Consider the following 56,139-nt stretch of genomic DNA (forward strand, 5'->3'; position numbering starts at 1 on the left):
CAGCGCCGATCTTTGTCACGCGTGACACCCACCGCTCGACATAGCCGTCTTTTGGATTGCTGGCTCCGGCAAAATACGTAAATCGAGTGGGCTTGAACCCGACAAACCCCAGAATTTGGCCTCGAATCTGACGGATCAGCGCTTGCCTGTAGAACAGTCGCATAAACCAGCCCGGCGTGTCAGATGTCAGGATAACACGCGCGGTACGTCCGCCAAGCAGAGGCGCCGGTAACCCGGCCAGCGTCGTTTGTCGGGTATCAAACGTTCGGCCCGGGATGAACATCCGATCAATCAGGCCCTTGAGTTTCGCAGGCAGGCCGCCCCACCACATCGGAGTCGTGAGAACCAGATGCTCGCTCCATTCAATGTCCTGCAATACCTTCTCAAGCACAGGTTCCAGCGGTTTGAAGTCGTGGTAATTGCACTGGCCAAAGTCATGGTCGAACTGCAAATCGCTGAGATGAACCAGTCGTACGTCATGTCCGTTATTGCGCGCGGCGTCGGTATAAGACTGGGCAAAAATGCGCGACAAACTGTTCTCTGCTGGGTGTCCGTCTAGGACAAGAATTCTCTTGTGTTTCATTTGGACTCTCCAAAAATTGACCGTGGTCAGTTTATAGAGAAAGAAAGTGACCGTGGTCAATAAAAAATTTGACCACGGTCAAAATACGTGCGACTAAACGCTATGGCGAAAACCGTTCAACAACGCACTTTGAAAACCCGCGCACGTCTGATCGAAGCTTCGAAAGAGGTCATTGAAAACGCAGGGTACGAAGCGTTGAGGGTCGAGGATGTTGTTCAGGCCGCTGCTGTGGCCAAGGGCACATTCTTTGCCCATTTCCGTGACAAAGACGCATTGATGGAAATCCTGATCGCGGAAAAGATGAATGCGTGTTTGGACCAGGCCGAAGCCGGACCAAAGCCGGAAACAGTCGCCGAGTTGATTGCGGCGCTGGAGCCTGTCCACAGTTTCATGACGTCCGAGCGCTATGTGTTTGATCTGCTGATCAGATACTCTGGCGCAACGGCAGTCGCCGAAATTGGACCGATCGCCTATTGTTTTGAGCGATATTTCCGCGTCGTGATGATGTGGCTGGAGGACGCTTCAGTGCGAAAAGACGTTCCATCCGAGCTTTTGGCAGAGGGTGTGCAAGCATTTGCAATTCAAGCCATGTCGCTGCGGTTCTGCGCTTTGCATTCCGCCACAACCTTCACCGACCGGCTTGAGACCTACCTGAATGCGTGGTTGACCCCGTCCGCGTGAATGCCGCCGGGGTCAATTGCATCAGCTATGGATCGGTCCATCCCCGCAGGCCAGCGCCGCCTCGCGCACGGCTTCTGAATAGGTCGGATGCGCGTGGCAAGTCAGGGCCAAATCTTCGGCAGAGGCACCGAATTCCATCGCAACGCAGACCTCGTGGATCAGATCGCCTGCTGCTGGGCCGATGATATGTGCGCCCAGAATGCGGTCGGTGTCCTTGTCAGCAAGGATTTTGACAAACCCGTCAGCGGCGAAATTGGCCTTGGCGCGGCCATTGCCCATGAACATGAATTTGCCGACCTTATAGGCGCGGCCTTGTTCTTTCAGCGTTGCCTCGGTTTCACCCACATTGGCGACCTCGGGCCAGGTGTAGATTACGCCCGGAATGACGCCATAGTTCACATGGCCGTGCTTGCCTGCAACCTGTTCGGCGGCGGCCATTCCCTCGTCCTCGGCCTTGTGGGCGAGCATCGGGCCTTCGGTGACGTCGCCGATGGCGTAGATACCCGGCACATTGGTCTGCCAATCCGCACCCACCTTGATCTGGCCGCGCGGCGTCATCTCAACGCCCAGAGCATCCAGCCCCAATCCATCCGAATAGGGTTTGCGCCCCGTGGCAACCAGAACGGTGTCGGCGTCGATCACATGCTCGCTGTCATCTTTCAGCAGCTTGTAGGTCACTTTGGCCTTGGTCTTGGTGGCCTCAGTCTTTTGCACCGCCGCGCCCATGACGAATTTCAGACCTTGTTTCTTGAGGATACGCTGGAAGGTCTTCTGAACCTCGGGGTCCATGCCCGGCGTAATTTCCTTGAGGAATTCGATCACCGTCACCTCGGCCCCCAGACGGCTGTAGACTGAGCCCAGTTCCAGCCCGATCACGCCTGCACCGATCACCACCATCTTCTTCGGGATCTTGCCCAGCGAAAGTGCCCCGGTCGAGGTCACAACGACCTTTTCGTCCACGGTCACACCGGGCAGCGCCGACGGTTCAGAGCCCGACGCGATGATGATGTTCTTGGCCTCGTGCACCTCGTCCCCAACCTTGACCTGACCGACAGCAGGGATCGATCCCCAGCCTTTCAGCCAGTCGATCTTGTTCTTCTTGAACAGGAATTCGATGCCCTTGGTGTTGCCGTCGATCACCTCGTCCTTATAGGCCTGCATCTGCTTCCAATCGACCGACGGAGATTTGCCCTTCAGGCCCATCTTGGCAAAGTTATGCTCGGCCTCATGCAACTGGTGGCTGGCATGCAGCAGCGCCTTGGACGGAATGCAGCCTACGTTCAGGCACGTGCCACCCAGCGTCTCGCGCCCTTCGACCACGGCGGTTTTCAGCCCCAGTTGGGCGCAGCGGATGGCGCAGACATAGCCGCCGGGGCCGGCTCCGATTACGATGACGTCATAGCTGGACATTCGGGCACTCCTTGATGTGTCTTGACCGCGCCCGGATCAGGGGCGCGGCAGTCAGGCCTTACAGGGCCATAAGATATAGATAAACGGTTGAAAGAAATCCTGCCAGCCAGACAAGCGTGCGCAGGAACGGGACCGGGATGGCAAAGGCGTAAACCGGGACGAAAGCGATGCGTGCGATCAGGAAAACCTGCGCCGCCAGCAAGGTGCCAGCGGTAAAGCCGTCGCGCGCGGCCAGGATCAGCACCGCAGGCGCAAACAGCGCCATCGCCACGACCGAGTTCGACAGCGTGCGCTCAACCCGCGCGGCAACGCCGGTCAGCGGCGGCATGTCATCGCGCGCGCCGCCCAGCGTCATCAGCCCGACCTGCGACATGGCGGTCAGGATATTCAGCAGGATGATCACCACGACCAGCAGGCCATAAAGCGCAAGAATGGAAAGTTCCGAAGACATGATCACATATCCTTTTTTGATGAGTGTCCGGGTTCGGGACTAACATCTCGAAGGCTGATGGGCAGGCGGGGCTCACGCGTAAGTGCGGGGACGTGTGCAGGGGTGACCCTGCACACGAGGTTTCATGGTCGGTTAGACCGGCTCCAAAAGCTTGACCTGAATATGGGCCACGCCGCCGCGTTCGTGGTGCATGGCCAGTTCTTCCGAGTCAAAGAACTTGCGCGCCCGTTCAAGGTCTGCGACCTCGAACATCGCGATTGCGTGGTCTCTCTGATCGGGGTCCTTCCAGACATGCAGGTCGCGGATACCCGAGGCCTCGCGCACCTTGCGGTCCTCGCGGAATACTTTCAGCCAGGCGCTGAAATCGGCCACGTCGGCCTGCCAGAGTACGTGTGTTGCCATGATTACAGATCCATCAGCAGACGGCGCGGGTCTTCCAGCGCCTCTTTCACGCGGACCAGGAAAGTGACCGCGCCTTTGCCATCCACGATCCGGTGGTCATAAGACAGGGCCAGATACATCATCGGACGAATCTTGATCTCACCATTGATGACCATCGGGCGGTCCTGAATCTTGTGCATGCCCAGAATGCCCGACTGCGGCGGGTTCAGAATGGGCGAAGACATCAGCGAGCCGTAGACACCGCCATTCGAGATGGTGAAGGTACCACCCTGCATCTCGGCCATCGACAGCTTGCCGTCGCGGGCGCGCTTGCCCTTTTCGGCGATGGCTTTCTCGATTGCCGCAAAGGACATGCTGTCGGCATCCCGGATGACCGGAACCACCAGACCCTGCGGCGTACCGGCGGCCACGCCCATATGCACGAAGTTCTTGTAGACGATGTCGGTGCCGTCGATCTCGGCATTGACCTCGGGCACTTCTTTCAGCGCGTGGCAACAGGCCTTTGTGAAGAAGGACATAAAGCCCAGACGCACGCCGTGCTTCTTTTCGAACTGGTCCTTGTACTGGTTGCGCAGGGCCATCACCTCGGTCATGTCCACCTCGTTATAGGTGGTCAGGATCGCGGCGGTGTTCTGGGCATCCTTCAGCCGCTTGGCGATGGTCTGGCGCAGACGGGTCATGCGCACACGTTCTTCGCGGGCGGCATCGTCGGCAGCGACAGGCGCGCGCGGCGCTTGGGCAGCGGGGGCGGGCACAGCCGCCGCAGGCGCTGGGGCCGTAGCCGCCGCAGCAACGGCTTTTGCCACGTCCTCTTTCATGATGCGACCATCGCGACCGGTGCCGGTGACCTGATCGGCGGACAGACCGGCCTCGGCCATGGCTTTCTCAGCCGAGGGCGCGTTGGCCACGTCCTTGCCACCAACCGAGTCACCCCCATTCGCCGGGGCAGCCGCCGCCGGAGCCGCAACAGCACCCGCCGCCGCGCCCGAGATCACCGCCAGTTTGGCGCTTGCATCCACGGTCGCACCTTCGGGTGCTACGATTTCGGCCAGAACACCTGCTGCCGGGGCCGGAACCTCGACCGAGACCTTGTCGGTTTCCAGCTCACACAGCATCTCGTCCTGTGCCACGGCATCGCCGACCTGCTTGAACCATGTCGAGACGGTCGCCTCGGTCACGGATTCACCCAGCGTGGGCACCATCACGTCGACGCTGCCACCCGACGCTGCGGGGGCTGCTGCAGCGGGGGCCGTCGCCGGGGCAGGGGCCGCGCCTTCGCCTGCCGCAATCGTGGCCAGCAGGGCATCGACGCCCACCGTCTCACCTTCGGCGGCAACGATCTCACCCATCACACCCGCGGCGGGCGAGGGCACTTCGACCGTGACCTTGTCGGTCTCAAGCTCACACAGCATTTCGTCCACGGCCACAGCGTCACCGGGTTTCTTGAACCATGTTGCAACCGTGGCTTCGGTGACAGATTCGCCAAGCGTGGGAACACGAACTTCAATCGTCATCGTTTACTTTCCTTTGAGGCTCAGCGCTTCGTTCACCAGCGCTTCTTGTTGGAATTTGTGTTGGCTGGCCAGACCCGTCGCGGGCGAGGCCGAGGTGGCGCGGCCGGCATAAACCGCCCGCTTGTGTTTTGCGCCGATGCGGGTCAGGACCCATTCGATATTGGGCTCGATAAAGCTCCAGGCCCCTTGGTTCTTGGGCTCTTCCTGACACCAGACCATCTCGGCCCCCTTGAACCGCTCAAGCTCGTTGATCAGCGAATGGGCGGGGAAGGGGTAGTATTGCTCGATCCGCAGCAGATAGATGTCGTCGATGCCGCGCGCGTCGCGTTCTTCCAGCAGGTCGAAATAGACCTTGCCCGAACACATGACGACCCGCTTGATCTTGTCATCCGCCACCAGCTTGGTGTCCGAATTGCCATGCTGCGCGTCGTCCCACAGAACCCGGTGAAAGCTGGACCCGGTGGTGAACTGATCCGCTGTGCTAACGGCCAGTTTGTGGCGCAGCAGCGATTTCGGCGTCACCAGGATCAGCGGCTTGCGGAAGGTCCGGTGCAACTGACGGCGCAGGATGTGGAAATAGTTCGCAGGCGTCGTGCAATTTGCGACGATCCAGTTGTCCTGACCACACATCTGCAGGAACCGCTCAAGCCGCGCGGACGAGTGTTCCGGGCCTTGCCCTTCGAACCCGTGGGGCAGCAGCGTCACCAGACCGGACATGCGCAGCCACTTGCTTTCGCCGGAACTGATGAACTGGTCGAACATGATCTGCGCGCCGTTGGCAAAGTCACCGAACTGCGCTTCCCACAGGGTCAGAGCGTTCGGTTCCGCCAGCGAATAGCCATATTCAAAGCCCAGCACCGCATATTCCGAGAGCATCGAGTCAATCACTTCGTACTGCGATTGCCCGGCGCGGATGTTGTTTAACGGGTAATACCGATTCTCTGTCTCCTGATGCACAAAGCCCGAATGGCGCTGACTGAACGTCCCGCGCGTCGCGTCCTGACCGGACAGGCGGACGGGGTACCCTTCGGTCAGCAATGAGCCAAAGGCCAGCGCTTCTCCGGTTGCCCAGTCAAACCCTTTGCCACTGTCGAACATCTGCTTTTTGTGATCCAGCAGGCGCGCAACGGTCTTGTGTACGGCGATATCCGCAGGCGCGTGGGTCAGCGCGTTGCCGATCTCGGCCATGGTCTCAGGCTTAATCGCGGTGTCGCCGCGAACGTATTCTTCCTTGTTCTTGTCCAGATGTGACCAGCGCCCGTCCAGCCAGTCGGCCTTGTTGGGTTTGTAGTCTTTACCAGCCTCGAACTCATCATTCAGATGAGCCTGGAAGGCGGCCTTCATATCCTCGATCTCGCCTTCGGGGATCAGGCCGTCCTTGACCAGTCGCTCGGTGTACAGAGACAGCGTGGTCTTATGCGTCTTGATCTTCTTGTACATGATCGGGTTGGTGAACATGGGCTCGTCGCCCTCATTGTGACCAAACCGGCGATAGCAGAAGATGTCGATGACCACGTCCTTGTGGAATTTCTGACGGAACTCGGTTGCCACCTTGGCGGCGTGCACCACCGCTTCGGGGTCGTCGCCGTTCACATGGAAGATCGGTGCCTCGACCATCAGCGCAATATCCGTCGGATACGGGCTGGAGCGCGAGAAGTGCGGCGCGGTGGTAAAGCCAATCTGGTTGTTCACGACGATATGCATCGTGCCGCCGGTCTTGTGACCGCGCAGACCGGAAAGGCCGAACCCTTCGGCCACCACACCCTGTCCGGCAAAGGCCGCGTCCCCGTGCAGCAGAATGCCCATCACAGCTGTTCGGTCATCATCCTTTAGCTGATCTTGCTTGGCGCGGACCTTGCCCAGAACGACCGGGTTCACCGCCTCAAGGTGCGAGGGGTTCGCCGTCAGCGACAGGTGGACGCTGTTGCCATCAAACTCACGGTCGCTGGACGCGCCGAGGTGGTATTTCACATCGCCCGAGCCATCCACATCTTCGGGCTTGAAGCTGCCGCCCTGGAATTCGTTGAAGATGGCGCGATAGGGTTTGCGCATCACATTGGCGAGGATGTTCAGACGTCCCCGGTGCGGCATCCCGATCACGATGTCCCGAACACCCAGCGCGCCACCACGCTTGATGATCTGTTCCATCGCAGGGATCAGGCTTTCACCGCCGTCCAGACCGAACCGCTTGGTGCCCATGTATTTGACGTGCAGGAATTTCTCGAAACCCTCGGCCTCGACCATCTTGTTCAGGATCGCCTTGCGGCCTTCCTTGGTAAACGCGATTTCCTTGCCGTATCCTTCGATCCGCTCCTTCAACCACGCCGCCTGTTCCGGGTCCGAGATATGCATGTATTGCAGCGCAAACGTGCCACAATAAGTGCGCTTTACGATCTCAACGATCTGGCGCATGCTGGCCATCTGCAAGCCCAGCACGTTGTCGATAAAGATCGGACGATCCATATCCGCATCGGTGAAACCGTATGTCTTTGGGTCCAACTCGGGATGCGTGCTGGCCGTACGCATGCCCAGCGGGTCCAGATCAGCGGCCAGATGACCCCGGATCCGATAGGCCCGGATCAACATCAGTGCCCGCAAACTGTCCAGCACGGCGCGTTTGATCTGATCTTCGCTGACCGTGACACCTTTGGCTTCGGCCTTGTCCTTGATCTTCTTGCCAGCGGCCTTGGCGTCAATCTCGGCCCATTCTCCGGTCAAAGCGCCCGTCAGATCATCTGACGGCATTGGAGGCCAATCGCTCCGTGCCCAGGATGGCCCTTCAGCCTCGCGCTGAACATCCGGCGTGGCGTCGCCCATCGCATTGAAAAACTCGGCCCAGGCCGCATCCACAGCGCCTGGGTTCTTGGTGTACTGGGCGTATAGCTGCTCCAGATATTCGGCGTTGTGCCCCTGCATGAAGCTTGAGGCATGAAACTGGTCGTTGGGCGAGTGTTCGGTCATGGGATTACCTCTGTTGGGTTGGGACCGTATTGGTTGGTGCCTGACTGGCTGGGGCGGGCAAGCCACCACAGCACCAGGAGGGGGGACACAAACAGAACGATGATTGTCGGAATGACGATAAGCAAAGTGGCCTCGGTCAGCAGGATATCCAGCGCCCCGCCGTGGAATTGGCTGGCCAGCCCGATGCCAAAGATCAGAACGGCAAACGCGCCAAGGATCAGCAGGATCGGCAGCAAGGCATAAAGCCCACTGCGACCGGTATCATGCATCCGCCGGAACGCAACGGCCAGATGCGGGAAGAAGACGATCAGGGCCACGATGGACTGCACCGGCCCCGAGGATGTGGCGGAGACGGATTTCGAAGTCTCGGTCTCGGACACTGCGACCTGAGTGAAAAACTTCAGGTCGATGAAACCTGCGATGATGCTCCAGATCACGATGAAGAGGAAAAAGAACCAGTATTCAGGCCGCGAGGCACGACCCGAGAAGGTGAAGAACTTGGCGAAGCAGGTGCGGATGGCGTCAGAGAAGGTCATGACGGCAACGCTCCGCTCGGCGCTCCAAATCGATTTTCCCCTGAATCGGATGCGACAAGCATCATTCCAATAATATTGGATGTTACCATCACACTCGCTACCAGCGATGCCACAAATGCCGGAACCAGGGTCAGAAAGGCCAGAATGAGCCAGAGAATAGGCCCGCCGATAAGCAAGCTGAACCCAAGAACCAACTGATAACCGAGCCAGAAGAGAATGATCGGCATGAAAGGAAAAATGGCCTGATAACCGTCTTCACCAGTATCCTGAAGTCTTCGGCTCATTGCCGAAAGCAACGGCAGTGAGGCCATCATCACTACAAACAGTTGTCCAATCCCCCAGCTTAGGGAAACGCGCCAATCAAGAAGTAGTGCTACAGAAATAGGTGGAACAGACGCAATAGGTGCGAACCACCAAAACTCGGTGCGAGAAGCTCTGCCCGAAAAGACAAAAGCCCTACGGAATCCCGTCGATATGGCGTCCTTTGGTCCCATTAACACCTACCCGCCCGGCGGCTAAGCGGGGCAGAACCCGACCCTCCCCCCAGGTGGTCGCTTGCGGCACCCACCCAGGGTTTGGCACTGCCCTCAGCGCCTGTGGAGAGTCGGTTTGTCATCATCCAATCGCTTCCAGCACCGCCTCACCCAGCGTTGCCGGGCTTTCGGCCACGACGATACCGGCGCTGCGCATGGCTTCGATCTTGTCCTCAGCACCGCCCTTGCCGCCGGCGACGATCGCGCCCGCGTGGCCCATGCGGCGGCCCGGAGGGGCTGTGCGGCCTGCGATGAAACCCGCCGTGGGCTTCTTGCGGCCCTTCTTGGCCTCATCCGCCAGGAACTGCGCGGCTTCTTCCTCGGCCGAGCCACCGATCTCACCGATCATGATGATCGAGTGGGTCTCGTCATCGGCCAGGAACCATTCCAGCACGTCGATATGCTCGGTGCCTTTGATCGGGTCGCCGCCGATGCCCACGCAGGTGGACTGACCCAGACCCACATCGGTGGTCTGCTTGACGGCCTCATAGGTCAGCGTGCCCGAACGCGACACAACACCGACCGAGCCGCGCTTGTGGATGTGGCCGGGCATGATGCCGATCTTGCAGGCGTCAGGCGTGATGACACCGGGGCAGTTCGGCCCGATCAGGCGCGAGTTCGAGCCTTCCAGCGCGCGCTTCACCTTCATCATGTCCAGAACCGGGATGCCTTCGGTGATGCAGACGATCACTTCCATCTCGGCATCAATCGCTTCGAGGATCGAGTCAGCCGCGAAGGGCGGCGGCACATAGATCACCGAGGCGTTGGCTTCGGTCACATGCTTGGCCTCGTGGACCGAGTTGAACACGGGCAAGTCCAGATGGGTCATCCCACCTTTGCCGGGGGTCACGCCGCCTACCATCTTGGTGCCATAAGCAATGGCCTGTTCAGAGTGGAATGTGCCCTGCGAGCCGGTAAAGCCCTGACAGATCACTTTGGTATTTTCGTCGATGAGGACTGCCATTTTGTGGAGTCTCCTTGTCAGTTAGATGCGCTCAAGGACGCACGAAAGTATTGTTTGCCGTTGTTCACGATCGTGGGTGTGAAGTTCATAACCGAACCGCCGCGCGAGTTTGTTCGAGTCGCGAAGGTGTTCGGATCAACGTCGATTTTCGCATTACCGTCAGTTCCTTGCGTGCTTCCTACTGCAAGCAACAAGCCGAGTTCCTCAGGTTTCTCTTTCGATGAGAAAACCATGGAGCAAACTTTGCCGGACGAGCCACGCGTCAGTTTGAATGACACATCTCGCTTGCCATCGTAGAAAGTTCCCGTTTTCGAGTGAGCTTGAAACCCGTTTTGGACAAGCACTTTCTTAGCCTTACGAAAGTTCGGGTAAGTTTTGGCGCAGACACCGACAAACAAGTTCGCAGTGTCCTCCAAGCCCAGGCCTTTGGTGCCTGGTTCGAGATCTTGAGCTGAGGCTGAAGAACCGAAGAAACCTGACATCAAAACTAGGCAAGCAGTTGCAAGAGAATGGCGAAAACCTTCGGTCACTTGCTTCAACCCTTAACCGCCTTCACGATCTTGTCGGCACCGTCTTTCAGGTTGTCCGCCGCGATCACGTCCAGGCCAGAGGTGTTGATGATCTCTTTGCCTTTCTCGACATTCGTGCCTTCCAGACGCACGACCAGCGGAACTTGCAACCCGACCTCTTTCACCGCGGCGACCACGCCCTCGGCGATGACGTCACAGCGCATGATGCCGCCGAAGATGTTAACCAGAATGCCTTTGACCTGCGGGTCCGAGGTGATGATCTTGAACGCCTCGGTCACTTTCTCTTTGGTCGCACCGCCACCTACGTCGAGGAAGTTGGCAGGCTCGGCACCATAGAGCTTGATGATGTCCATCGTGGCCATCGCCAGACCTGCACCGTTGACCATACAGCCGATCTCACCATCCAGCGCGATGTAGTTCAGGTCGTATTTGCTGGCTTCCAGCTCCTTCGGGTCTTCCTCGGTCGTGTCACGCAGTTCGGCGATGTCGGGGTGGCGGTAGACCGCGTTGCCGTCAAAGCCGACCTTGGCGTCCAGCACTTTCAGGTCGCCCTTGTCCGAGACGATCAGCGGGTTGATCTCCAGCATCTCCATGTCCTTCTCGACGAAGGCGTTGTAGAGCTGGTTCATCAGCTTGACGCATTGCTTGACCTGCGCGCCTTCCAGACCCAGCGAGAAGGCGATGCGGCGGCCGTGATAGGCCTGATAGCCGGTCGCAGGGTCGACCGAGAAGGACAGGATTTTCTCGGGCGTGGCGGCGGCCACCTCTTCGATATCCATGCCGCCTTCCGTCGAGCAGACGAACGAGATGCGGCTGGTCTGGCGATCCACCAGTAGGGCCAGATAAAGCTCGCGCTCGATGCCGGACCCGGCTTCGATATAAATGCGGTTGACCTGTTTACCTGCAGGGCCGGTCTGGTGGGTGACCAACGTGCGGCCCAGCATCTTTTTGGCCTCTTCGGCGGCTTCTTCCACCGATTTGGTCAGACGGACACCGCCTTTTTCACCGGCGTCGGCTTCTTTGAAGCTGCCTTTGCCGCGTCCACCCGCGTGGATTTGCGCTTTGACAACCCACAGGGGGCCATCCAGTTCACCGGCTGCGGTTTTGGCTTCCTCGGCGCGCAGAACCGCGCGTCCTTCGGAGACCGGAGCGCCATAGCTACGCAAAAGAGCTTTGGCCTGATATTCGTGAATATTCATCGAAATTGTCCCGTCTGACTACGATTAAGCCGTTATAGGCGTGTCTAGGGGACAAGTTTAAAGGCTTTTTTGACGAGAAAGAGGTTTTTCACGAAGATTTTCAGTATTTGTGATCACAGGTTTTTTGGGTGTGATCACAAATGCAATGCAGTTTAGAAAACGATTCGTTTGTGCGGCGCGACTGTCAGAAAACACATTCAAAATAACGCGTTTTCTGCGTTTGCGCCAACATTTTCGATCCTTGGATCTCAACGCAAGGGGTAAGAAAAAGGCCGGTCCGAAATTCGGGCCGGCCTTTAAGCTGTGGTCTGAAGGCTTTATGCCAGCGAGCTGTCGATACCCTTGCAGGCCTCAATCAGGCCCTTCACGGCGTTGACCGAGTTGTCAAAACCGGCCTGCTCTTCTTCGTTCAGCTTGATGTCGACGATACGTTCGATGCCGCCCGCGCCGATTACCGTGGGCACGCCGACATACATGCCTTCGACACCCAGTTCTCCATCGCAATAGGCGGCGCAGGGCAGAACGCGTTTCTGGTCTTTCAGATAGGCTTCGGCCATTTCGATCGCCGAGGTGGCAGGTGCATAGAAGGCCGAACCGGTCTTCAGCAGGCCAACGATCTCGGCACCACCGTCACGAGTACGTTGAACGATGGCGTCCAGCTTTTCCTGCGTGGTCCAGCCCATTTCGACCAGATCGGGCAGCGGGATACCGGCAACGGTCGAGTACCGCACCGATGGCACCATGGTGTCGCCGTGGCCGCCCAGAACGAACGCGGTGACGTCGCGCATAGACACGTTGAACTCTTCCGACAGGAAATGCGCAAAACGGCCCGAGTCCAGTACGCCCGCCATCCCGCAGACCTTGTTGTGCGGCAGGCCCGAGAATTCACGCAGGGCCCAGACCATTGCGTCCAGCGGGTTGGTGATGCAGATGACGAACGCGTCGGGCGCGTTTGCGGCGATGCCTTCGCCCACGGATTTCATGACCTTCAGGTTGATGCCCAGCAGGTCGTCGCGGCTCATGCCCGGTTTGCGAGGCACACCGGCAGTGACGATGCAGACGTCTGCGCCCGCGATGTCCTCGTAGGATTGGGTGCCCTTCAGTTTGGCGTCGAACCCTTCGGAGGGGCCGGATTCTGCGATGTCCAGCGCCTTGCCTTCGGGGGTGCCTTCGGCGATGTCGAACAGGACGACGTCACCAAGTTCTTTCATTGCAGCGAGGTGGGCGAGCGTGCCGCCGATCTGACCTGCGCCGATGAGCGCGATCTTGGGTCTGGCCATTTGGAATATCTCCGATGGGTTTTGAAATCGCGGTTGTGCTAGTCGGTAAAACGGATTTGTGCAAGGGTTCTGCTGCGTGGCATACAACCGCATACCGTTTTTCGTGGCGTCCAAGGGGCGCGATTCCTCAAGTTTCTGGAAGACCAAATGTTCGAACTGAACCTGATGTTCTTTGCGGTGGCGATCCCGGCGGTGATATTTGCGGGAATATCCAAGGGTGGGTTCGGGTCAGGCGTGGCCTTTGCATCCTCGTCGATTCTGGCACTGATCCTGACGCCCGGACAAGCGCTGGCGCTGATGCTGCCGATCCTGATGGTGATCGATGTCGCCACGCTGAAACCCTATTGGAAACGCTGGAGCTGGCCAGATTCCCGCTTGCTGATCCTGGGCGCGGTCCCCGGCATCGCGCTGGGCGCGTGGTTGTACCGCGCGACAGATGATGACCTGCTGCGCCTGCTGATCGGAGGAATCTCGGTCGGGTTCGTGATCTGGCATGTGGCGCAGGGCAAGGGTTGGATTCGCGGGTTCGCCAACCGTCTGCCGCCCTCGGCCGGGCTTTTTGCGGGGCTGGTCGCCGGGTTCACCAGCTTTGTCAGCCATGCGGGCGGCCCGCCCGCCGCCGTGTACCTGCTGTCGCAACGGCTGACAAAGACCGAGTTTCAAGCCAGCACCGTGCTGGTCTTCTGGGTCATCAATGCGGCGAAATTCGTGCCCTTCGCCTATCTTGGCCTGTTCACATGGCATACGGCGTTGGCGGATTTGCTGCTGACCCCGTTCGCCATCCTCGGCGCGTGGTTGGGCGTCCGGGCGCATTTCATGATGTCCGAGCGCCTGTTTTTTGGCATTGCCTATGTCCTGCTGACCCTGACGGGAAGCAAACTGATCTGGGACGCGCTGACTTAGACGTTGGGCGGCAGCGCCTCGGCCATATCCTCATAGGCCTGGCCCGAGGCAATCAGGCAGGTCATCCCGTCCGGCAGCGTCACCGTTATCGTCCAACTGCCGCTTGTGGCCGAGGCATAGACCTCCATCACTGCACCTTGTCGTGCGATGCCGATGCCCTGCCGAGTCTCGCCATGTGTTTCAGTCAGCCGCTTGACCACGTCTTCGCGGGGGCCACAGGTTCGCGCCTGCACCTGCCCGGCGGCCAGCACCATGATGCCCAGCCCCATCGTCATCTTGAATACTGTCTTTTTCATCCTTGCACCCTTTCGAATCCATCTGATGAGAAGGGTGAGCGCGACTGACCGAAATCCGGTTAAACCAACGCACGTTGCGTCGCGAATGCTGCAATGCGGCGATTTTGCCCTTGAACTTTCCAACAAAAAATGTCCCATTCCGCGCAACTTTATTTCTCAAGGGAGAGGCCAATGGACCCCCGTCAGCGCCCCTATCGTTCTGTTCTCTATATTCCCGGCTCAAAGGATCGGGCGCTGGACAAGGCGCGCAGCCTGCCTGTCGATGCGATTATTTTCGATCTGGAAGATGCGGTCGCAGCCGATGAAAAAAAGAACGCGCGTGAAACGCTCAAGGCCGCTCTGGCGGCTGGCGGCTATGGCGCGCGGGTCAAGATCGTGCGGATCAACGGGCTGGACACCGAATGGGGCCGCGCTGATGCCGAAGCGGTTCGCGACATGGACGCCGATGTGGTTTTGCTGCCCAAGGTGAATTCGGCCGCTGATGTGGACGCGCTGGCCGCGATCACTGGCGATATCCCGATCTGGGCGATGATGGAGACTCCGCGCGGGATGCTGAACGCCGCTGAGATCGCGGCGCATCCGCTGATGGCGGGCTTTGTGATGGGCACCAACGATCTGGCGAAGGAACTGCAAACGCGCTTCCGCCCGGACCGCCTGCCGCTGATGACCTCGTTGGGGCTGTGTCTGCTGGCTGCCAAGGCCGAAGGTTTGATCATCGTGGATGGCGTCTATAACGCGTTCAAGGATGACGACGGTCTGGCCGCAGAGTGTACGCAGGGCCGTGACATGGGCTTTGACGGCAAGACACTGATCCACCCGGCGCAGGTGGATATCACCAACGCCGCCTTTGCCCCGTCGGACGCCGAGATCGATCTGGCGCGCCGTCAGATCGCCGCTTTTGAGGAAACTGAGGCTCAGGGGCAGGGGGTCGCCGTGGTCGACGGCAAGATTGTCGAGAACCTGCACGTTGCAACTGCCCGCGAAATTCTGGCAAAAGCAGAGGCGATTTCAGCTTTGCAAGCGGGGTAGGCCAGCATGGGCTTTGTTCTTCTGATCTTGGGTGTGGCGCTTTGGTGGGCCGCACATCTGTTCAAACGCGTCGCGCCCGCGCGGCGTGCGGCTATGGGCAACGGTGGCAAAGGCGCGGTGGCGCTGGCACTGGTGGCGGCGATCCTGCTAATGATCTTCGGCTATCGCATGACCGATTTCATCTATGTCTGGGGGCCGCCGACCTTCCTGATCCACGTCAACAACCTGTTGGTTCTGATCGCCTTTTTCCTGATGAGCCCGGCGGGTCAAAAGGGGCGCATACTGAATAAGGTCCGCCATCCGATGCTGGGCGGGTTCAAGCTGTGGGCTTTCGCGCATCTGCTGGTGAACGGCGACCTGGCGTCGATCATCCTGTTCGGCGGCTTGTTGGCCTGGGCTGTTGTCGAAGTGATCGTGATCAACCGCAGCGAACCTGAATGGACCCCAGGCGAGCCCGGCACGTATGGCAAGGACGCGATGTTCTTTGCGGGATCGATCGTGCTGTTGGGCGTCGTGGGATACATTCACGGGTTGGTTGGCCCGTCTCCGTTCGGATCTTAAGAGGGTAAGATGGCGAAACTCTATCGTTTGCTGACCGAAGAAGATACATCAGTCTTCTGCCACAAAGTGTCTGACGCGCTGGCCAAAGGCTGGGAGCTGTATGGCGACCCGTCTTATGCCTATGACGCCGCAAACAGCATGATGCGCTGCGCGCAGGCCGTGACCAAAGAGGTCGAGGCCGACTATTCCTCTGATATGAAACTGGGACAGCAATAATGGCAAAAACCAATCCGGGCCGCTTTTTTGAGGATTATTCCGTCGGGCAGGTGCTGCACCACGCGGTGCCACGCACCGTGACCGATGGCGAACGCGCGCTTTACCATGCGCTCTATCCGGCGCGGCACGCGCTTTTCTCCTCGGATGAGTTTGCTCGGGCGTCTGGCCTGCCCCAAAGCCCGCTGGACGATCTGGCTGCATTTCATGTGGTGTTCGGCAAGACGGTGCCGGATGTCTCGCTGAACGCAGTGGCCAATCTGGGCTATGCCGAGGGGCGCTGGTTGTTGCCTGTCTATCCCGGCGACACTCTGCGGTCTGAATCCGAGGTGATCGGGGTCAAGCAGAACTCGAACGGTAAGACCGGAGTCGTCTATGTGCGCACCCGTGGCCTGAACCAGCGCGACGAGGCGGTCATGGAATATGTGCGCTGGGTGATGGTGCGTAAATCGAACCTCGATGCTCCTGCGCCCGAGCCGGTCGTACCGCAGCTAAAAAAAGTGCTTGAGCCGGGCGATCTGGTCATTCCGCAGGGGCTGAACTTCTCGAATTACGATTTTGCGCTGGCCGGTGAGCCGCATCGCTGGGGCGATTATGAGGTCGGCGAAAAGATCGACCATGTGGACGGCGTCACCGTGGAAGAGGCCGAGCATATGCTGGCCACCCGCCTGTGGCAGAACACCGCCAAAGTGCATTTTGATCTGACCTTCCGGCCCGAGGGGCGTTTGATCTATGGCGGTCACGTGATCTCGATGGCGCGGGCGTTGTCATTCAACGGTCTGGCGAACGCGCAGATGATCGTCGGGCTGAACGGCGGTGCGCATGCCAACCCCTGTTTCGCAGGAGATACGATCAAGGCCTGGTCCGAAGTTCTGGACAAGGCCGAAATCGGCGTGCCGGGCGTAGGTGCCATTCGGTTGCGACTGGTCGCAACCAAAGGCGGAGAGCCCTATGCGTTGAAAAACGAGGTAGGGAAATACCTGCCCGGCGTGCTGTTGGATCTGGACTATTGGGCGCTGATGCCGATCTAACCGGGCGTTGACATTCATGTGATCTCAGGGGCGGTGTTTCGTGCTACCGTCTGGTCATGATGCTGTTGCGGTCCATTCTTGTTTCTTTCTGCCTGTCGTCTTCGGCATATGCTTGTGATCTGGCCTTGGCGTTGGCCGTCGATGTCTCCGGTTCTGTGGATTCCAGCGAATACCGCATCCAGATGGACGGGCTTGCCGCTGGATTACGCGATCCGATTGTGTCCGAGGCTTTGGTGCGCGGTGATGCGCGGCTGATGCTGGTGCAATGGACCGGTAGCTCGCGCCAGCGGGTCACCATTCCATGGACCCGGATCGACAGTTTTGACGCGCTGGATCGCTTTGCCGAGGCTGTGGCGAATGACCCGCGCGTGTGGCGCAATTTCTCGACCGCAATTGGTGAGGCGCTGGAAACCACGATTGCCAGTTTCGACGGGGTGACCCAATGCACACGACATCTGATCGACCTGTCCGGCGACGGGATTTCGAACGAAGGGATCGAACCGGCCGAGCTGCACGGTAAGTTGCGCGACCGGGGCGTGACAGTGAATGCCATTGCGATTGAAGAAAGCGAACCAGACCTGACGGCCTATTTCTTTGAAAATGTCATCGTGGGTGAAGGGGCCTTTGTGGTTTCGGCTGCCGGGTTTTCGGATTACCCCGAGCGTATTCGAAAAAAGCTGTTGCGCGAAGTGACGCAGCAAACCGCTGGGCTGAAATAGCCAAAATCAGATTCGTGATCACATATGTTCACCGTTGAAATCGCTAACATTGAAGCGCCTGAATGGCTTTTGTGATCACACGAATAAACCTCGTGATCACAAATCTGCCTAATCGCAAATTTTAGGGTCAAATTGTCCCTTTTCGCACTTGCAGCGCGTGACAGAGGGGCAAAAACCAGTAAAACCATCGGTAGCCAACCGAAAAGGAGCCGCCATGGCCGATGTCAATCGGGGCAACCGCCCGCTGTCACCGCACCTGTCGATCTATCGTCCTCAGCTGACGTCGGTCACGTCCATCCTGACCCGCATCACCGGAAATGCCTTGATCGTTGCCGCGCTGCTGATCGTATGGTGGTTCCTTGCCGCTGCGACGTCGCCCGAGGCGTTCGAGCGTGCAAACTGGTGGCTGACCTCGGTTCTGGGTGATCTCGTGATGGCATTGTCGCTTTGGGGGCTTTGGTATCACTCACTGGCTGGTGTACGGCACCTGATCTGGGACAGTGCGATTGGTCTGGACCTACCCACAGCGACCAAGCTGGGCTGGGCGGTCGTGATTGGCTCGGTCGTCCTGACCCTGCTGACCCTGCTGATCGTAGCGTAAAGGAGGCTCATGATGCGTTATCTGACAGACCGCAAACGCGCGACAGGCCTGGGATCGGCCAAGGCGGGCACTGCCCATTTCTGGAGGATGAAAGTCAGTTCGGTGGCTTTGCTGATCCTCGTGCCGCTTTTTATCTTTACGTTTGGCCCGGTGCTGGGCCAGCCCTATGACGTTGTGCTGGACTATTATTCGCGCCCCTTCCCGGCGATTGTCGCGGCACTGACGCTGGTGATCGGGTTCAAACATTTTGCCGAAGGCGCGCAGGTCATGCTTGAGGATTATGTTCACGGCACCATGGAAAAGGTGCTGATCATCCTCACTACCTGCCTGTCATATGGCGCAGCAGCGGCTGGCGTGTTCGCCATCGCGCGCATTGCCCTTTAATTCCCGGAGCTGAAACAAATGGCTGCTTACGAATACGAAACACATGACTATGACGTGGTCGTTGTCGGTGCCGGTGGGGCCGGTTTGCGGGCAACTTTGGGTATGGCCGAGCAGGGCTTGCGCACAGCCTGTGTGACCAAAGTGTTCCCGACCCGCTCACACACTGTTGCGGCGCAGGGCGGGATCGCCGCGTCGCTGTCGAACATGGGTCCTGACCACTGGCAATGGCACATGTACGACACCGTAAAGGGCTCGGACTGGCTGGGTGATACCGACGCGATGGAGTACCTCGCGCGTGAGGCTCCTAAAGCCGTATACGAGCTGGAGCATTACGGCGTTCCCTTCAGCCGCACCGAGGAAGGGAAAATCTATCAGCGTCCGTTTGGTGGCCACACCACCGAGTTCGGTGAAGGCCCTGCCGTGCAACGGACTTGCGCTGCCGCAGACCGAACCGGGCACGCGATCCTACACACGCTCTATGGCCAGTCGCTGAAGAACAACGCTGAGTTCTACATCGAATACTTCGCCATCGACCTGATCATGTCCGACGATGGCCAGTGCCAGGGTGTTGTTTGCTGGAAGCTGGACGACGGCACCATGCACGTCTTCAACGCCAAGATGGTGGTGCTGGCAACCGGCGGTTATGGTCGCGCCTATTTCAGTGCCACATCGGCCCATACTTGCACCGGCGACGGCGGCGGCATGGTGGCCCGTGCGGGTTTGGCGCTTCAGGATATGGAGTTCGTTCAATTCCACCCGACTGGTATCTACGGCTCGGGCTGTCTGATCACCGAGGGCGCGCGGGGCGAGGGCGGCTACCTGACAAACTCGGAAGGCGAACGATTCATGGAGCGTTATGCGCCCCAGTACAAAGACCTCGCGCCACGCGATTACGTCAGCCGTTCGATGACGATGGAAATCCGCGAAGGCCGCGGTCATGGTGAGGGTGGCGACCACATTCACCTGAACCTCAGCCACCTGCCCGCCGAGGCTCTGGCGGAACGTCTGCCGGGGATTTCGGAATCGGCGCGTGTGTTTGCAGGGGTTGACGTGACCAAGGAACCGATCCCGGTTCTGCCGACCGTGCATTACAACATGGGTGGCATCCCGACCAACTATTGGGGTGAAGTTCTGAACCCGACTGCCGATAATCCAACGGGTGTCGTCCCCGGCCTGATGGCCGTGGGTGAGGCTGGTTGTGCGTCGGTCCATGGGGCCAACCGCTTGGGCTCGAACTCTCTGATTGACCTCGTGGTCTTTGGCCGCGCGGCTGCGATCCGTGCGGGCAAGGTTGTGGATGCTGATGCGGCGAACCCGGTTCTCAATCAGGCTTCGGTCGATAAGGCGTTTGATCGGTTCGACGCGGTGCGAAATGCCAGCGGGGCGGTCCCGACCGCTGACCTGCGGCTTGAGATGCAGCGCACGATGCAAGAAGATGCAGCCGTGTTCCGGACGTCAAAAACAATGGCGGAAGGTGTCGAGAAGATGACCGCGATCGCCGCCAAGATGGACGACCTTAAGGTCTCTGACCGATCACTGGTCTGGAACAGTGACCTGATGGAGTCGCTGGAGCTGACCAATCTGATGCCAAGCGCTCTGGCCACCATTGTAGGCGCCGAAGCACGCAAAGAATCGCGTGGTGCGCATGCCCATGAGGACTTTACCGAGCGTGATGACGAGAACTGGCGCGTCCATACTGTCAGCCGGGTGGAAGGCAACAAGGTCGACCTCAGCTATCGCCCGGTCATCGTGGATCCGCTGACAACCGAAGACGAAGGCGGCATCAGCCTGAAGAGAATCGCGCCCAAAGCGCGGACGTTCTAAGGAGAGGAACTTATGGTACAACTGACCCTCCCAAAGAATTCCCGGATCACGACGGGTAAAACCTGGCCCAAGCCCGAAGGCGCGACCAACGTGCGCAAGTTCCAGATCTATCGCTGGAACCCGGATGACGGGCAGAACCCGCGCGTCGATACCTACTTTGTCGACATGGACACCTGCGGGCCGATGGTTCTAGACGCGCTGATCAAGATCAAGAATGAGATCGACCCGACCCTGACCTTCCGCCGGTCCTGCCGCGAAGGCATCTGTGGGTCCTGCGCGATGAATATCGACGGGATCAACACGCTGGCCTGTATCTATGGCATGGATGAGATCAAGGGCGACGTGAAAATCTATCCGCTGCCGCATATGCCTGTGGTCAAGGACCTGATCCCTGACCTGACGCATTTCTATGCCCAACATGCCTCGATCATGCCGTGGCTGGAAACCAAGACCAACCGTCCCGCGAAAGAGTGGAAGCAGTCCATCGAGGATCGCAAAAAGCTGGACGGTCTCTATGAATGTGTGATGTGTGCCAGCTGTTCGACTTCGTGTCCCAGCTACTGGTGGAATGGTGACCGTTACCTCGGCCCCGCAGCCTTGCTGCACGCTTATCGCTGGATCATCGATAGCCGCGACGAGGCGACGGGCGAGCGGTTGGACGATCTGGAAGATCCGTTCAAGCTCTATCGCTGCCACACGATCATGAACTGCGCCAAGACTTGCCCAAAAGGTCTGAACCCGGCCAAGGCAATTGCTGAGATCAAGAAAATGATGGTCGAACGCGCGGTCTAATCGTTTTGCCAAAGCACTTGCCGGGTTGCGGCAGGTGCATGGCACATCTGCGATATTGTAGGGTGCGATAGACCTACAATGACCATATGTGCCTAGCGGGGAGGAATGATGGGATCACGAAGGATCGTTCCGTTGAGCACCGAGAACAAGAAAACCGACGCGGAAAACGCGCTGACCCTGCTCGAAGAGGCTTGGGACTATTACGTTCCAGAACAGGTTTTGCCTGAATTTGACCTCACTCCGGACCAGTTCGAATTCGCGAACGCGGCCTGACAACGGACCTTGCAAATAGTCCTGTGATCAGCAAAGCAGAGGGATGCCCGTTCTTCTGCTTCTTCTTGCTGCCGGTGTTTTTGCCTATTTCTTTTGGCGATCGCGCACCTCTTCTTTGACCAGAGATTGCAGGTGGCGGCAGCATCGCAAAGAGGGACAGTGGCAATGCAGTTTTTGCGGGGCCGTTGTCTCTTCTGAAGCAGAGCCTATGAAATGCCTCCGAGGACAGAGTTAGGAATAGCTTCCATCTGGGGTTTCCTAACCTGCATTTCTGCGCCACTTTCCACGACATGACTGACTTTGAAATTGTTGCCGTTCCTCCGCAAGACGCTGACGCGCGCCGCGCCGTCGCTCCTGTTATTTGCTATCCGAATGACGCTTTGCCCAAGCCGGATCTGAAATGGATGGGTTCCATTCGTGAAGGCGCAACGAAAACCGGTGAGGTGCTGATCCCTCCGCGAGAGGCCCGGTGCTTTGAGGTTCCCGCTGGGCATTTCTTCCGTATCACCTCGGTCGAAGGACCGCAGGTTGGCGATCTCAACCTGTGGAATCTGCACGACCTGTCAGAACGGTTCTATTCCGGTAAAAGCCGCGCTTTGCATGGCACGCATCTGACGGTCGGAGAGCATATGTGGACCAGTTTCCCCCACCTTCGACCGATGGCGACAATCGTTGCCGATACGCTGGGCTGGTACGGAATCGATGAATTCGGAGGTTCCGTGCATGACGTGATCGGAACGCGTTGTGACCCATACACCGGTAATCTGTTGTCCGGCACGCAATATCATCACTGCTGTCACTCAAACCTGACCCGCGCGCTGGCTGATCACTTGGACATTTCGCTGGCCGAAGCCGAACCGGCCGTGCACGATGTTCTGAACGTTTTCATGTGCACCGGTTTCACACGCGACACCGGGCAGTATTTCATGAAAGCGTCGCCGGTCAGACCCGGCGACTACCTTGAGTTCTTTGCCGAGATCGACCTGCTCGGAAACCTAAGCGCGTGCCCCGGCGGCGATTGCTCGGCTGAGCATTCGTCAGATGCAGCCCCCTGTCATCCCTTGTTGGTTGAGGTATTTGCTCCGACCGACGGCGCGCTGACGGGCTGGGAAAGCCCTGCGCACAATGGGTATAATGGGTCTCACGGTCGCTGAGACCCGCCACGGGCTAGCTTGCCGACGGGAAAGCCGCCTCTAGCGCAATTTCCACCATGTCGCCAAAGCTGCGTTCACGTTCGGAAGAAGGTAACGCCTCGCCAGTCAAAAGGTGATCAGATACGGTCAGAACGGCGAGGGCGCGGCATTTGTGGCGCGCGGCGAGGATGTAAAGCTCGGCGGCTTCCATTTCGACGCCAAGGATTCCGTGGCGCACCATTTGTTCGTTGAGATCAGGGCGCTCATCGTAGAACACATCCGAGGAATAGATGCCGCCGACATGGGTGGGCGTGCCTTTGGCCGCAGCGGCATTGGCCGCCGCCTGCAGCAGGCCCCAATCGGCACAAGGCGCGAAATTCAGTTCCTTCAGGATGCCACGCGACGGAGTGCTGAGCGTTGTCGACGTCATCGCCAGAATAACGTCGCGCACTTTCACACTGTCTTGCATCCCGCCGCACGATCCAATGCGGATCAGGGTTTTGGCGCCATAATCGCGGATCAGTTCATTGGCATAGATAGACAGCGACGGCATTCCCATTCCGCTGCCCTGGATTGTAACCGGATTTCCCTTCCAATTCCCGGTAAACCCAAGCATGCCACGCACGTCGTTAATCTGTTTCACACTGTCCAGAAACGTCTCAGCCGCCCATTTCGCACGATAGGGATCGCCCGGCATTAGAACAGTTTCGGCAATATCGCCTTTTTCGGCACCAATATGGATTGTCATTTTGAGACCATTTCGATTCAGATTTCCAGATCAGAGATATCCGCGCCGGATTTCAATGCATCGTGAACCCATTGTGGTTTACGTCCGCGACCTGTCCAGGTTTGAGCTGCGTCCGAAGGATTGCGGTATTTTGCTTTTGCTTTCGTGCCTTTAGACGTACGCGGGGCGTCTCCGGACAGTTCGGAAAGTGAAAACCCGAATTCCGCCGCCGCCTTTTCTGCTGCCTTCAACGCCTCTTGTCTTTCCCGTTTTTCGGCGGACTTCAACGCCTTTTCAATCCGGCCGCGCAATTCCAAAAGCTCTTTTCGCGACATGTTTTCAAGATTGATCCCCATCAGTCTTCTCCCAACCAAAAACTATTACGAGTGGATGTAATTGAGGACCGTAATTCCAAACAAAAAAATTATCCATCCCCTTAATTAAGGGGATGGTTCACGGTAAAAACAGGCGAAATTCAGGCTTATTCAGCGGCCACGTTTTGCGGATCGACCAAAGTGACAATGTCGCCCATAATCGTGTTAAGCTCAAAATTCTTGGGTGTGTAGATTTTTGCAACGCCCATCGCCCTGAGCCGCGCGGCGTCTTCGTCTGGAATGATCCCGCCGACAACGACAGGGACATCGTGCAGCCCGGCCTCACGCAATCGGGCCATGACGTCCTGGACCAGCGGAATGTGGCTGCCGGACAGGATCGACAAGCCAATGACATGCGCTTTGTCCTCAATCGCGGCGTTGACGATTTCCTCAGGTGTCAGGCGGATACCTTCATAGCTGATGTCCATGCCGCAATCGCGGGCGCGGAAGGCGATCTGCTCGGCCCCGTTCGAATGCCCGTCCAGACCCGGCTTGCCAACGAGGAATTTCAAGCGGCGACCCAGCTTGTCACTGACCGCATCCACGGCGGCGCGCAGATCGTCCAGCCCTTCGGTCTTGTTCGAAACCGAGCCTGAAACGCCGGTCGGGCCGCGATAGGTGCCATAGACCTTGCGCATTTCTTCTGCCCATTCGCCGGTGGTCACACCCGCCTTGGCTGCGGCAATTGAGGGTTCCATGACATTGGCCCCAGTTTGAGCCGCCTCGCGCAGAGCGGCCAGAGCGGCCGTCACCGCGGCATCATTGCGTTCGGACCGCCATTCATTCAGGCGGTTGGTCTGTTCCTGTTCCACCGCCGGGTCGACAACCATGATGCCGCCGTCTTCGGTTTCCAGCGGTGAGGGTTCGCCTTCGGTCCACTTGTTCACGCCGACCACGATGGTTTCGTTGCGTTCGATGCGGTTCAGGCGTTCGGCGTTGGAGTCTACCAGGCGGGATTTCATGTATTCGATCGACGCGACCGCTCCGCCCATCGAGTCCAGATTGGCCAATTCGGCGCGTGCGCCCTCTTTTAGCTCCTCGACCTTGGCGTCCACGGCCGGATTGCCGTCAAAGAGGTCGCCATACTCCAGCAGGTCGGTCTCGTAGGCCAATATCTGTTGCATCCGCATCGACCACTGCTGATCCCACGGGCGCGGCAGGCCAAGGGCTTCGTTCCACGCAGGCAACTGCACTGCACGGGCCCGGGCTTTCTTCGACAAGGTTACGGCCAGCATCTCAATCAGAATGCGGTACACGTTGTTTTCCGGTTGCTGCTCGGTCAGGCCCAGAGAGTTTACCTGGACGCCATAGCGGAAGCGGCGGAACTTGGGGTTCTCAACGCCGTAGCGTTGTTGCAGAATTTCATCCCAAAGATCGACAAACGCCCGCATTTTGCACATTTCGGTGACAAAGCGGATGCCAGCATTTACGAAAAACGAAATCCGTCCGCACAGCGCCGGGAAATCCTCGGCCGGGACGCGCGGGCGCAATTCATCCAGTACCGCGATGGCCGTCGCGAGGGCATAGGCCAGTTCCTGTTCCGGTGTCGCACCGGCCTCTTGCAGGTGATAGGAACACACGTTCATCGGGTTCCATTTGGGCACGTTCGAATAGCAATACTCGGCGACGTCCGCGATCATTTTCAAAGACGGCTTCGGCGGACACACATATGTGCCGCGGCTCAGATACTCTTTGATCAGATCGTTTTGAACGGTGCCTTGCAGCTTGGATACGTCCGCGCCCTGTTCCTCGGCCACCGCAATATAAAGCGCCAACAACCACGGTGCGGTGGCGTTAATGGTCATCGAGGTATTCATTTGCTCCAGCGGAATCTGGTCGAACAAAACCCGCATGTCGCCCAAATGGCTAATCGGCACGCCCACCTTACCGACTTCGCCGCGTGCCAGTGTGTGGTCGCTGTCATATCCGGTCTGAGTCGGCAGGTCGAAAGCCACCGAAAGACCCGTCTGCCCCTTGGCCAAGTTCCCGCGATACAGTGCGTTTGACGCCTTGGCGGTGGAATGACCGGCATAGGTTCGGATGAGCCAGGGGCGATCTTTCTGCGTCTGCGTCATAGCAAGGCCTCACATCTCGGTTGAGCAAGAAAATTACGTTACGAGGTTCTAAAGCGTAATTTTCGGGATATGTCAATTCGCTGCGTCGCGGCATATTCGGTTCTTGCGATTGTAGGACGCAACGTTTGCTGTCAGGGTGCGCGCATGACTCAGACCGTGGAGCTTCCGCTTTGGCTGTTTTTGCTGATCCTGGTGTTTGCCGCGGTCACACTGGCCTCGCATTTCCTGTTCCCGTCCGTGCGTTGGTTCTTTCGCCGCAGGCTTGAACGCGCGGTAAAGCGGTTAAACAAGCGGCTGCAACGGCCGATACAGCCGTTCAAACTGGCCGAACGGCACGACATGATCCAGCGCCTGATCTATGACCCGCAAGTTGGGCAGGCGATTCAGGATCATTCCCGTGAAACCGGCGTTCCCGAAGCCGTTGCCTTTGAGCAGGCTCGCCGATATGCGCGCGAGATTGTGCCTTCGTTTTCCGCCGTGGCCTATTTCAGCATCGCGATCCGACTGGCCCGGATGCTGAGCAATGCGTTCTATGATGTGCGCCTCAGCTATCGCGACGAGGAGGCCATTAAGACGATCGACTCCGATGCGACGGTGGTGTTCGTGATGAATCACCGCAGCAATATGGACTACGTTCTGGTCACATATCTGGCAGCGCAACACTCGGCATTGTCCTATGCGGTTGGCGAATGGGCTCGGGTCTGGCCACTTAGTCGCCTTATCCGCGCAATGGGAGCCTATTTCATACGCCGCAAATCGGGCAGCGAACTGTATCGTCAGGTTCTGGCCTGTTATGTGCGGCACGCAACCGAAGCCGGGGTAACGCAAGCCATGTTCCCCGAAGGCGGGCTGAGTCTGACCGGTGCCTTGGGACGGCCCAAGTTGGGCTTGTTGAAATACATCATCGATGGCGCAAAGCCCGAAGGTAACGACGTGGTCTTTGTGCCCGTTGCTCTGAACTATGATCGCGTGCTTGAGGATACCATATTGACGAGGGCGGCGTTGGGCACCGAGCGACGGTTTCGCGCCCGTATCGGTGTGATTACGGTCTGGATTCTCAAGCAAATCGGGCAGCGCCTAATTGGGCGCTACAGGCGGTTCGGGTTGGCCTCCGTCCGCTATGGCAAACCGATCTCGTTGCACGCGTTCCAGGTCGAACATGGGCAAGATATCATGACCGATCTCGCACGTGAATTGATGTCCCGAATTCGTGATGCGATTCCGTTGGTTCCCGCCCCTGCTATCTGTCGCTTGATACAAGAGCGCGGCGAATTGCTTGAGGACGAGGTAAGAGCTCTGGTGTCGGATGACATGCGACGCGACGGAACCTTGGCCGATCCCGACGACAAGGCAATCACCGAAGCATTGGACCAATTGGTACAGCGTGGTATCCTGAAGCAGGTGGATGGAAAAATAACTCAATCAGGTCAAAGAGTTGACCTGCTGGCCTACTACGCGGCCTCGGCCACGATGGGTGCAATGCGCGCGGATGCTGCAGGTGCGAGGGAAATTTCTGCATCTGCTGGGTCATAAAATTACAAAATGACCTCAAAATCTATTGCATTATTTCCTGAGGCCCAATATTCCATCTGTTAACGCACGCGATTCTGCGTCGCGGCGAAGGGTTAGAATAAAGGAGGCCAACATGGCTCTGGACACCGACAGCGGTATCGCGTCCTACGACGCGCCGGAAAAAGACCTCTATGAGATGGGGGAAATCCCTCCGATGGGTTTTGTGCCCAAGCAAATGTACGCATGGGCGATCCGCAAGGAACGTCATGGTGAACCGGACACGGCCATGCAGCTGGAAGTGGTCGATGTTCCCAAGCTGGACAGCCACGAGGTGCTGGTTCTGGTGATGGCCGCTGGCGTGAACTACAACGGCGTATGGGCGTCATTGGGCAAACCGATCAGCCCGTTTGACGGACACGGTCAGCCTTTCCACATTGCGGGGTCCGATGCCTCGGGCATCGTTTGGGCCGTGGGCGACAAGGTGCGTCGCTGGAAAGTGGGAGACGAGGTCGTAATCCACTGCAACCAGGATGACGGTGACGACGAAGCGTGCAACGGTGGCGACCCGATGTATTCGGACAGCCAGCGGATTTGGGGATATGAGACCCCTGATGGTTCATTCGCGCAGTTCACCAATGTGCAGGCGCAGCAGCTGATGCCGCGTCCCAAGCATCTGACCTGGGAAGAAAGCGCCTGTTATACGCTGACGCTGGCCACCGCCTACCGGATGCTGTTCGGCCACGAGCCGCACGACCTGAAGCCGGGTCAGAACGTTCTGGTCTGGGGCGCATCGGGCGGTCTGGGTTCTTACGCGATCCAGCTGATCAACACTGCTGGTGCGAATGCGATCGCTGTGATCTCGGACGAAAGCAAGCGTGATTTTGTTCTCGGCCTGGGCGCCAAAGGCGTGATCAATCGCAAGGACTTTAACTGCTGGGGACAGCTGCCGACGGTCAACACGCCTGAATACGCCGAGTGGTTCAAAGAGGCCCGCAAATTCGGCAAGGCCATCTGGGATATCACTGGCAAAGGCGTGAATGTCGACATGGTGTTCGAACACCCCGGTGAAAGCACCTTTCCGGTTTCGACATTCGTGGTGAAAAAGGGCGGTATGGTTGTGATCTGCGCTGGCACCACCGGCTACAACCTGACCTTCGATGTGCGCTATATGTGGATGCACCAAAAGCGCCTGCAGGGATCCCACTTTGCGCATCTGAAACAGGCAGCCGCCGCGAACCAACTGATGGTCGAGCGTCGCCTGGACCCGTGCATGTCCGAAGTATTTGCATGGGGTGAACTGCCCGATGCGCATATGAAGATGATGCGCAACGAGCACAAGCCGGGCAATATGTCGGTTCTGGTTCAGGCCCCCCACACTGGTATGCGCACTTTGGAAGAGGTTCTAGCTGCGCGCGATTGACGCACCCTATACTCGATCAATGAACACCCGCGGGCGCGTGATCGCTCTGCGGGTGTTTTTTTGACCGGGCAATATAAAAAACAATAACTTACACGACCGCGCCCCGCTATTTTTGGGGAGTAGAAAGCAGCGAATATGCCACAACTTACCATACATGTTATGGTTGTATTAACCCTTCGTTAACTATTTCGGGGACACCCTGATGGCGCAAAATGAGTGGATTTTGGACGTTTTGTCGGATCTCAATGCGTTTGCGCTGGCGAACGGGTTGAGCGCGCTTGCCGAGCAGTTGGATGACGCCCGGTTGATAGCAGCGGCCGAGATTGCGACCAAGCAGGATGAGGCACGCGCGCCCGCGAATGGGAACACACTACGAATTGGGTCAAATCCCCGAGGATTTGGAAAACACCAACACGCTTGAGGAACTGACCAGTGTCGCACTTCGGCTGCGCGGCATTCTGGACATCGATCACATCATCTATCACTGGGTCGACGGCGCGGGCGAGCAATATGGCTATACCACATATCCCGACGCCTGGGCTGAACGGTATCAGGACAGAAACTACCATCGCATCGATCCGGTCATTCTTGGGTGTTTCCGGCGATACCATCCTGTCGACTGGAAACAGCTCGACTGGTCCGGCAAGGCTGTCAAAGCCTTTCTGTCCGATGCGCGTGACCACGGGGTTGGCAACCAAGGATATTCTATTCCGTTGCGTGGTCCGGGCGGGCAGTTCGCCCTGTTTACGGTTAACCACACTTGCGATGACGCCGCGTGGCAACGCTTTATTGCCAAATTTGGTCGTGACCTTATCCTGATTGCGCACTACACCAACCGGAAGGCGCTGGAATTCGCAAAGGAGCGGCGGCCTGATACGGTGCGTGCGCTATCACCACGCGAGATCGACGCAATGACATTATTGGCGCTGGGCTACAGCCGTGCCCAAGTTGCGCATTCTCTGTCGATATCCGAGCATACTTTACGAGCCTATATCGAAAGCGCCCGGTCGAAGCTGAGCGCTCATAACACGACTCACGCCATCGCGACGGCACTCAGCCGAGGGTTAATAGTCGTTTAACGACCGTTCGGTGGTCGCACAGTTAATTAACCATAAGTTCGTACCCCCTTTGTTCCAGACATGGACGACAAGGGGAACAATTTATGTTGCGATATCTTTATGCCGACGAGCTGCACAATTACCCGGCCTTGGCCGAAGGGATGTTTCGGGACCGCGCGGATCAGTTCAAGACGCGGTTGGGTTGGGATGTGGACGTAAACTCCAAGGGGGAAGAACGGGATCAATACGATGATCTGAACCCTCTCTATGTGATTTGGGAAGAGGCTGACGGCAGTCATGGCGGCTCAATGCGGGTGCTTCCTACGACCGGTCGGGTCATGGTGAATGAAGTTTTTGGGCATCTGACCGGAGGTGAACCGGTGCGCAGCCCCATGATTTGGGAAGTGACGCGGTTCTGCCTTTCACGCACCGCCAGCCCGCGCACCGCAGGTGCGATCATGCTCAGCGGAGGTGAGATGATGGAAGGCTTTGGGTTGACCCATATAGCCGGCGTCTTTGATGCGCGAATGATCAGAATCTACCGCATGATCGGGTCTTCGCCGATTGTGCTTGGGTCCGAAGGGACAGGGCGCGATCAGATCTCGGTTGGCCTGTGGCCCTATTCTTCGGACGATTGCAACCGTGTGGCTGAACGGGCAGGTATCCCGCGTGAGCTGTCCAGACTGTGGTTTGCAACCGCTTTTGGTTCGGCAAAGCAACACCGCTTCGCCCTGTCCGCATGATCTTTGGAAAAACGGAATCCGCATCTGGCGGGTGTCGGCGCGTCCCTGTAGGGTCGCGCCATGCCATTGCCCCAAGTCACCTTCTCTGAAGACCAGGCCGCCGCTTTTGACAGCATCGCAGAGATGTTGCGCTCGGCAGGTGTAGACCTGGAAGACGATGCGCTGCTAAAGCTGCCCGGCGATGGAAAATCGGGTGTTATGGCCGTCACTGGCAAGGCCGGATCGGGCAAAACTCTATTGCTGGCAGAGCTTTATAAGGCGCTGGCCGAGACAGGCGTGAACCTGATATCCGGCGATTTCGAAAGCCGGAAGTCGCGCGACAAGCGTAGTCTGGCGATCCTCGCCCCGACAAACAAAGCCGCCAGTGTGCTGCGGTTACGGGGTGTGCCTGCGACGACCATCCACCGCATTCTCTATACACCCGTCTATGACCCCGAATACGAACGCATTGCTGAATGGTTGGCAGGTAATGACGAGCGACCCGAGATTGAAGGGCTGACCAACGAAGCATTGGATCGCGCCGCCGCGTTCTATGCAAACAACAAATCCATACCCGGTGCTTTGGCAGCCGCCGGGCTGCGTGGCTCAGACTTCATCACCGGCTGGAAGCGCCGAGAAGAACCGCTGGACATAGGGTTTGTTGACGAGGCGTCGATGCTGGATGACCGGCAGTTCGAGGATTTGAAGGAAATCTTCCCGACGCTTTTACTGTTCGGTGACCCGGCGCAGCTGGCACCGGTCAATCAATCGGGTTCCATGGTGTTTGATGGCTTGCCAGAGCCGCGAAAGCTCACCCTGAATCGCGTGCACAGGCAGACCGCTGACAACCCCATTCTGGACCTCGCGCATGCGCTGGCGGACCCAGCCATGGGTTTTGAAGATTTTGAACGCCTGGTTGAAACCACCGCCCGCACCGATGACCGGGTCGTCTGGGGTCAGCGGGTCGAGGTCGACCTGATGGCCCGCAGCCCGGTTCTGGTCTGGCGCAACGCAACACGCGTCCGTCTGATCCAGGCGTTCCGCAGCGTGCACGGCGCGCCCGAAACCGAGCTGCTCGAAGGGGAACCACTGATTTGTGACGGCATCGAATTGCCGCTCAAACATCGGAAGAAACGCTTGGACCTTGAGGCGCGCGGGCTGATCAAGGGCGCGCAAGTGGTCTATCTTGGGCCGGGCCGGAAACCGGGGTTTTCGCGGTTGCACGTCATGGGTGCCGAGGACCCTCAGGTCAGCGCCGCGTCCATCGTGCAGATCGAGAAACCGGATGAAGAAGAACCGTTCATCCCCTACGCCGCGCGGATGGGCGCGACTTTTCTGCACGGCGCTGCCGTAACCATCCACAAGGCGCAGGGGTCGCAGTGGGACACGGTTCAGGTCTTTGCGCCGGATATCTACGCAGCCGCGCGGATGGGGCGCACCGAGGCGGGGCAACCGTTGTGGAAACGGCTGGCCTATGTAGCAATCACGCGAGCGCAAAACCGGCTGATCTGGGTCGTGCGCAATCGCTTGTCCAAGCCGACGCACCTGCTGCGGGTCGATGATCTGAGGGCAGTACCCGCCGCATCGCTGACATTGGAAGCCGAAGACCTATAGGGCCAACGGGTTTTTACAGGTCAAACATCGAAAACGCGCTATTTTTCTCTAAGAAGGCGGAACGCCGTAGACGCCCCCCAACCGGCGGCGATGGCGATGACCAAGGACATCAGCCCATACCAAACCGGTTGTTCCCGGGACATGTTGAAAAGAAAACGCTCCAGCCCGACTTTTCGCACATCGATGATCGTCTCGAACTGCGAAACCACCCGGCCGCCGCGGGTCAGGAAGATGCGCGCCGCATAGTCGCCCTCGATCAAATCCGCGGGCATATCGATCGATGTTCGAAACAGCGTCTGTTCATCTACGGCGACGGTGTTCTCGCGGACCGAGTAGAGGCCTTCATCCTCGCGAATGCGCATCACAGCCTCGGCGAAATTCTGCGCGCCCTGAATGTTCATGTCGGCACCCACCAATCGGATCGCGCGTTCAATCGAAACACTGTGGCGCAGGTCTTCGGTGTTGGTCAGAACGTCAGGCAATGGGGCGCTGGTTGCAACGGCATAGAAACTGGGCGCAAGGTCCACCATCACGCTGTCGGTATTCACCCAAATCCCGAACTTCTTTTCCTTGCGGCGCACCATCACCGGGGCAGAAGGTCCGACCACGGACACGATGACTTCAAGCGGCGGGCCTTCTGGAATTGGAGCCTCGCGCTTCACCGCACCAAAAATCAGGATTTCCGAGCCGTCGAATGTGGCCGTGATCGACACGCGATCCTGGCTGAGGCCCAGAACGACCTCTTCCTCGACCGCAAGCGCGGGCAGGGCAAGAAAACAGAGCGCGGCGACCAGCCGAAGCATCTCAGTGCCCTCCCGCTTCGCCGAGCGAATACAATTCGCTTGGTTGCAACAGCAGATCCAGTGCCAACTTGCCGCAGACCACAAGGACCAGGGCGGCCAGCAGAACGCGCAATTGCTCGGCTGGCATGCGAGCCCCGATCACCGTACCGATCTGTGCCCCGACGACACCGCCCACCAGCAGCAGCACCGCCAGCACCACATCAACGGTGTAGTTGGTCGTTGCGTGCAGCATGGTGGTGAAGGCGGTCACGAAGATGATCTGGAACAGCGAGGTGCCGACAACCACTTTGGTCGGCATGCCCAGCAGATAGATCATTGCCGGGACCATGATGAAACCGCCGCCAACGCCCATGATTGCAGACAGGATGCCGACAAGAAGCCCAACGGCCAGCGGTGGAATGACCGAGATATACAGACCGGATGTACGGAACCGCATCTTGAAGGGCATCGCGTGGATCCAGCCGCGCTGCCGACGCTTTGGCGCAGTTGCACCTGCCCTGCGCGACTTTCGCAGCGCATTCACGCTTTCGACGAACATCAGACTGCCGATGACGCCCAAAAACACGACGTAACAGAGTTTGACCAGCAGATCGACCTGCCCCAGGCTTTTGAGATAGTTGAAGACAACCACACCCAACGCCGCGCCGATCAAGCCGCCCGTCAAAAGCACAGTGCCCATTTTTAGGTCCACCGTTCGACGCCGGAAATGCGCCAAAACTCCGGAAAACGAAGATGCGACGATCTGGTTGGCTTCGGTGGCGACGGCGACTGCTGGTGGGATGCCGATGAAGAACAAAAGCGGCGTCATCAGAAACCCACCGCCAACCCCGAACATGCCAGACAGAATGCCGACCATCCCCCCAAGGCCGAACAGTAGAAACGCATTCACTGAGACTTCGGCAATCGGGAGGTATATCTGCATGGCGTCTTCTAAACGGGGTTGGGCGAGCCCGGCGATGCGGCAGAGCTTGCGGTCACGAAAAACTCAATAGAAGGAACGCGCTGCGCAAATTTGGCCGCTGAACTCACCGTCGTGAGCGCCGAGGCGAGCAAACCTGCCACACTGAGGCGGGACACTTCCATACCCCTTTAGAGCGGGTGCGGCATACAAAATCAACTCTGTATGCCGCTTTGCAGCGAACAGGACCGAAGAACGGTCCTGAACTGGCCTTATCAGCGCTCTTTCACGTAAGGCTCACCACCTGCGCGCGGCGGTATTGCTTTGCCCACAAACCCGGCCAGAATGACGACGGTCAGGATATAGGGCAGGGCGTCCATGACTTGCACCGGAATGACAATGCCACCCAGATCAATGTTCTGGAATCGCAGCGCAATGGCTTGAAGCAGGCCGAACAGCAAACAGGCCCCCATTGCATGCCAGGGCCGCCATTTTGCAAAGATCAGGGCAGCCAACGCGATGAACCCGCGCCCGGCGGTCATCTCTTTGACGAACCCTGCTTGCAATGCTGTTGCGAGATAGGCACCGGCAATGCCGCACAGGACGCCACAGATCGCGACCGCAGCAAAACGCAGCCCAACGACGGACACGCCTGCGGTATCGACCGCTGCGGGGTTTTCTCCGACGGCCCGCAGGCGCAGGCCAAACCGGGTGCGGAACAAAATCCACCATGTCAGCGGAACCATCAGGAAAGCGACGTAAACAAGGATAGAATGGCCCGACAATAGCTCGGAATAAACCATGTGGAGGACGTTGGTTTCGGACATAAGCTCGGACACAGGACGACCGCTGAGTTCCGCGTCCGTTGGGCCGATCGCATAAGGAAACTCTGCCGATTCAAATCGGCCTTCTCCGAACAATGACGGCGTGCGCCCACCCTGTTTGAACCAGCTTTGGGCAATAAGAACGGTCAGACCCGACGCCAGAAAGTTGATCGCGACGCCCGAGATCAACTGATTTCCGCGAAATGTGATTGATGCCAGCCCATGCAATCCGGACAGGACCAGAGACGCGGCGATACCGGCCAGCAAACCCAACCACACCGACCCGGTCACAGCGGCGACTGCAGCTGAGAAGAAGGCAGCCATCAGCATCTTGCCTTCCAGTCCGATGTCGAAAATCCCTGCCCGTTCGGAATACAACCCCGCCAGACAGGCCAACAGCAGCGGAGTCGCCAGGCGGACGGTCGAGTCCAAGACTTGGATGAGGGTAACGAAAAACTCCATCACTCGGCCCCCTTCCGTAGTCTCAGGAACACTTTTTCAAGCGGCATGCGCACCATATTGTCCAACGCTCCGGTAAACAGGATGACCAGGGCCTGAATGACGACGATCAGTTCACGGGGGATTGACGTCCAAAGTGCCAATTCGGCACCGCCCTGATACAGGAACCCGAACAGGATCGCGGCCAGGAACACCCCAAACGGATGGGATCGTCCCATCAGCGCTACGGCAATCCCGATGAAGCCCGCACCTTCGGTCGAGTTCAGAACCAGCCGTTCCGCTTCGCCCATCACGTTGTTGATGGCCATCAGGCCGGCCAGGGCCCCCGAGATCAGCATGGCGATGATCGTGATCCGGACGGGCGAGATTCCGGCATAGACGGCAGCCGTTTCCGAATGCCCATAGGCCCGGATTTCATAACCCAGCCGCGTGCGCCATATCAGCGCCCAGACAACGAAACAGGCCAATATCGCCACGAAGAACGAGATATTGGCTGGCGCGCCTTTAAAGACGGCGGTTTCTGCGGTCGAGAACATGGACTGGAATGTTGGCAGGTGCACCGCCTCAGGGAACCTAGCCGTAGCGGGGTCCTGCGCGCCTTGCGGGCGCATGACGTTGACCAGCATATAGTTCAGCAACGCAGCTGCGATGAAGTTGAACATGATCGTGGTAATCACGATGTGGCTGCCGCGCTTGGCCTGCAGATACGCGGGTATCGCGGCCCACGCGGCCCCGAAGATCATCGAAGCGGCACAGGCCGCCAGAAGGGCAATGCTCCAATGTGGCCAAGGCACGTAAAGGCATACGACGGCAACGCCAAGCCCGCCCAGCATCGCCTGACCCTCACCACCGATATTGAACATCCGCGCGTGAAAGGCGACCGCAACAGCGAGCCCAGTGAACATGAAATTGGTGGCGTAGTAGAGCGTGTAGCCCCAGCCATAGGTCGACCCCAGCGCACCGGTGACCATCAGGTTCACGGCCTCAACCGGGTTTTCTCCGATGGCGAGGATCACCAGCGCCGACAGGATCGCGGCCAAGAGCAGACTGATCAGCGGGATCAGAACGACATCGGCCCATTTGGGCATTTTATCCATGGTTCAGGCGGCCTCTCCTGCAACACCGGCCATCAGAAGGCCCAGTTCTTTTTCATCCGTCTCACTGGGCAGACGCTCGCCCATGATATGTCCGTCAAACATCACAGCGATCCGGTCGGACAATGAGAATATCTCTTCCAACTCGACCGAGACCAGCAGGATCGCCTTACCCTGATCGCGCAGGGCGACGATCTGTTTGTGAATAAACTCGATCGCGCCGATATCGACGCCGCGGGTTGGCTGTCCGACCAAAAGCAAGTCCGGGTTACGCTCTATCTCGCGCGCAACAACGATCTTTTGCTGATTGCCGCCCGAAAAGTTCTTGGCAGCTAGCCAGCCATCCGGGGGACGCACGTCGAACTTTTCGATCTTCGCCTCGGTATCAGCACGCAATGCTGCATTGTCCATGAAAAGCCCACGCTTGTAAGCGGGATCACGGTGATAGCCGAAAGCCACGTTTTCCCAAGCGTGAAAATCCATGATCAGACCTTCGCGCTGGCGGTCTTCGGGGACGTGCGCGATGTGTTGCGCGCGCCGGGCCTGACCATCCGATCCATGGCCGCTGAGCGCCAACGGCTCCCCGTTCAGCCGGATCGTTCCTTGACCTGGGCGCATACCACCCAGCACTTCGAGCAATTCCGACTGCCCGTTCCCCGCAACGCCCGCAATGCCTACGATTTCGCCCGCGCGCACTGTCAGGTCGATGCCCTTGACGCGCTCGACCCCGGCCTGATCCGTGACGCGCAGGTTTTCAATTTCAAGTATGGGTTTGCCGGGCTTCGCAGGCACTTTGTCCACTTGCAGCAGAACTTTGCGACCGACCATAAGCTCGGCCAGTTCCTGCGGGTTTGTCTCAGCCGTCTTCACCGTGGCCGTCATCTGGCCGCGTCGCATGACGGATACGGTGTCGGTGGCCTCCATGATCTCACGCAGTTTGTGCGTGATCAGGATGATGGTCTTACCTTCTTCGCGCAGCCGGTCGAGGATGCGGAAAAGCTGATCGGCCTCTGCTGGGGTCAACACGCCGGTGGGTTCGTCGAGGATCAGGATCTCGGCCCGGCGGTAAAGCGCCTTTAGGATTTCCACGCGCTGCTGCATGCCAACACCGATCTCGTCGATGCGTTTGTCGGGATCGACAAACAGCTCGTATTCTTCTTCCAGAGCTTTCAGCTCTTTTCTGGCCTTCGCCAGTGACCGGGCCAGCAGGCCACCATCTTCGGCACCGAGCACGATGTTTTCCAGAACGGTGAAGTTTTCCACCAGTTTGAAATGCTGGAACACCATCCCGATGCCGGCAGCAATTGCGGCCTGACTGTCGGGAATATCGGTCTTGGATCCGTTAATCCAAATCTCACCTTTATCGGCTTTGTAGAAGCCGTAGAGGATGCTCATCAGCGTGGATTTGCCCGCACCGTTTTCACCGATGATCCCATGGATCGTTCCGGGGGCGACGCTGATAGAGATGTCTTTGTTGGCCTGAACCGGCCCAAAGGCTTTGGAAATCCCTTTGAGCTCAATGGCGGGGACGGTCATGTCTTGTCCTTGGGTTGCCGAAAGGGCCGCATGCGGCAGAGTGGATGCGAGGCGGAAGGTAAACCCCCGCCCCGCGTGATCTTAGAACTGCAGTGCGGGGCAGCTGTCGTTCTCGTAATAGGCGACCACGTTGATGTTGCCATCGATGATGCCATTGCGGGCCTCTTCAACCGCGCCCTTCATGTCATCCGACACCAGCGCCGCGTTGTTGTCGTCCATCGCAACGCCCACGCCTTCTTCGGCCAGACCCATGGTGAAGACACCGGTTTCAACACCTTCGCCCGCCTTCATCGCGTCGTACACGGCAACGTCCACGCGCTTGAGCATCGAGGTCAGGACCTTGCCCGGGTGCAGGTGGTTCTGGTTGCTGTCCACGCCGATCGACAGGATGCCTTCGTCAGCTGCGGTCTGCAGAACACCAACACCGGTGCCGCCAGCGGCCGCATAGATCACATCAGCGCCCTGGCTGATCTGTGCCTTGGTCAGTTCCGAACCCTTCACCGGGTCGTTCCATGCCGCCGGAGTCGTCCCGGTCATGTTGGCAACAACCTCAATATCCGGGTTCACAGCCTTGGCACCTTGCGCATAGCCGCAGCCAAAGTGGCGGATCAGCGGGATATCCATACCGCCGATAAAGCCGACGGTGCCCGATTCGGATGCCATGGCGGCCATCATGCCTACCAGATACGAGCCCTCATGCTCGGCAAAGCTGACCTGACGAATGTTCGGATTTTCCAGCCAGTTCACGTCAACGGCGACGAACTTGGTGTCGGGATAGTCACCGGCAACAGCCGAAAGCGGATCCGCCATTGCGAAACCCATGGTGATGATCGGGTTGGCACCCGCCTCAGCAAAGCGGCGCAGGGCCTGTTCACGCTGGGCTTCGGATTGCAGTTCGATCTCGCGGTAGGTACCGCCGGTTTCATCAGCCCATCGCTGCGCGCCGTTATGCGCAGCCTCGTTGAAGGATTTGTCAAACTTACCACCCAGGTCAAAGATCAGGGCCGGTTCGGCAAGCGCTGCACCTGCGGTCAGCGCAACACCCGCGGCGGCGCTCATCAAGGATTTCATCAGGGTCATTGGTTACTCCCGTTGGTTATTGTTAGTCGGAGCCAAGATAGCCCCGTTTACCCACTATGAGCGAGCATAACTGTTGTGATGGCGGGAATTAAGTCCGTTTGCAACATCGATGGTCAACTGATTTTTGACCATATGGTCGAAAAAAATGCAGTTGCCCCTAGGGGAGGGTGCATTCCATGACGATTGCGTCGGCGTTTTGCGCGTTTTCTCGGACATAATAGGCTTTTCGAACGCCGCATTTTTGGTAAGCGCAGCTTTCGTACAGACTCAGCGCAGGATGGTTGTCCGCCGCAACCTCAAGAAACGCGCGTGTTGCGCCCAGTTCAAAGGCCCTGTTGTGCCAGTTTTTCATGCAATGGAACGCCAATCCCTGCCGTTGTTGGCTCGGGTGAGTCGCGAGTGTCAGTAGCTCGGCCTCATCCGCGATAACCTGAAACACCGCAAAGCAGTGCGGCGTGCCAATGCAATGCGTAAAACGGTTGGCCAGCAGTTGGCCGAATTCACCGGCTGACCACGGACGCGCCTGCTGAAAGGCGGCCGCGTGGGTGGATGCCATGTCCTGCGGGGTCATCCGTCCAAAAGGGCCGGAGGCGTGTCGCGCGACGGTGCCGCGTCTGCGGGGCGCACATAAAGCGGCGCAGGTGGACCCTGAACCGTGCGCCACCGCCGCGCAGCGACACGCGCGATCGCCCCCGCGATATCCTGCGGTTGATCGCAGAAATAGAGCGGGCCGAGTTGTTCTGCTTCGTCCTTCGGTATCAGCTGCGGTGGCCCATCCGCCGTTTGCACGTACACCTGATCTCGCGGGGCCGTAACAGCCGGGATTCGTCCCGCTGGAGCCATATCAGCCAACGCGTCGAAACCCGAGACACCGACTGCCGGTGCATTCAGGCCGAGCGCCAGCCCGCGGGCGGCCGACACCGAAATGCGGATGCCGGTAAAATTGCCCGGACCGACCCCGACACCAATTGCGCCCAGGTCTTTCCATGAGCAGTTGTGATCGTTCAGCAGTTCGGCGAGGAAGGGCATCAGCCGCTCTGCCTGGCCGCGCGTCATTGCCTCGGCGCGGGTTTCGATGATTTGACCCCCATGCATCAAAGCGGCCGCGCAATGCGCGGCCGATGTATCAAATGCAAGAATTGTTGGTTCAGACGGCAACAGGGCGAACCTCGGTCACTTCGGGGATGTAGTGACGCAGCAGGTTTTCGATCCCCATCTTCAGCGTCAGCGTCGAGGACGGGCAACCAGCGCATGCTCCTTGCATATGCAGGTAAACCACGCCGCGATCAAACCCGTGGAACGTGATGTCGCCCCCATCCTGGGCCACAGCCGGGCGCACACGGCTGTCCAGCAAGTCTTTGATCTGATTGACAACTTCAGCATCTTCGCCGGTATGTTCCGCATGGCCCGAGGCCGTTTGGGCATCCGCGCCCATGACCGGCTGACCGGACTGATAATGCTCCATCACCGCGCCCAGAATGGCGGGTTTGATGTGATCCCACTGAACGTCATCCGACTTGGTAACAGTGACGAAGTCATTGCCAAAAAACACACCCGTCACGCCGTTAACGCCGAAAACACGTTTGGCCAATGGTGACTTTTCGGCAGCTTCCGCGCTTGGGAAATCTGCAGTGCCTGCGTCCAGAACCGTCTGTCCGGGCAGGAATTTCAGTGTGGCCGGGTTTGGTGTGGATTCGGTTTGGATAAACATGGCGCGGCTCCGTTTTCGTTGCACCTGATATGCGCGTCCGGGCGAGCGAAGTCAAGATTTGGAACCGTTCTAAATTGTGGCCTCAAACTTCAGAGGCCAGCGAAATCGCCTGATCCAAGCGGTCATCCCCCCAAAACAACTCGTCCCCGACCACAAAGCTCGGTGCGCCGAAGATGCCTTTTGACTTGGCCCGCGCCACTTGTTCGAACAAAGCCGCCTTGATCTCTGGATCGCTTGTCCATTCGATGAGGTTCTCGGGAAGGCCCGCCGAACCGAGGCAGTCCCGCAAAACGGTTTGATCGGAAATATCCTGCCCCTGTCCAAACTGGGCATGGTACACGGCCCGGACAAATGCCGCCTTTTTCTGACCTTGCTCAACCGCCAGCGCCAACCGCGCTGCGTTCAGACTGTTTTGTGGGAACGCGCCGTGTCGGCGAAGCGGCAGGCTTCGTTCCGCGCAAAGCCTTTCCATGTCGCGCCACATGTACTGACCCTTGGCCGGGTACAGGTTGAACGGTGAGTTATTCCAGCCCTGTTCGGCAAATATTGGACCCAGAAGAAACGGCTGCCATTCAACGGCCACGCCCTTTTGCGCGGCGTCATTCTCAATGCGCATGGCGCTGAGATAGGAATAGGTCGACGCAAAGTCGAACCAGAACTGCACATTTTGTGCCATGGGGTTGCCTCAGGTAATGGCTTCCAGTTTTTCTTTGCTAAGATCACCGGGCACAATCGTTATCGGGATGGGCAAGCTGCCGGAATTGCGCGTCAGTTGCGTGACCAGAGGGCCCGGCCCCTTTTTGTCTGTGCCCGCGCCCAGAACCAGCACGCCAATCTCTTGATCTGATTGAACATGGGCGATGATTTCGGGCACCGGGTCACCTTCGCGGATCGCCAACTCGGGTTCGACACCCTGTTTGTCGCGCATCCATTTGGCGAAGACTTCGTAATGCGCATGGATTCTTTCGCGCGCCTCTTCGCGCATAACCTCGGCCACTCCAATCCAGTGGTTGAACTCATCCGGAGGGATGACGGACAAAATGGTGACGCCACCGCCGGTATGGGCGGCGCGCATCGCCGCAAAACGCATCGCGTTCAGGCATTCGCGACTGTCATCCAGTATGACCAGGAATTTGCGCATGAGTGACCTCTGTTATTTCGGGCGATCATGCCCCAGCCTAAGCGCGCTGGCAACACAGACGCTTTTGACAACAATCAGCGATTGCTGAGGGCCCAGTCCCAGTAAAGCTCACGCGCGCGGCGTGCGATTGGGCCGATCTGGTATTGTGTGTCCTCATATGCAGTGACCGGAGTGATCTTGTTCATGTTTCCGGTCATGAACACCTCATCCGCATTTCGAAAATCTTCGAAACTGAGGATGGATTCGTGCACGGTCACACCGTCGGCCCTCAGATTATCAATGTGACGCGCCCGCGTGATTCCGGCCAAAAAAGTGCCGTTTGGAACCGGGGTAAAGACCTCGCCATCACGGACCATGAAGATATTGGCTGTCGCCGTTTCCGCCACATGGCCCAGTGCATCCGCGACCAGAGCGTTGGAAAAGCCCTTTGAGCGGACCTCCTGCAACATACGGGCATTGTTGGGATAAAGGCATCCGGCTTTGGCGTTGACCACAGCGGATTCCAATACCGGGCGGCGGAACCGCGTGTTGGCGAGGGTGGCTGACGCCGCCTCGGGTGCCATCGGGATTTCTTCCAGACAGATCGCGAAACCGGTGCTGTTTTCTTGCGGGATGATGGCGGTTTGATCCCCGTCCAGACCCCAATACATCGGCCGAATATAGATCGCGGCATCCGACGGGTAGGCGGCAAGACCCTCGCGAATAATCTCGACCATCTGTTCGACTGAGACGGTTGGCGTCAGCATCAACGCCTCGGCCGAGCGGTTCACACGCGCGCAATGGGCGTTCAGGTCAGGGGCCAGCCCTTCGAAATAGCGCGCGCCGTCAAAGACAGATGAACCAAGCCACGCGCCGTGATCAGCCGCGCGCATGATTGGGGCGTCCCCGTCATGCCACTGACCATCGAAATAGGTGCGGATGTTTTTGCCGACTGCCATGACGCCCTCCCAAGCTTTGGGCAAACCTAGGAGGGCGGCTGGCTGACGTCCAGCGCAATCAGACCTGTTTGGGGCCAACCATTCCCACGATTTCGTAGGTCTGCTGCAGGATCGGGGCCGCGATGGCCCGTGCCCGCTCTGCGCCCCCGGCAAGAATGCGGTCGATCTCGGATTGATCAGCCATCAACCGTGACATCTCGGATGAGATCGGAGCCAGCTTGGACACAGCCAGTTCCGCCAGCATCGGCTTGAATTCACCGAATTGCTTGCCTCCGGCCTCGGCCAATACTTGTTCGACCGACTGATCGCTGAGCGCGGCGTAAATGTTCACCAGATTGCGCGCCTCGGGGCGGTCCTCAAGCCCATCAACCTCGGACGGCAGCGCATCCGGATCGGTCTTGGCCTTGCGAATCTTCTTGGCGATCGTGTCGGCATCATCGGTCATGTTGATGCGGCTCATGTCGGAAGGATCTGACTTGGACATCTTCTTGGCCCCGTCTCGCAGGCTCATGACACGGGTCGCGGCACCCTTGATCACCGGCTCGGTCAACGGAAAGAAATCAACGCCGAAATCATGGTTGAACTTGGTCGCGATGTCGCGCGTCAGCTCCAGGTGCTGTTTCTGGTCATCACCCACGGGGACGTGGGTCGCGTGATAAACCAGGATATCCGCTGCCATCAGCGCCGGATAGGCGAACAGACCCAACGAGGCATTCTGAGCATTCTTACCGGCCTTGTCCTTGAACTGCGTCATCCGCTGCATCCAGCCCAGACGTGCGACGCAATTAAAGATCCATGCCAGTTGCGCGTGTTCCGGCACCTGGCTTTGGTTGAACAGGATCGACTTTTCGGGATCAAGGCCCGAGGCGATGTAACCTGCACACAGCTCTCGTGTCGCGTGCTGCAGCTCTTTGGGGTCCTGCCAGACGGTGATCGCGTGCAGATCGACCATGCAATAGATCGTCTCATAGTCCGAGCCCTGCATACGAACCCAGTTCCGCAGAGCACCCAGATAGTTGCCAAGGTGCAGGTTGCCGGACGGCTGTGCACCGGAAAACACGCGCGGTGTAAACTGGGTCTCGGTCATCGAAGGGAACTCCCGTCTGGAAAAATAAGCCTCCGTCGCTTACCCATGAGGCCAAGGGACGTCAACAGCCGCGAAAGGCCAGCCCAATGAGCAGTGAGCAATATACACCCGCCGTGAACCCCTTGCCGCCCGTCGTTGTGGCGTTGGTTCTGTTCATTATCGGGATCGAACTGGCCTTCACACTGGGCGCGCGCGGGCTGGTCGGAGGACCCGCGGCAGTCGGTTGGCGTCTGGACGCGTTGCAGCACTATTCGTTCTCGCCCGACATCTTCGATTGGATGGTCGAGAATGGGCGCTGGCCGGTGGAACATCTGATCCGGTTCGTGACCTATCCCTTTGTGTCCGCCAACTTCACGCAGGCGATATTTGTCTGCGTCTTCGTTCTTGCCATGGGCAAAATGGTGGCGGAAGTGTTTGGAAGCCTGCAAATGCTGGCGATCTTCGTCCTTTCTGGGGTCGGAGGTGCATTGCTTTATGCGCTGTTGCTCGATCCGCGTTACCCGCTGGTCGGAGGCTTCCCGCCGGTCTACGGGCTGATCGGCGCATTCACATGGATTTTGTGGCGCAGGCTGTCGTTGGTGGGCGAAAACCAATCGCGCGCCTTCAGCCTGATCGCTGTTCTGATGGGCATCCAACTTTTGTTTGGGCTGCTTTTCGGCGGCACTTTGGACTGGGTCGCGGATTTGGGCGGCTTTGCAACCGGGTTTGCCCTGTCGTTCTTGCTGGCTCCGGGCGGGTGGGCGCGGATTGTTCGACGTATCCGCCGTGATTGATCAAGACCGCCGCAAGGCCTTTTTGAACTCCGAGATTTCAAAAGCACGCAGAAGGTGGCCAAGCAGGAAATATGTCGCTGCAGCAACCACGATCAGCGCAAGCAGTGCCAAGTAGCGCCAGCCTGGCAACTGGAACGTCCATCCAAACAATTGGATTGCAGTGTAGAGAACGATGCCCATCCCAATGGACGCTGCAACGATCCGCCATGCGCGACGCTTGAACCGGTCATCGAACCGGGCCTCTTCTCCCATGCGCCGCGCGCCAAGGATCAGCAGCCCGACCATCGCCCACCCGGCCGCAGATGCAGCGATTGCGGGCGCGATCCATCCGAGAAGCGGGTACAATCCAAACGCCAGCCCGGCATTCACGACCATGGCCACGACCGCGTAACGGAACGGAGACTGCGTGTCTTCGCGCGCGAAAAACAGTGGTTGCAGCAGTTTCTGCAACATGAAGGCGGGCAGGCCGATACCATAGATTGCCACGGCCAGAGCGGTCGCGGCTGTATCTTCGGCGCTGAATTGCCCGCGCTCGAACAGCACCGAGACCAGAGGTGCCGGGATGATCACAAACGCGACGGTCGAGGGGATGGTCAGCAACAATGTGAACTCTCCGGCGCGCGAATATGCATTGCGCGCGCCCTCCTTGTCACCCGCGCGCAAGCGACGTGAAAGATCGGGCAACAGGACGATACCAACGGCAATCCCGACCACGCCCAGTGGTAGTTGGTAAAGTCGGTCCGCAGCGAACAGCCAGCTTACGGCTTTTTCGGTCTTCGAGGCCACCAGCTGTCCAACCACCAGATTGACTTGCGTGACACCCATGGCCAAGGCAGCCGGGATCGCGATCCGCACCATACGGCGCATCTCGGGGCTGAGTTTGGGCAGACCAGGACGGATGCGAATACCCGCACGTTCGGTCGCGACCCAGACCAAAGCAAGCTGTGCCACACCGGCCATGGGGATGACGGTGATGACCCAGCGGATCACGTCTCCGCCCGAAATGGCCCCGGCGATCAGTGCGGTGCAGGCGAAAATGTTCAGCAAAACCGGTGCTGCGGCGGCAGCGGCGAACCGTCCCGTGGCGTTCAGAACGCCCGAAAACAGTGCGGCCAGAGACATGAACAGGATGTAGGGGAATACGACATAGCCATAGTCCACAGCCAGATCAAAGCGTTCGTCGCCATAAAACCCCTCGGCGGTGATCCAGACCAGCGCGGGCATGAACATCATCGCCAGCCCGACCAGAGCCAGTACGGCAACCGCCAGCAGATTGAACGCGTCCTGCGCGAATCCTTGGGCATTCTCACCGCCTTCCAGCCTTTTCGAGAACATTGGCACGAAGGCCGCGTTGAACGCCCCCTCGGCAAAGAAACGACGGAACATATTGGGTAGTCGAAAGGCCGCGACGAACGCATCCATCACTGGACCTGGGCCGATATAGGCGGTTAGCAGGATTTCCCGCAGGAACCCGAGGATACGACTGGCCAGCGTCCAGAAGCCAACTGTGAACAGCCCAGAAAGCAGCCGGATCTGCTTCATGAGGCCGCGCGCTCGGCGCCTTCGGTGATGGCCTTGCGCAGTTTGGCTTCAAGCGCGCGTTGCTTGCCGTCCGAGTGGTATTTAAGCCCGAACATATCCTTGACGTAGAACGTATCGACAACCTGTTCGCCATAGGTCGCGATCACCGCATTGGCAATATAGACATTGGCGGCTGCCAAGGCGCGGGCCAGATCATAAAGCAGGCCGGGACGGTCGCGGGTATCAACCTCGATGATCGTGTATATTTCTGACCCGTCATTGTCGAAGATGATATGCGTCGGCACTTTAAAGGCGCGTTCGCGTTTCTTGATCTTGTCACGGGACTTCAAGGCTTCCCGTGCCACAACCTCACCCTTGAGGGTTTTGTGGATCATCTGTGTCAGACGCGGCAGGCGGCTGGCCTCGAACGGGTGCCCGTCGGCGTCCTGTATCCAGAACGCATCGGTGACATAGCCGTCTTTGGTCGTATAGCTGCGGGCATCAACCACGTTGGCACCAACCAGTGCCAAAGCACCGGCGATCCGCGCGAAAATTCCCGGATGGTCTGCCATGGCGAAACAGGCGCGGGTGGCATCACGGTCCTCGTCCGGATGCAGTCGGATTTCCATCCCACCGGGATCACCACCGCGGTCCAGGTCCCGCAGCATTTCGGCAAAGACCATTTGTGTCGACAGGTCGAAGCCCTGCCAGTAGGGGTCGTAATGCCGCCCGGTCTCGGTCTTGAGGTCAGCTTTGGACCAGTCGCGCAACTGGCCGCGCAAGGTCTTTTTCGCCTCGGCCCCGCGATTGGCGCGGTTGAGGTCTTCCATCCCCGTTTCCAGTGCCCGTTTGGTTTCCGCATGCAGGGCCCGCAGCAGAGTGGCTTTCCAGTTGTTCCACGTATGCGGGCCGACGCCGCGAATGTCGCACACGGTGAGAACCGTCAGCAGATCCAGCCGTTTGACTGTTTTCACGGCCTTGGCAAAGTCGCGAACCGTGCGCGGATCAGAGATATCGCGTTTCTGCGCCATGTCCGACATCAGCAGGTGATACCGCACCAGCCATTCGACCGTTTCCGCATCTTTCTTGTTCAGCCCTAACCGTGGCGCGACCTTGCGGGCAATCTGAGCCCCAAGGATCGAGTGATCCTCGGGCCGGCCCTTTGCAATGTCGTGCAGCAGCAGCGCAACGTAGAGAACCTTGCGATTGACACCATCCTTCAGGATCGAGGAAGCCAAAGGCAGGGATTCCACCAACTCGCCGCGTTCGATCTGGGCAAGATTGACGATGCACTGGATCGTATGCTCGTCCACCGTATAGCTGTGATACATGTTGAACTGCATCATGGCGACGATGTGCTCGAATTCCGGCACGAAGGCCGACAGGACGCCCAGTTCGTTCATGCGCCGGAGGGCACGTTCGGGATTGCCATGTTTCAGCATCAGGTCGAGGAAAATGCGCTGCGCTTCCTTGTCCCCACGCATGTCGTCGTCGATCAGCGAAAGGTTGGCGCTCACCAAACGCATTGCGTCCGGGTGGATCAACATACCAGTACGCAAACCCTCTTCGAACAGACGCAGAAGGTTCAGTTTGTCGGCCAAAAATTTGTCGGGGTCAGCCACGTCAAGGCGACCATGCACGACTCTGTAGCCGGGTTTGACCCTGGGGCGGCGGCGGAAGATACGCTCCAGCAGCGGCGCGTTCTTCATGTGCGTCGCCTCCAGCTTGGTCAGGAAGATGCGGGTCAATTCCCCGACTTTGGTCGCCTCACGGAAATAGCGCTGCATAAAGACTTCGACCGCGCGCCGCCCTGCACGATCCGTGTATCCCATGCGATCAGCGACTTCGACCTGAAGGTCGAAAGTTAACTGTTCGGTCGCACGGCCCGTTACCAGATGCAGATGAGACCGGACGGCCCATAGAAACTCTTCGGCTTCTGTAAACGTCTTTAGCTCGTCAGCCGTTACCAGCCCCAGCGGTACAAATTCGGCAACGTCCTGCACGTCATAGATATACTTCGCAATCCAATAGAGCGATTGCAGATCGCGCAACCCGCCTTTGCCCTCTTTGACATTGGGCTCGACCATATAGCGCTCGCCCTGCTTGATATGGCGTTCATCACGTTCCTGTAGCTTGGCTTCGATGAACTGGCGTTCACTGCCCTTGAACAGGTCCTCGCGCAGACGCTTTTTCAGTTCCTCGCCCAAAGCGGCCTCACCCGCGAGATAGCGCTGTTCCAGCATCGCCGTGCGAATCGTGAAATCATCGCCGCCAAGGCGCAGGCAGTCTTTGATCGTCCGCGAGGAATGCCCGACCTTCAACCGCAGGTCCCACAAGATATAGAGCATCGATTCGATGACGCTCTCTGCCCAGGCGGTGATTTTGTAGGGCGTCAGGAACAGCAGATCGACGTCAGACGCCGGGGCCATCTCGCCGCGCCCATAGCCGCCGACAGCCAAAACGGCGATCTTTTCGCCCTGCGTTGGCGTGGCCACCGGGTGCAGGTCCTGGCTGGCCACCTGCATGGCGGTACAGACCAGACCATCCGTCAGATAGGTATAGGAATGCGTCAACGGTCGCGCATCGAAAGGGCGTTGCGCGAAGGCGTCCGCAATGACTTGCCGTCCGGCCTTTTGAGCGTCGCGCAATACTCGCACGGTTTCATTGCGCCGTGAGGTGTTGTCCGAAGCGTTTTCGAAGGCTTCCGACAACTTGGCCATAACGGCAGCGCTGTCGAATATTTCATCAGCCGGACAGATCAACTCACCCCTTGAGGTGAGCGTCAGAGCCGGTCGATCAGAAACCGGCGCCAGAGAAGCTTTGTGGGGCAGGGTCAATCACTACTACCTGTTTATTCTGGATCGTGGCGACAGCCAGACCACGTTCATTCGTACCGTTCGAGCGCAGACGGAAAATACCACCAACACCCTGGAAACCAGCGTTTTGCGTCAGTGCCGACGCCGAAAGCGCGTCAGATTTGCCTTGGCTGACCAGGGCGGCAATGGCGGCGATGCCGTCATAAGCCAGGCCGCTGATAGGATGCGGAGCCTCGCCATAGGTGTTGTTGTACCGCTGGCGATAGGCCTGCGCCTTCGCCGGGTCAGGTAGCGCGAACCAACCGCCCTGTACACCCGGCAATTCCAATGTCTGCGACGGGATATCCCACCGTGTCAGGCCTATATACTGCGTGGTTGAGGGCGAAACCCCGGCTTCGGGCAGCAGCTGAGAAAGCAGTGGCAATGCGCCAGCCGTTGTCGCCGTCAGAAAAACCGAGTCTGCGGCAGTTGAATCCACCGTCGCCTTGATGGTGGGAACCGAGTTGATCACACCTTGTTGTGACCGATCATAGCCGACCGTGCCCGAATTGGCGACGCGGCTGGAACTGAGGGCCGTCGCAATCGCCGACTGACCAAGCTGCCCGGCCGAGTCGTTGCTGTGCACGATGACCATACCGGTTTTGCCTTGGGCCCCGGCGTAGTTGACCAGCCTGTTGGCCGTGTTTCCGAAGGTCGGGCCAAGAACGAATACGTTGCCGCCCGCAATGGTGGGGTTGTTGGAGAAGGACAGCACGTTAACGTTGTTGTTCAGAACTGCCAGACCCGCCGCGTTGGCAGCCTGTGCGTAAACCGGCCCCAGAATGATCTTTGCGCCGTCCGCCACGGCCTGCTGCGCCACCGCCGATGCAGTGCCCGCACTGCCCGCCGTGTCGTAGACCCTCAGGTCGATCTGAACATTCTGCAGATCCGACATTGCCAGACGTGCCGCGTTTTCGAGGCTGCGGGCCAAGGCCAGATCGCCGGATTGCGGTGAGCCGCTTGGAACCAGAAGGGCAACGGGAACAGGTTTGGATGCGTCAACAGACGGCCCTCCGCCCAGACCGCCAGGCTCGCATGCGGCGAGGAATGCGGCGGTGGCCAGAACAGCGGCGGATTTCGCCAACTTGCGAACGGGCTTGCAAACGGTAAACATCTAAATGAAAACTCCCTGTCCCGGCGGCTTGGGGTGCCACCATTCTGTTAGGCCGCGATAATAAACGTCACGCTGTGAGGGTCCAGCTTTGAATTTCCAAAAAACCAGATTGAGCGCGGGCCTGTATTTTGTTGCTACCCCCATAGGGGCCGCGCGCGACATAACGCTCAGAGCGCTTGATATTCTGGCCTCGGCAAATGTGATCGCAGCCGAAGATACGCGCAGCTTGCGGCGGTTGATGGAAATTCACGGAGTGCCGCTCGATGGTCGACGTGTCCTGGCCTATCACGATCACAGCGGTGCCGCTGCACGCGGTAAGCTGATGGGCGCGCTTGCTGAAGGAAAGTCAGTTGCTTATGCGTCAGAAGCCGGAATGCCGCTGATCGCCGATCCCGGCTATGATCTGGGGCGGCAGGCTGCGGAAGATGGTCACATGGTCACATGCGCGCCCGGCCCCTCGGCGGCATTAATGGCGCTGACACTTGCTGGGCTTCCGACGGATGCGTTCTTTTTCGCCGGGTTTTTGCCCAACGCGTCCGGCGCTCGGCGATCCCGGATCGAGGCGCTCCGAGATGTGCCCGGAACTTTGGTCTTCTACGAGTCGCCCAAACGTGTTGCCGCCTGTCTGCGCGACCTAACTTCGGTGCTGGGGGAAGATCGGCAGGCAGCGATGTGTCGGGAGCTGACCAAGAAGTTCGAAGAAGTCCGGCGCGGGTCGTTAGGTGATTTGGCTGCTGGCGTCGAGGGCCAGAATGTCAAAGGCGAGATCGTTCTGCTCGTGGATCGCGGTCATTCGGAAAGCGTTAACGAATCTGACGTAGAAGAGGCGTTAAAACGCGCGTTGGAGACGCATTCGGTTCGCGATGCGGCTGATCTGGTGTCGCAGATGTATAAATTGCCGCGCCGCCCGATTTATCAAAAGGCGTTGAAGCTGGGAAAGGGATGACATGACCGCACGCTCTGAACGCAGCTCGGTTTCTTATCATGCGGGGCAGGCGGCGGAAGCCAGCGTTGCGGCAGAGTACGAACGGCGCGGGTTCTCCATCCTTCGTCGCCGCTGGCGCGGTGCCGGGGGTGAAATCGACCTGATCGCCCGTGATACAGAGGGCTTGGTGTTCATCGAGGTCAAGAAAAGCCGCAGCTTCGACATGGCCGCCGCTCGGATCAACCGTCGGCAAATGGAACGGATCTGTGCCTCGGCGGCGCAATTCGTGGAAAAGGAACCGGGTGGTCAACTGACCAATATGCGGTTCGACGCGGCTTTGGTGGATGGCTCCGGCGCGGTTCAAATCATCGAAAATGCCTTTGGTCAGACCTGACACCCATTGAACCCTTGGGTCTGCTGGGCCATGTATCTGGCGTGAATTTGAGGGACACGCCATGAAAATCGCCTTTCAGATGGACCCGATCGGGGCCGTGGATATCAACGCCGACAGCTCATTCCGTCTGGCCGAAGAGGCGCAGGCCCGTGGTCATGAGCTGTTTTTCTACGGACCGGATCAACTGGCCTATCAAGAAGGCCGGATCACGGCGCGTGGTCAGGACATGAAGGTCCAGCGGGTTCCTGGTGACCCTGCCGTTTTGGGCCAAGAGCGTGAGGTCGATCTGGCCGATTTCGACGTTGTCTGGCTGCGCCAGGACCCTCCGTTCGACATGCACTACATCACATCGACGCATCTGCTGGATCGCTTGAAGGGTCAGGCGCTGGTGGTCAACGACCCGTTCTGGGTGCGGAACTATCCGGAAAAACTGTTGGTACTCGACTTTCCGGACTTGACCCCGCCGACCACCATCGCGCGCGACCTGCGCACGATCAAAGCGTTCAAGGAAAAACACGGCGACATCATCCTCAAGCCGCTTTATGGAAACGGAGGAGCGGGCGTATTCCGACTGGACGCAAGCGATCGCAATCTGACGTCTTTGCATGAGCTGTTCACCGGTTTCTCGCGTGAGCCTTTGATTGTTCAGAAGTTTCTGCCGGACGTCAGCAATGGCGACAAGCGCGTGATTCTGGTGGACGGAGAGCCGGTGGGAGCGATCAACAGGGTTCCGGCGCAGGGCGAAACACGTTCGAACATGCATGTCGGCGGGCGGCCCGAAAAGATCGGACTGTCAGAACGCGACCGGGAAATCTGCGCTGCGATCGGACCGCTGCTAAAAGAAAAAGGTCAGATTTTTGTCGGCATCGACGTGATCGGAGATTACCTGACCGAGATCAACGTTACCTCGCCAACCGGTATTCAGGAACTTGAGCGCTTTGACGGCGTCAATATCGCCGAAAAGATCTGGCAAGCGATTGAGGCAAAGGTCTAGGCAAAAGTCTTGGCGCTGATCCTGAAACTCAGGGCCTCGGCGACATGTGGCCGCCGAACATCCGGCGCACCGTCGAGATCGGCAATAGTGCGGGCAACGCGCAGGATGCGATGAAACGCCCGCGCCGACAGGCCAAATCGCTCGGCAGCTTTCAGCAGCAGATCTTTGCCTTCAGCATCCGGCGCGGCAATGTCTTCCAGAATTTTGCCCTCGACATCCGCATTTTGGCGGGTTGCTGGCGTGTCGTGAAACCGTTCAGCCTGAATTGCGCGGGCTTGCTCCACGCGCGCGGCGACGGTCGCTGAACTGTCGCCGGATGGGGGCAGGTCCAGATCGGTGAACCCGACCGGAGGCACCTCAATCCGCAAATCAAACCGGTCCATCAGCGGTCCGGAAATGCGACCCAGATAATCTTCACCACAAACAGGCGCGCGTGAGCAGGCACGAGCAGGATCAGTCAGGTAACCGCATTTACAGGGGTTGGCCGCCGCGACCAGCATGAACCGGCATGGGTATTTCACATGGGCATTGGCACGCGCGACCATCACCTCGCCGGTCTCGATGGGTTGGCGCAGGGTTTCCAAAACGGTGCGGGGAAATTCGGGGAATTCGTCCATGAACAAAACGCCGTTGTGGGCCAGGGAGATCTCGCCCGGTTTCGCCCCTTTGCCGCCGCCGACGATCGCAGCCATTGACGCAGTATGGTGCGGCTCACGGAATGGGCGGGTTCGACTGATGCCGCCTTCGTCCAGCAATCCGCACAGGGACTGTATCATCGAGGTTTCCAAGGCCTCAGTAGGCGTCAAAGGCGGCAATATGCCCGGCAGCCGCGCGGCCAACATGGATTTGCCGGAACCGGGCGTGCCGATCATGATCATGTGGTGCCGTCCGGCGGCCGCGATCTCCAGCGCACGCTTGGCGCGTTCCTGTCCCTTGACGTCACGCAAATCGCGCGCGCTGGGCGCAAGATTGACCTCGCCGGGCTGCGCAGTGGGCAAAGGGGCCTGGCCGGAAAAATGTCGCACGACATCCCCCAAAGACCCGGCCCCGATCACCTGCGTGGCGTCGACCCAGGCGGCCTCGGCGCTGGAGGCGCGGGGGCATAGCAGCGTGCGATCCTCGGCTGCGGCGGTCATGGCGGCGGGCAGAGCGCCGACGACTGGAACCAGCGATCCGTCAAGGGATAATTCCCCCAACGACACCGAACCTTCGGCGGCGTCCTGCGGGATGATATCCAGCGCCGACAGCAATGCCACCGCGATGGGCAGGTCAAAATGACTGCCTTCTTTGGGCAGGTCTGCCGGGGACAAGTTGATCGTGATCCGTTTCGATGGCAGCGCAATGGCCATGGCACTGAGCGCGCTGCGCACACGGTCGCGCGCCTCGGATACGGCTTTGTCCGGCAGTCCCACGATGGAAAACGCGGGCAGGCCGGGGGTCACGGCGCATTGCACTTCAACCGGGCGGGCATCAACCCCCTGAAAGGCGACGGTATGAGAGCGGGCGACCATGGAAATCCTGTTCTTGGTTAACAGGACGTTGCTGCCACGGCGGCGGTTTAAGAAACGTTAACGCCCTCGACCATTGCAATGAATTTTGGCCAAGCGCCCGGATCCGCGACGGTTTTGTCACGGCAGAACGGGTTGCAGAAGCCCCAGCGTTGTCCGCCCAGTTCCAAAAAGTCGGCCACGGGCTTGCCAGAATAGGGGCAGGCCGTGTTGATGGAGGGTCCACCTGAAACTGCCTTTGCCTGTGATCCACCGATAGGCCAGGGCTTAGATGCCAGTTCTATCGCGTATGGAAAAGGGTCGTATTGCACGGTTAAGCCCATGGCACGCCATTGGCGGACGGCCGTGTCTGCCAGCAGAGTCAAGCAATAGGTCCGGTTGGCTTCGGAAACGGGCAGACCATATCCGATGATCCGTGCGGCAACCGGAGTATAGAATACGTCGGCCAGCGAATAAGATCCAAACAAAGGTCCTTCGGTCGAGCCGGAAATCTGGCGTGCGTGAGCCCAAAGGGTCTCGATCCGCTCTAGATCTGCGAGGGTTTCCGGACTGGGTGTGAACCCGTCCCAACACTGCAACAATTGCATGGGGCATTCGCTGCGCAGGGCGTTGAATCCTGCGACCATCTCGGCACAGAGCCAGCGGGCGGTGGCGCGTGCCGCGGGATCGGTTGGCCAAAGACCTGCATCCGGGTGACGCTCGGCCAAGGTTTCGGCCATAGCGAGGCTTTCGCCGACGACCGTGCCGTCGGGTAGACGCAGGGCGGGTACGAGGCGCGCCGGGGCCAGAGGTTTCATGTCCTCAGCCATTGTCCCGGAATAGAGGCCAATCATGTGGCTGCGATAGGGCAGGCCGAACTTTTCCAGCATCAGCCAACCGCGCATGGACCAACTGGAAAACAGCCGGTCGCCTATAAACAAATCATAAGTCATAAGGCAACGATGTCCGAACGCATCCGATCCGTAAATCAGAGAATTGTGCGGCGTCCAATCACGGAAGGTGATTGATCCGACCAACCGACCAGTTGTCGCCGTGATGGGTGACGTCCGTGACGGACAGATTGTCGATGCGGTGGCTGAACGCGTCTTGCGCGGTAACCCCCAGCGCACGTTGGACCTGAGTCAGGATGACGCCGAAATGGGCCACAACGATCAGATCTTGCCCGGTATATTCGGCGATTAGCGCATCAATCGCTCGGTCCACGCGGGTGCAGACCTCGTTCCAACTTTCGCCACCCGGCGGGCGAACGTCGCCCGGGTTGTCCCAATAGGCAAACGCCAGTTCGGGATCTTCCGCTTCGATTTCGCGAAAGGCGCGCAATTCCCATGTTCCGAAATTGATCTCTCGTAAATCTGTGTGATGTGGCAGGCGGCGGCGGTCTCCCTGAATGGCAGTAGCCGTGTCTGCCGCACGAGAAAGGTCAGAAGAGATGACCAGCGCCGCCGAAGGCAGGTGGTCCTGCATCCGGGAAATCGCCTCAGAGTCGCTGAGATCAGCGGGAAGGTCCGACCAGCCCACCATGGTTTTGGCATGGGTCGGCCCGTGGCGCACCAGATGCAGGCGGGTCATGGAAGCTCTCCCTTCAAAACCTGAGGCAATCCTGCGGTCACCTGGACGACCAGATCCGCCTGCGCGGCAAGTGCGATGTTCAGTCGGCCCTGCGCCTCTCGGAATCGCCGCGCCAGCGCGTTGTCGGGCACAATTCCATGCCCGACCTCGTTCGAGACGATCACGATCTGGGCCTGGCACCCCCCCAGCGCCGTTAACAAGTCGGCCTGTGCCTGCGGGATGTCTGATTCAGCCATCATATGGTTGGTCAGCCACATGGTCGCGCAATCGATCAGACAAACCTGATCTTCCGCCAGATTGGCCAGGGCAGGTCCAAGGTCCACAGGTGCCTCAATTGTAAGCCAACCGCTGCCGCGTTGGGCAATGTGCCTCTCAACCTTGCCGTGCATCTCATCATCAAACACTTGTGAAGTCGCGAGGTAAACTCTGCTTTTCCCCGTGGATTCAACAAGATGCTCTGCATATAGCGACTTGCCGGACGCGGCCCCGCCCAGGACAAAGGTTAAACTGGCGTGCAAAGTTGTTACCTTTCCAGTGATCCAACCGGTGTTGTTCTGCGTATCGATGACAAATCGACAAGGCAAGCCCGGCTCGTCGCCTGTGAAAAGGG

General features: G+C 58.7%; 58 protein-coding genes (1 of these 58 running past the window's edge). 22 read left to right on the plus strand and 36 right to left on the minus strand.

All coding sequences use genetic code 11. The annotated features are described in order from the left end of the window. Positions 1-583, minus strand: partial view of an NAD(P)H-dependent oxidoreductase gene (locus ACR0CR_RS09980; protein WP_480598548.1) — the 5' portion only. 11 nt of this gene lie to the left of the window's left edge; only the first 583 of its 594 coding nucleotides appear in the window; it begins with the start codon at positions 581-583; its stop codon lies beyond the left edge, outside the window. 102 nt (positions 584-685) lie between these two features. On the opposite strand from ACR0CR_RS09980, the gene ACR0CR_RS09985 reads away from it, so the two are divergent. Beyond that, complete coding sequence (locus tag ACR0CR_RS09985) at positions 686-1,264, plus strand: TetR/AcrR family transcriptional regulator (RefSeq protein ID WP_480598549.1); 579 nt, start codon at positions 686-688, stop codon at positions 1,262-1,264. A gap of 21 nt (positions 1,265-1,285) precedes the next feature. Here ACR0CR_RS09985 and lpdA read toward each other — a convergent pair whose 3' ends face one another. The 11 genes from lpdA to mdh form a co-directional block, all read right to left on the minus strand. Then, positions 1,286-2,674: a dihydrolipoyl dehydrogenase gene (lpdA, locus tag ACR0CR_RS09990; protein ID WP_480598551.1), complete on the minus strand. Its 1,389-nt coding sequence runs from the start codon at positions 2,672-2,674 to the stop codon at positions 1,286-1,288. Between the two features lie 58 nt (positions 2,675-2,732). After that, the gene (locus ACR0CR_RS09995; protein ID WP_480598553.1) at positions 2,733-3,125 is read right to left on the minus strand and encodes an MAPEG family protein; all 393 of its coding nucleotides are present in this window, start codon (positions 3,123-3,125) and stop codon (positions 2,733-2,735) included. 132 nt (positions 3,126-3,257) lie between these two features. Beyond that, positions 3,258-3,527: a hypothetical protein gene (locus ACR0CR_RS10000; protein ID WP_480598554.1), complete on the minus strand. Its 270-nt coding sequence runs from the start codon at positions 3,525-3,527 to the stop codon at positions 3,258-3,260. A gap of 2 nt (positions 3,528-3,529) precedes the next feature. After that, on the minus strand, positions 3,530-5,041 hold the full coding sequence (gene odhB, locus ACR0CR_RS10005; protein WP_480598556.1) for a 2-oxoglutarate dehydrogenase complex dihydrolipoyllysine-residue succinyltransferase: 1,512 nt from the start codon (positions 5,039-5,041) through the stop codon (positions 3,530-3,532). A gap of 3 nt (positions 5,042-5,044) precedes the next feature. After that, positions 5,045-8,002, minus strand: coding sequence for a 2-oxoglutarate dehydrogenase E1 component (locus tag ACR0CR_RS10010; protein WP_480598557.1), 2,958 nt, complete (start codon positions 8,000-8,002; stop codon positions 5,045-5,047). Continuing rightward, positions 7,999-8,538, minus strand: coding sequence for a DUF805 domain-containing protein (locus ACR0CR_RS10015; protein ID WP_480598559.1), 540 nt, complete (start codon positions 8,536-8,538; stop codon positions 7,999-8,001). Before ACR0CR_RS10015 ends, ACR0CR_RS10010 begins: the two co-directional genes overlap by 4 nt. Further along, positions 8,535-9,032 (minus strand): DUF805 domain-containing protein, encoded by a 498-nt coding sequence (locus ACR0CR_RS10020; RefSeq protein ID WP_480598560.1) that lies wholly within the window; start codon positions 9,030-9,032, stop codon positions 8,535-8,537. The genes ACR0CR_RS10015 and ACR0CR_RS10020 overlap by 4 nt, the downstream gene beginning before the upstream one ends. A 121-nt stretch (positions 9,033-9,153) precedes the next feature. Beyond that, positions 9,154-10,035, minus strand: coding sequence for a succinate--CoA ligase subunit alpha (sucD, locus tag ACR0CR_RS10025; protein ID WP_480598562.1), 882 nt, complete (start codon positions 10,033-10,035; stop codon positions 9,154-9,156). Between the two features lie 17 nt (positions 10,036-10,052). Then, positions 10,053-10,574: a hypothetical protein gene (locus ACR0CR_RS10030; protein ID WP_480598564.1), complete on the minus strand. Its 522-nt coding sequence runs from the start codon at positions 10,572-10,574 to the stop codon at positions 10,053-10,055. Further along, positions 10,571-11,764: an ADP-forming succinate--CoA ligase subunit beta gene (gene sucC, locus ACR0CR_RS10035; protein WP_480598566.1), complete on the minus strand. Its 1,194-nt coding sequence runs from the start codon at positions 11,762-11,764 to the stop codon at positions 10,571-10,573. Before sucC ends, ACR0CR_RS10030 begins: the two co-directional genes overlap by 4 nt. Before the next feature lie 317 nt (positions 11,765-12,081). Continuing rightward, the gene (gene mdh, locus ACR0CR_RS10040; RefSeq protein ID WP_480476439.1) at positions 12,082-13,044 is read right to left on the minus strand and encodes a malate dehydrogenase; all 963 of its coding nucleotides are present in this window, start codon (positions 13,042-13,044) and stop codon (positions 12,082-12,084) included. A 147-nt stretch (positions 13,045-13,191) separates the two neighbouring features. Between mdh and ACR0CR_RS10045 the strand changes: the two genes are divergently transcribed. Beyond that, positions 13,192-13,947, plus strand: coding sequence for a sulfite exporter TauE/SafE family protein (locus ACR0CR_RS10045; protein WP_480598568.1), 756 nt, complete (start codon positions 13,192-13,194; stop codon positions 13,945-13,947). Here the strand turns inward: ACR0CR_RS10045 and ACR0CR_RS10050 are convergent. After that, positions 13,944-14,243, minus strand: coding sequence for a hypothetical protein (locus tag ACR0CR_RS10050; protein WP_480598571.1), 300 nt, complete (start codon positions 14,241-14,243; stop codon positions 13,944-13,946). The genes ACR0CR_RS10045 and ACR0CR_RS10050 overlap by 4 nt on opposite strands. A gap of 171 nt (positions 14,244-14,414) precedes the next feature. On the opposite strand from ACR0CR_RS10050, the gene ACR0CR_RS10055 reads away from it, so the two are divergent. From ACR0CR_RS10055 to ACR0CR_RS10105, 11 genes are all read left to right on the plus strand, one after another. Next, entirely contained in the window at positions 14,415-15,272 is an 858-nt protein-coding gene (locus ACR0CR_RS10055; protein WP_480598573.1) for an HpcH/HpaI aldolase/citrate lyase family protein, read from the plus strand. A 6-nt stretch (positions 15,273-15,278) separates the two neighbouring features. Next, positions 15,279-15,833 (plus strand): NnrU family protein, encoded by a 555-nt coding sequence (locus tag ACR0CR_RS10060; RefSeq protein ID WP_480598575.1) that lies wholly within the window; start codon positions 15,279-15,281, stop codon positions 15,831-15,833. Positions 15,834-15,842: 9 nt separating this feature from the next. After that, positions 15,843-16,049, plus strand: a complete 207-nt coding sequence (locus ACR0CR_RS10065; protein WP_480598578.1) for a DUF1737 domain-containing protein — start codon at positions 15,843-15,845, stop codon at positions 16,047-16,049. After that, on the plus strand, positions 16,049-17,077 hold the full coding sequence (locus tag ACR0CR_RS10070; protein ID WP_480598581.1) for a MaoC family dehydratase: 1,029 nt from the start codon (positions 16,049-16,051) through the stop codon (positions 17,075-17,077). Before ACR0CR_RS10065 ends, ACR0CR_RS10070 begins: the two co-directional genes overlap by 1 nt. Positions 17,078-17,133: 56 nt before the next feature. Beyond that, the gene (locus tag ACR0CR_RS10075; protein ID WP_480598582.1) at positions 17,134-17,796 is read left to right on the plus strand and encodes a DUF1194 domain-containing protein; all 663 of its coding nucleotides are present in this window, start codon (positions 17,134-17,136) and stop codon (positions 17,794-17,796) included. A gap of 214 nt (positions 17,797-18,010) precedes the next feature. Then, complete coding sequence (sdhC, locus tag ACR0CR_RS10080; protein WP_480598584.1) at positions 18,011-18,397, plus strand: succinate dehydrogenase, cytochrome b556 subunit; 387 nt, start codon at positions 18,011-18,013, stop codon at positions 18,395-18,397. 12 nt (positions 18,398-18,409) lie between these two features. Further along, entirely contained in the window at positions 18,410-18,781 is a 372-nt protein-coding gene (sdhD, locus tag ACR0CR_RS10085) for a succinate dehydrogenase, hydrophobic membrane anchor protein (protein ID WP_480598585.1), read from the plus strand. A gap of 18 nt (positions 18,782-18,799) precedes the next feature. After that, positions 18,800-20,605, plus strand: coding sequence for a succinate dehydrogenase flavoprotein subunit (gene sdhA / locus ACR0CR_RS10090; protein ID WP_480598587.1), 1,806 nt, complete (start codon positions 18,800-18,802; stop codon positions 20,603-20,605). 12 nt (positions 20,606-20,617) lie between these two features. Next, the gene (locus ACR0CR_RS10095) at positions 20,618-21,397 is read left to right on the plus strand and encodes a succinate dehydrogenase iron-sulfur subunit (protein ID WP_170657542.1); all 780 of its coding nucleotides are present in this window, start codon (positions 20,618-20,620) and stop codon (positions 21,395-21,397) included. A 108-nt stretch (positions 21,398-21,505) separates the two neighbouring features. Further along, a complete protein-coding gene (locus tag ACR0CR_RS10100; RefSeq protein WP_480598588.1) occupies positions 21,506-21,670 on the plus strand; it encodes a hypothetical protein in 165 nt (54 codons plus the stop codon). Positions 21,671-21,960: 290 nt separating this feature from the next. Continuing rightward, a complete protein-coding gene (locus ACR0CR_RS10105) occupies positions 21,961-22,824 on the plus strand; it encodes an urea carboxylase-associated family protein (RefSeq protein WP_480598589.1) in 864 nt (287 codons plus the stop codon). 13 nt (positions 22,825-22,837) lie between these two features. Here ACR0CR_RS10105 and deoD read toward each other — a convergent pair whose 3' ends face one another. From deoD to ACR0CR_RS10120, 3 genes are all read right to left on the minus strand, one after another. Next, positions 22,838-23,551 carry a purine-nucleoside phosphorylase gene (gene deoD / locus ACR0CR_RS10110; protein ID WP_480598592.1) on the minus strand — a complete coding sequence of 238 codons (714 nt, stop codon included), beginning with the start codon at positions 23,549-23,551 and terminating at the stop codon, positions 22,838-22,840. Positions 23,552-23,568: 17 nt separating this feature from the next. Further along, positions 23,569-23,886 (minus strand): H-NS histone family protein, encoded by a 318-nt coding sequence (locus ACR0CR_RS10115; protein WP_480598594.1) that lies wholly within the window; start codon positions 23,884-23,886, stop codon positions 23,569-23,571. A gap of 125 nt (positions 23,887-24,011) precedes the next feature. Continuing rightward, complete coding sequence (locus ACR0CR_RS10120) at positions 24,012-25,979, minus strand: methylmalonyl-CoA mutase family protein (RefSeq protein ID WP_480598596.1); 1,968 nt, start codon at positions 25,977-25,979, stop codon at positions 24,012-24,014. Positions 25,980-26,123: 144 nt separating this feature from the next. Here ACR0CR_RS10120 and ACR0CR_RS10125 point away from each other — a divergent pair, with 144 nt between their 5' ends. From ACR0CR_RS10125 to ACR0CR_RS10145, 5 genes are all read left to right on the plus strand, one after another. Beyond that, entirely contained in the window at positions 26,124-27,512 is a 1,389-nt protein-coding gene (locus tag ACR0CR_RS10125) for a 1-acyl-sn-glycerol-3-phosphate acyltransferase (RefSeq protein WP_480598598.1), read from the plus strand. Between the two features lie 112 nt (positions 27,513-27,624). Further along, positions 27,625-28,911, plus strand: coding sequence for a crotonyl-CoA carboxylase/reductase (gene ccrA, locus ACR0CR_RS10130; protein ID WP_480598599.1), 1,287 nt, complete (start codon positions 27,625-27,627; stop codon positions 28,909-28,911). Positions 28,912-29,270: 359 nt separating this feature from the next. Then, complete coding sequence (locus ACR0CR_RS10135; protein WP_480598600.1) at positions 29,271-29,990, plus strand: helix-turn-helix transcriptional regulator; 720 nt, start codon at positions 29,271-29,273, stop codon at positions 29,988-29,990. A gap of 83 nt (positions 29,991-30,073) precedes the next feature. Continuing rightward, positions 30,074-30,712 (plus strand): acyl-homoserine-lactone synthase, encoded by a 639-nt coding sequence (locus tag ACR0CR_RS10140; protein ID WP_480598601.1) that lies wholly within the window; start codon positions 30,074-30,076, stop codon positions 30,710-30,712. 60 nt (positions 30,713-30,772) lie between these two features. Continuing rightward, positions 30,773-32,305 (plus strand): ATP-dependent DNA helicase, encoded by a 1,533-nt coding sequence (locus ACR0CR_RS10145; protein ID WP_480598602.1) that lies wholly within the window; start codon positions 30,773-30,775, stop codon positions 32,303-32,305. 38 nt (positions 32,306-32,343) lie between these two features. Here ACR0CR_RS10145 and ACR0CR_RS10150 read toward each other — a convergent pair whose 3' ends face one another. The 13 genes from ACR0CR_RS10150 to trpS all read right to left on the minus strand — a co-directional run bounded on the left by ACR0CR_RS10150 (position 32,344) and on the right by trpS (position 43,876). Beyond that, a complete protein-coding gene (locus ACR0CR_RS10150) occupies positions 32,344-33,108 on the minus strand; it encodes a TIGR02186 family protein (protein ID WP_480598604.1) in 765 nt (254 codons plus the stop codon). A 1-nt stretch (position 33,109) separates the two neighbouring features. After that, positions 33,110-34,030, minus strand: a complete 921-nt coding sequence (locus ACR0CR_RS10155; protein ID WP_480598605.1) for a sulfite exporter TauE/SafE family protein — start codon at positions 34,028-34,030, stop codon at positions 33,110-33,112. Positions 34,031-34,281: 251 nt separating this feature from the next. Then, a complete protein-coding gene (locus ACR0CR_RS10160; protein WP_480598606.1) occupies positions 34,282-35,292 on the minus strand; it encodes an ABC transporter permease in 1,011 nt (336 codons plus the stop codon). Next, a complete protein-coding gene (locus ACR0CR_RS10165; RefSeq protein WP_480598608.1) occupies positions 35,292-36,386 on the minus strand; it encodes an ABC transporter permease in 1,095 nt (364 codons plus the stop codon). Before ACR0CR_RS10165 ends, ACR0CR_RS10160 begins: the two co-directional genes overlap by 1 nt. A gap of 3 nt (positions 36,387-36,389) precedes the next feature. Further along, positions 36,390-37,919 (minus strand): ABC transporter ATP-binding protein, encoded by a 1,530-nt coding sequence (locus tag ACR0CR_RS10170; RefSeq protein WP_480598609.1) that lies wholly within the window; start codon positions 37,917-37,919, stop codon positions 36,390-36,392. Positions 37,920-38,000: 81 nt separating this feature from the next. Then, positions 38,001-38,999 carry a BMP family lipoprotein gene (locus ACR0CR_RS10175; RefSeq protein ID WP_480598610.1) on the minus strand — a complete coding sequence of 333 codons (999 nt, stop codon included), beginning with the start codon at positions 38,997-38,999 and terminating at the stop codon, positions 38,001-38,003. A gap of 157 nt (positions 39,000-39,156) precedes the next feature. Then, complete coding sequence (locus ACR0CR_RS10180; protein ID WP_480598612.1) at positions 39,157-39,555, minus strand: GNAT family N-acetyltransferase; 399 nt, start codon at positions 39,553-39,555, stop codon at positions 39,157-39,159. Positions 39,556-39,566: 11 nt separating this feature from the next. After that, positions 39,567-40,157, minus strand: coding sequence for a tRNA (adenosine(37)-N6)-threonylcarbamoyltransferase complex dimerization subunit type 1 TsaB (gene tsaB, locus ACR0CR_RS10185; protein ID WP_480598613.1), 591 nt, complete (start codon positions 40,155-40,157; stop codon positions 39,567-39,569). Further along, entirely contained in the window at positions 40,147-40,710 is a 564-nt protein-coding gene (locus ACR0CR_RS10190) for a NifU family protein (RefSeq protein ID WP_480598614.1), read from the minus strand. Before ACR0CR_RS10190 ends, tsaB begins: the two co-directional genes overlap by 11 nt. Before the next feature lie 82 nt (positions 40,711-40,792). Further along, positions 40,793-41,386 (minus strand): DsbA family protein, encoded by a 594-nt coding sequence (locus tag ACR0CR_RS10195; RefSeq protein ID WP_480598615.1) that lies wholly within the window; start codon positions 41,384-41,386, stop codon positions 40,793-40,795. A gap of 9 nt (positions 41,387-41,395) precedes the next feature. After that, positions 41,396-41,851, minus strand: a complete 456-nt coding sequence (locus ACR0CR_RS10200) for a universal stress protein (protein ID WP_480598617.1) — start codon at positions 41,849-41,851, stop codon at positions 41,396-41,398. Positions 41,852-41,925: 74 nt separating this feature from the next. Next, positions 41,926-42,789 (minus strand): branched-chain amino acid aminotransferase, encoded by an 864-nt coding sequence (locus ACR0CR_RS10205; RefSeq protein WP_480598619.1) that lies wholly within the window; start codon positions 42,787-42,789, stop codon positions 41,926-41,928. Positions 42,790-42,847: 58 nt separating this feature from the next. Next, entirely contained in the window at positions 42,848-43,876 is a 1,029-nt protein-coding gene (gene trpS / locus ACR0CR_RS10210) for a tryptophan--tRNA ligase (protein ID WP_480598622.1), read from the minus strand. A gap of 86 nt (positions 43,877-43,962) precedes the next feature. On the opposite strand from trpS, the gene ACR0CR_RS10215 reads away from it, so the two are divergent. After that, entirely contained in the window at positions 43,963-44,649 is a 687-nt protein-coding gene (locus ACR0CR_RS10215) for a rhomboid family intramembrane serine protease (protein WP_480598623.1), read from the plus strand. Here ACR0CR_RS10215 and murJ read toward each other — a convergent pair whose 3' ends face one another. The 3 genes from murJ to ACR0CR_RS10230 are packed head-to-tail and all read right to left on the minus strand — an operon-like array spanning position 44,650 to position 50,139. Next, positions 44,650-46,191 carry a murein biosynthesis integral membrane protein MurJ gene (murJ, locus tag ACR0CR_RS10220; RefSeq protein WP_480598625.1) on the minus strand — a complete coding sequence of 514 codons (1,542 nt, stop codon included), beginning with the start codon at positions 46,189-46,191 and terminating at the stop codon, positions 44,650-44,652. Continuing rightward, positions 46,188-49,007: a [protein-PII] uridylyltransferase gene (locus tag ACR0CR_RS10225; protein ID WP_480598628.1), complete on the minus strand. Its 2,820-nt coding sequence runs from the start codon at positions 49,005-49,007 to the stop codon at positions 46,188-46,190. The genes murJ and ACR0CR_RS10225 overlap by 4 nt, the downstream gene beginning before the upstream one ends. Continuing rightward, on the minus strand, positions 48,967-50,139 hold the full coding sequence (locus ACR0CR_RS10230) for a penicillin-binding protein activator (protein ID WP_480598631.1): 1,173 nt from the start codon (positions 50,137-50,139) through the stop codon (positions 48,967-48,969). The genes ACR0CR_RS10225 and ACR0CR_RS10230 overlap by 41 nt, the downstream gene beginning before the upstream one ends. A gap of 88 nt (positions 50,140-50,227) precedes the next feature. On the opposite strand from ACR0CR_RS10230, the gene rsmI reads away from it, so the two are divergent. The 3 genes from rsmI (at position 50,228) to gshB (ending at position 52,452) form a co-directional block, all read left to right on the plus strand. Further along, on the plus strand, positions 50,228-51,085 hold the full coding sequence (gene rsmI / locus ACR0CR_RS10235; protein WP_480598633.1) for a 16S rRNA (cytidine(1402)-2'-O)-methyltransferase: 858 nt from the start codon (positions 50,228-50,230) through the stop codon (positions 51,083-51,085). Position 51,086: 1 nt separating this feature from the next. Continuing rightward, complete coding sequence (locus tag ACR0CR_RS10240; RefSeq protein WP_480598635.1) at positions 51,087-51,458, plus strand: YraN family protein; 372 nt, start codon at positions 51,087-51,089, stop codon at positions 51,456-51,458. Between the two features lie 61 nt (positions 51,459-51,519). Beyond that, complete coding sequence (gene gshB / locus ACR0CR_RS10245) at positions 51,520-52,452, plus strand: glutathione synthase (protein WP_480598637.1); 933 nt, start codon at positions 51,520-51,522, stop codon at positions 52,450-52,452. On the opposite strand, the gene ACR0CR_RS10250 is transcribed toward gshB, so the two are convergent. From ACR0CR_RS10250 to cobU, 4 genes are read right to left on the minus strand one after another with little or no spacing between them, the layout of a single operon-like run. Next, on the minus strand, positions 52,449-53,963 hold the full coding sequence (locus tag ACR0CR_RS10250) for a YifB family Mg chelatase-like AAA ATPase (RefSeq protein WP_480598640.1): 1,515 nt from the start codon (positions 53,961-53,963) through the stop codon (positions 52,449-52,451). The genes gshB and ACR0CR_RS10250 overlap by 4 nt on opposite strands. 47 nt (positions 53,964-54,010) lie before the next feature. Next, entirely contained in the window at positions 54,011-54,892 is an 882-nt protein-coding gene (locus ACR0CR_RS10255; RefSeq protein ID WP_480598641.1) for a glutathione S-transferase, read from the minus strand. Between the two features lie 58 nt (positions 54,893-54,950). Continuing rightward, on the minus strand, positions 54,951-55,529 hold the full coding sequence (locus tag ACR0CR_RS10260) for a histidine phosphatase family protein (RefSeq protein WP_480598643.1): 579 nt from the start codon (positions 55,527-55,529) through the stop codon (positions 54,951-54,953). Continuing rightward, positions 55,526-56,047, minus strand: a complete 522-nt coding sequence (gene cobU / locus ACR0CR_RS10265; RefSeq protein WP_480598687.1) for a bifunctional adenosylcobinamide kinase/adenosylcobinamide-phosphate guanylyltransferase — start codon at positions 56,045-56,047, stop codon at positions 55,526-55,528. Before cobU ends, ACR0CR_RS10260 begins: the two co-directional genes overlap by 4 nt. Positions 56,048-56,139: the final 92 nt, after the last annotated feature.

The organism is Ruegeria sp. AM2, assembly GCF_056540685.1.

Coding starts and splice junctions, on each gene's coding strand:
- ACR0CR_RS10125 (WP_480598598.1), top strand. CDS start 26,124: ATGACTCAGACCGTGGAGCTTCCGCTTTGGCTGTTTTTGCTGATCCTG.
- sdhD (WP_480598585.1), top strand. CDS start 18,410: ATGCGTTATCTGACAGACCGCAAACGCGCGACAGGCCTGGGATCGGCC.
- ACR0CR_RS10240 (WP_480598635.1), top strand. CDS start 51,087: ATGACCGCACGCTCTGAACGCAGCTCGGTTTCTTATCATGCGGGGCAG.
- odhB (WP_480598556.1), bottom strand. CDS start 5,041: ATGACGATTGAAGTTCGTGTTCCCACGCTTGGCGAATCTGTCACCGAA.
- ACR0CR_RS10250 (WP_480598640.1), bottom strand. CDS start 53,963: ATGGTCGCCCGCTCTCATACCGTCGCCTTTCAGGGGGTTGATGCCCGC.
- ACR0CR_RS10255 (WP_480598641.1), bottom strand. CDS start 54,892: ATGACTTATGATTTGTTTATAGGCGACCGGCTGTTTTCCAGTTGGTCC.
- trpS (WP_480598622.1), bottom strand. CDS start 43,876: ATGACCGAGACCCAGTTTACACCGCGCGTGTTTTCCGGTGCACAGCCG.
- deoD (WP_480598592.1), bottom strand. CDS start 23,551: ATGACAATCCATATTGGTGCCGAAAAAGGCGATATTGCCGAAACTGTT.
- ACR0CR_RS10155 (WP_480598605.1), bottom strand. CDS start 34,030: ATGCAGATATACCTCCCGATTGCCGAAGTCTCAGTGAATGCGTTTCTA.
- sucD (WP_480598562.1), bottom strand. CDS start 10,035: ATGGCAGTCCTCATCGACGAAAATACCAAAGTGATCTGTCAGGGCTTT.
- lpdA (WP_480598551.1), bottom strand. CDS start 2,674: ATGTCCAGCTATGACGTCATCGTAATCGGAGCCGGCCCCGGCGGCTAT.
- ACR0CR_RS10230 (WP_480598631.1), bottom strand. CDS start 50,139: ATGTTTACCGTTTGCAAGCCCGTTCGCAAGTTGGCGAAATCCGCCGCT.
- ACR0CR_RS10050 (WP_480598571.1), bottom strand. CDS start 14,243: ATGAAAAAGACAGTATTCAAGATGACGATGGGGCTGGGCATCATGGTG.
- ACR0CR_RS10195 (WP_480598615.1), bottom strand. CDS start 41,386: ATGGCACAAAATGTGCAGTTCTGGTTCGACTTTGCGTCGACCTATTCC.
- gshB (WP_480598637.1), top strand. CDS start 51,520: ATGAAAATCGCCTTTCAGATGGACCCGATCGGGGCCGTGGATATCAAC.
- ACR0CR_RS10165 (WP_480598608.1), bottom strand. CDS start 36,386: ATGGATAAAATGCCCAAATGGGCCGATGTCGTTCTGATCCCGCTGATC.
- sdhC (WP_480598584.1), top strand. CDS start 18,011: ATGGCCGATGTCAATCGGGGCAACCGCCCGCTGTCACCGCACCTGTCG.
- ACR0CR_RS09995 (WP_480598553.1), bottom strand. CDS start 3,125: ATGTCTTCGGAACTTTCCATTCTTGCGCTTTATGGCCTGCTGGTCGTG.
- sdhA (WP_480598587.1), top strand. CDS start 18,800: ATGGCTGCTTACGAATACGAAACACATGACTATGACGTGGTCGTTGTC.
- ACR0CR_RS09985 (WP_480598549.1), top strand. CDS start 686: ATGGCGAAAACCGTTCAACAACGCACTTTGAAAACCCGCGCACGTCTG.
- ACR0CR_RS10200 (WP_480598617.1), bottom strand. CDS start 41,851: ATGCGCAAATTCCTGGTCATACTGGATGACAGTCGCGAATGCCTGAAC.
- ACR0CR_RS10015 (WP_480598559.1), bottom strand. CDS start 8,538: ATGACCTTCTCTGACGCCATCCGCACCTGCTTCGCCAAGTTCTTCACC.
- ACR0CR_RS10145 (WP_480598602.1), top strand. CDS start 30,773: ATGCCATTGCCCCAAGTCACCTTCTCTGAAGACCAGGCCGCCGCTTTT.
- ACR0CR_RS10095 (WP_170657542.1), top strand. CDS start 20,618: ATGGTACAACTGACCCTCCCAAAGAATTCCCGGATCACGACGGGTAAA.
- ACR0CR_RS10075 (WP_480598582.1), top strand. CDS start 17,134: ATGATGCTGTTGCGGTCCATTCTTGTTTCTTTCTGCCTGTCGTCTTCG.
- ACR0CR_RS10105 (WP_480598589.1), top strand. CDS start 21,961: ATGACTGACTTTGAAATTGTTGCCGTTCCTCCGCAAGACGCTGACGCG.
- ACR0CR_RS10100 (WP_480598588.1), top strand. CDS start 21,506: ATGGGATCACGAAGGATCGTTCCGTTGAGCACCGAGAACAAGAAAACC.
- ACR0CR_RS10010 (WP_480598557.1), bottom strand. CDS start 8,002: ATGACCGAACACTCGCCCAACGACCAGTTTCATGCCTCAAGCTTCATG.
- ACR0CR_RS10190 (WP_480598614.1), bottom strand. CDS start 40,710: ATGTTTATCCAAACCGAATCCACACCAAACCCGGCCACACTGAAATTC.
- ACR0CR_RS10065 (WP_480598578.1), top strand. CDS start 15,843: ATGGCGAAACTCTATCGTTTGCTGACCGAAGAAGATACATCAGTCTTC.
- ACR0CR_RS10060 (WP_480598575.1), top strand. CDS start 15,279: ATGGGCTTTGTTCTTCTGATCTTGGGTGTGGCGCTTTGGTGGGCCGCA.
- ACR0CR_RS10175 (WP_480598610.1), bottom strand. CDS start 38,999: ATGACCCTGATGAAATCCTTGATGAGCGCCGCCGCGGGTGTTGCGCTG.
- murJ (WP_480598625.1), bottom strand. CDS start 46,191: ATGAAGCAGATCCGGCTGCTTTCTGGGCTGTTCACAGTTGGCTTCTGG.
- ACR0CR_RS10180 (WP_480598612.1), bottom strand. CDS start 39,555: ATGGCATCCACCCACGCGGCCGCCTTTCAGCAGGCGCGTCCGTGGTCA.
- ACR0CR_RS10215 (WP_480598623.1), top strand. CDS start 43,963: ATGAGCAGTGAGCAATATACACCCGCCGTGAACCCCTTGCCGCCCGTC.
- ACR0CR_RS10150 (WP_480598604.1), bottom strand. CDS start 33,108: ATGCTTCGGCTGGTCGCCGCGCTCTGTTTTCTTGCCCTGCCCGCGCTT.
- mdh (WP_480476439.1), bottom strand. CDS start 13,044: ATGGCCAGACCCAAGATCGCGCTCATCGGCGCAGGTCAGATCGGCGGC.
- ACR0CR_RS10170 (WP_480598609.1), bottom strand. CDS start 37,919: ATGACCGTCCCCGCCATTGAGCTCAAAGGGATTTCCAAAGCCTTTGGG.
- ACR0CR_RS10160 (WP_480598606.1), bottom strand. CDS start 35,292: ATGGAGTTTTTCGTTACCCTCATCCAAGTCTTGGACTCGACCGTCCGC.
- ACR0CR_RS10055 (WP_480598573.1), top strand. CDS start 14,415: ATGGACCCCCGTCAGCGCCCCTATCGTTCTGTTCTCTATATTCCCGGC.
- ACR0CR_RS10260 (WP_480598643.1), bottom strand. CDS start 55,529: ATGACCCGCCTGCATCTGGTGCGCCACGGGCCGACCCATGCCAAAACC.
- ACR0CR_RS10135 (WP_480598600.1), top strand. CDS start 29,271: ATGGGAACACACTACGAATTGGGTCAAATCCCCGAGGATTTGGAAAAC.
- ACR0CR_RS10020 (WP_480598560.1), bottom strand. CDS start 9,032: ATGGGACCAAAGGACGCCATATCGACGGGATTCCGTAGGGCTTTTGTC.
- ACR0CR_RS10205 (WP_480598619.1), bottom strand. CDS start 42,789: ATGGCAGTCGGCAAAAACATCCGCACCTATTTCGATGGTCAGTGGCAT.
- sucC (WP_480598566.1), bottom strand. CDS start 11,764: ATGAATATTCACGAATATCAGGCCAAAGCTCTTTTGCGTAGCTATGGC.
- ACR0CR_RS10045 (WP_480598568.1), top strand. CDS start 13,192: ATGTTCGAACTGAACCTGATGTTCTTTGCGGTGGCGATCCCGGCGGTG.
- ACR0CR_RS10000 (WP_480598554.1), bottom strand. CDS start 3,527: ATGGCAACACACGTACTCTGGCAGGCCGACGTGGCCGATTTCAGCGCC.
- ACR0CR_RS10070 (WP_480598581.1), top strand. CDS start 16,049: ATGGCAAAAACCAATCCGGGCCGCTTTTTTGAGGATTATTCCGTCGGG.
- ACR0CR_RS10140 (WP_480598601.1), top strand. CDS start 30,074: ATGTTGCGATATCTTTATGCCGACGAGCTGCACAATTACCCGGCCTTG.
- ACR0CR_RS10115 (WP_480598594.1), bottom strand. CDS start 23,886: ATGGGGATCAATCTTGAAAACATGTCGCGAAAAGAGCTTTTGGAATTG.
- ccrA (WP_480598599.1), top strand. CDS start 27,625: ATGGCTCTGGACACCGACAGCGGTATCGCGTCCTACGACGCGCCGGAA.
- ACR0CR_RS10120 (WP_480598596.1), bottom strand. CDS start 25,979: ATGACGCAGACGCAGAAAGATCGCCCCTGGCTCATCCGAACCTATGCC.